The 57,671-nt window shown below is 50.9% G+C and carries 41 protein-coding genes, 2 tRNA genes, 3 rRNA genes and 1 other RNA gene (1 of these 47 running past the window's edge); 2 read left to right on the top strand and 45 right to left on the bottom strand.

The annotated features are described in order from the left end of the window. From yqeB to DW949_RS05245, 17 genes are all read right to left on the bottom strand, one after another. On the bottom strand, nucleotides 1–738 hold the 5' portion of the coding sequence (gene yqeB / locus DW949_RS05325; protein WP_118022210.1) for a selenium-dependent molybdenum cofactor biosynthesis protein YqeB. It extends 117 nt beyond the left edge of the window; only the first 738 of its 855 coding nucleotides appear in the window; it begins with the start codon at nucleotides 736–738; its stop codon lies beyond the left edge, outside the window. Further along, entirely contained in the window at nucleotides 725–1,120 is a 396-nt protein-coding gene (locus DW949_RS05320) for a winged helix-turn-helix domain-containing protein (RefSeq protein WP_118022209.1), read from the bottom strand. Before DW949_RS05320 ends, yqeB begins: the two co-directional genes overlap by 14 nt. A 138-nt stretch (nucleotides 1,121–1,258) precedes the next feature. Then, on the bottom strand, nucleotides 1,259–3,958 hold the full coding sequence (gene xdh, locus DW949_RS05315) for a selenium-dependent xanthine dehydrogenase (RefSeq protein WP_118022208.1): 2,700 nt from the start codon (nucleotides 3,956–3,958) through the stop codon (nucleotides 1,259–1,261). 189 nt (nucleotides 3,959–4,147) lie between these two features. After that, nucleotides 4,148–5,548, bottom strand: coding sequence for a dihydropyrimidinase (gene hydA, locus DW949_RS05310; RefSeq protein ID WP_118022207.1), 1,401 nt, complete (start codon nucleotides 5,546–5,548; stop codon nucleotides 4,148–4,150). Further along, nucleotides 5,521–7,005 carry an NCS1 family nucleobase:cation symporter-1 gene (locus tag DW949_RS05305; RefSeq protein ID WP_118022206.1) on the bottom strand — a complete coding sequence of 495 codons (1,485 nt, stop codon included), beginning with the start codon at nucleotides 7,003–7,005 and terminating at the stop codon, nucleotides 5,521–5,523. The genes hydA and DW949_RS05305 overlap by 28 nt, the downstream gene beginning before the upstream one ends. A gap of 85 nt (nucleotides 7,006–7,090) precedes the next feature. Next, nucleotides 7,091–9,601: a putative selenate reductase subunit YgfK gene (gene ygfK, locus DW949_RS05300; protein ID WP_118022205.1), complete on the bottom strand. Its 2,511-nt coding sequence runs from the start codon at nucleotides 9,599–9,601 to the stop codon at nucleotides 7,091–7,093. Between the two features lie 19 nt (nucleotides 9,602–9,620). Next, complete coding sequence (gene ssnA / locus DW949_RS05295) at nucleotides 9,621–10,952, bottom strand: putative aminohydrolase SsnA (protein ID WP_118022204.1); 1,332 nt, start codon at nucleotides 10,950–10,952, stop codon at nucleotides 9,621–9,623. A 262-nt stretch (nucleotides 10,953–11,214) separates the two neighbouring features. Then, nucleotides 11,215–11,985: a formate/nitrite transporter family protein gene (locus tag DW949_RS05290; RefSeq protein ID WP_118022203.1), complete on the bottom strand. Its 771-nt coding sequence runs from the start codon at nucleotides 11,983–11,985 to the stop codon at nucleotides 11,215–11,217. 113 nt (nucleotides 11,986–12,098) lie between these two features. Beyond that, nucleotides 12,099–13,433 (bottom strand): uracil-xanthine permease family protein, encoded by a 1,335-nt coding sequence (locus DW949_RS05285; RefSeq protein ID WP_118022202.1) that lies wholly within the window; start codon nucleotides 13,431–13,433, stop codon nucleotides 12,099–12,101. A gap of 12 nt (nucleotides 13,434–13,445) precedes the next feature. After that, entirely contained in the window at nucleotides 13,446–14,396 is a 951-nt protein-coding gene (gene arcC / locus DW949_RS05280; RefSeq protein WP_118022201.1) for a carbamate kinase, read from the bottom strand. A 189-nt stretch (nucleotides 14,397–14,585) separates the two neighbouring features. Beyond that, entirely contained in the window at nucleotides 14,586–15,782 is a 1,197-nt protein-coding gene (gene ygeW, locus DW949_RS05275) for a knotted carbamoyltransferase YgeW (RefSeq protein ID WP_118022200.1), read from the bottom strand. A gap of 58 nt (nucleotides 15,783–15,840) precedes the next feature. Next, the gene (locus DW949_RS05270) at nucleotides 15,841–17,154 is read right to left on the bottom strand and encodes a YgeY family selenium metabolism-linked hydrolase (RefSeq protein WP_199595766.1); all 1,314 of its coding nucleotides are present in this window, start codon (nucleotides 17,152–17,154) and stop codon (nucleotides 15,841–15,843) included. A 65-nt stretch (nucleotides 17,155–17,219) separates the two neighbouring features. After that, nucleotides 17,220–18,428, bottom strand: coding sequence for a diaminopropionate ammonia-lyase (dpaL, locus tag DW949_RS05265; RefSeq protein WP_118022198.1), 1,209 nt, complete (start codon nucleotides 18,426–18,428; stop codon nucleotides 17,220–17,222). Nucleotides 18,429–18,598: 170 nt separating this feature from the next. Next, on the bottom strand, nucleotides 18,599–20,200 hold the full coding sequence (locus DW949_RS05260) for an amidohydrolase family protein (RefSeq protein WP_118022197.1): 1,602 nt from the start codon (nucleotides 20,198–20,200) through the stop codon (nucleotides 18,599–18,601). Then, a complete protein-coding gene (locus DW949_RS05255) occupies nucleotides 20,197–21,417 on the bottom strand; it encodes a YgeY family selenium metabolism-linked hydrolase (RefSeq protein ID WP_118022196.1) in 1,221 nt (406 codons plus the stop codon). The genes DW949_RS05260 and DW949_RS05255 overlap by 4 nt, the downstream gene beginning before the upstream one ends. Before the next feature lie 372 nt (nucleotides 21,418–21,789). After that, a complete protein-coding gene (locus DW949_RS05250) occupies nucleotides 21,790–22,440 on the bottom strand; it encodes a transcriptional regulator (protein ID WP_118022195.1) in 651 nt (216 codons plus the stop codon). A gap of 156 nt (nucleotides 22,441–22,596) precedes the next feature. Next, complete coding sequence (locus DW949_RS05245; protein WP_118022194.1) at nucleotides 22,597–24,057, bottom strand: sodium:solute symporter; 1,461 nt, start codon at nucleotides 24,055–24,057, stop codon at nucleotides 22,597–22,599. Between the two features lie 193 nt (nucleotides 24,058–24,250). Here DW949_RS05245 and DW949_RS05240 point away from each other — a divergent pair, with 193 nt between their 5' ends. Then, the gene (locus tag DW949_RS05240) at nucleotides 24,251–24,562 is read left to right on the top strand and encodes a DUF6506 family protein (RefSeq protein WP_118022193.1); all 312 of its coding nucleotides are present in this window, start codon (nucleotides 24,251–24,253) and stop codon (nucleotides 24,560–24,562) included. Between the two features lie 80 nt (nucleotides 24,563–24,642). Here the strand turns inward: DW949_RS05240 and larA are convergent, their stop codons facing one another. The 5 genes from larA to DW949_RS05215 form a co-directional block, all read right to left on the bottom strand. After that, the gene (gene larA / locus DW949_RS05235) at nucleotides 24,643–25,926 is read right to left on the bottom strand and encodes a nickel-dependent lactate racemase (RefSeq protein WP_118022192.1); all 1,284 of its coding nucleotides are present in this window, start codon (nucleotides 25,924–25,926) and stop codon (nucleotides 24,643–24,645) included. Nucleotides 25,927–26,126: 200 nt separating this feature from the next. Continuing rightward, nucleotides 26,127–27,548 (bottom strand): FAD-binding oxidoreductase, encoded by a 1,422-nt coding sequence (locus DW949_RS05230; protein ID WP_118022191.1) that lies wholly within the window; start codon nucleotides 27,546–27,548, stop codon nucleotides 26,127–26,129. Between the two features lie 76 nt (nucleotides 27,549–27,624). Next, on the bottom strand, nucleotides 27,625–29,163 hold the full coding sequence (locus DW949_RS05225) for an L-lactate permease (protein WP_118022190.1): 1,539 nt from the start codon (nucleotides 29,161–29,163) through the stop codon (nucleotides 27,625–27,627). A gap of 429 nt (nucleotides 29,164–29,592) precedes the next feature. Further along, nucleotides 29,593–30,393, bottom strand: coding sequence for a pyrroline-5-carboxylate reductase (proC, locus tag DW949_RS05220; protein ID WP_118022189.1), 801 nt, complete (start codon nucleotides 30,391–30,393; stop codon nucleotides 29,593–29,595). 28 nt (nucleotides 30,394–30,421) lie between these two features. Further along, complete coding sequence (locus DW949_RS05215; RefSeq protein ID WP_118022188.1) at nucleotides 30,422–31,675, bottom strand: pyridoxal phosphate-dependent aminotransferase; 1,254 nt, start codon at nucleotides 31,673–31,675, stop codon at nucleotides 30,422–30,424. 227 nt (nucleotides 31,676–31,902) lie between these two features. Between DW949_RS05215 and DW949_RS05210 the strand changes: the two genes are divergently transcribed. After that, nucleotides 31,903–32,295: a hypothetical protein gene (locus DW949_RS05210; RefSeq protein WP_118022187.1), complete on the top strand. Its 393-nt coding sequence runs from the start codon at nucleotides 31,903–31,905 to the stop codon at nucleotides 32,293–32,295. Between the two features lie 179 nt (nucleotides 32,296–32,474). Here DW949_RS05210 and rrf read toward each other — a convergent pair. The 23 genes from rrf to ssrA form a co-directional block, all read right to left on the bottom strand. Beyond that, nucleotides 32,475–32,591, bottom strand: a 5S ribosomal RNA gene (gene rrf / locus DW949_RS05205). Between the two features lie 62 nt (nucleotides 32,592–32,653). Further along, nucleotides 32,654–35,565 (bottom strand): 23S ribosomal RNA (locus DW949_RS05200). A gap of 100 nt (nucleotides 35,566–35,665) precedes the next feature. Next, nucleotides 35,666–35,741, bottom strand: a tRNA-Ala gene (locus DW949_RS05195). 32 nt (nucleotides 35,742–35,773) lie between these two features. Beyond that, nucleotides 35,774–35,850 (bottom strand) — tRNA-Ile (locus DW949_RS05190). 126 nt (nucleotides 35,851–35,976) lie between these two features. Continuing rightward, nucleotides 35,977–37,543: ribosomal RNA gene (locus DW949_RS05185) — 16S ribosomal RNA — on the bottom strand. Together the 16S, 23S and 5S rRNA genes with 2 tRNA genes alongside form the textbook arrangement of a ribosomal RNA operon. 383 nt (nucleotides 37,544–37,926) lie before the next feature. Further along, on the bottom strand, nucleotides 37,927–39,756 hold the full coding sequence (gene glmS / locus DW949_RS05180; RefSeq protein WP_118022186.1) for a glutamine--fructose-6-phosphate transaminase (isomerizing): 1,830 nt from the start codon (nucleotides 39,754–39,756) through the stop codon (nucleotides 37,927–37,929). Between the two features lie 300 nt (nucleotides 39,757–40,056). Further along, nucleotides 40,057–41,412, bottom strand: coding sequence for a phosphoglucosamine mutase (glmM, locus tag DW949_RS05175; protein ID WP_118022185.1), 1,356 nt, complete (start codon nucleotides 41,410–41,412; stop codon nucleotides 40,057–40,059). Continuing rightward, complete coding sequence (locus DW949_RS05170) at nucleotides 41,413–43,020, bottom strand: NAD(P)/FAD-dependent oxidoreductase (protein WP_199595763.1); 1,608 nt, start codon at nucleotides 43,018–43,020, stop codon at nucleotides 41,413–41,415. It abuts the gene before it with no gap. A 14-nt stretch (nucleotides 43,021–43,034) separates the two neighbouring features. Beyond that, on the bottom strand, nucleotides 43,035–43,952 hold the full coding sequence (locus DW949_RS05165; protein WP_118022184.1) for a YbbR-like domain-containing protein: 918 nt from the start codon (nucleotides 43,950–43,952) through the stop codon (nucleotides 43,035–43,037). Continuing rightward, nucleotides 43,952–44,776: a diadenylate cyclase CdaA gene (cdaA, locus tag DW949_RS05160; RefSeq protein ID WP_059075594.1), complete on the bottom strand. Its 825-nt coding sequence runs from the start codon at nucleotides 44,774–44,776 to the stop codon at nucleotides 43,952–43,954. Before cdaA ends, DW949_RS05165 begins: the two co-directional genes overlap by 1 nt. A 177-nt stretch (nucleotides 44,777–44,953) precedes the next feature. Further along, complete coding sequence (locus tag DW949_RS05155) at nucleotides 44,954–45,436, bottom strand: Rrf2 family transcriptional regulator (RefSeq protein ID WP_118022183.1); 483 nt, start codon at nucleotides 45,434–45,436, stop codon at nucleotides 44,954–44,956. Between the two features lie 186 nt (nucleotides 45,437–45,622). Then, on the bottom strand, nucleotides 45,623–46,612 hold the full coding sequence (locus tag DW949_RS05150) for an inorganic phosphate transporter (RefSeq protein WP_118022182.1): 990 nt from the start codon (nucleotides 46,610–46,612) through the stop codon (nucleotides 45,623–45,625). Continuing rightward, entirely contained in the window at nucleotides 46,605–47,234 is a 630-nt protein-coding gene (locus DW949_RS05145; protein WP_118022181.1) for a DUF47 domain-containing protein, read from the bottom strand. Before DW949_RS05145 ends, DW949_RS05150 begins: the two co-directional genes overlap by 8 nt. A 297-nt stretch (nucleotides 47,235–47,531) precedes the next feature. After that, nucleotides 47,532–48,293, bottom strand: coding sequence for a triose-phosphate isomerase (gene tpiA, locus DW949_RS05140; RefSeq protein ID WP_118022180.1), 762 nt, complete (start codon nucleotides 48,291–48,293; stop codon nucleotides 47,532–47,534). A 35-nt stretch (nucleotides 48,294–48,328) separates the two neighbouring features. Beyond that, nucleotides 48,329–49,510: a phosphoglycerate kinase gene (gene pgk / locus DW949_RS05135; protein WP_118022179.1), complete on the bottom strand. Its 1,182-nt coding sequence runs from the start codon at nucleotides 49,508–49,510 to the stop codon at nucleotides 48,329–48,331. A 17-nt stretch (nucleotides 49,511–49,527) separates the two neighbouring features. Next, on the bottom strand, nucleotides 49,528–50,553 hold the full coding sequence (locus tag DW949_RS05130) for a type I glyceraldehyde-3-phosphate dehydrogenase (RefSeq protein ID WP_118022178.1): 1,026 nt from the start codon (nucleotides 50,551–50,553) through the stop codon (nucleotides 49,528–49,530). A 22-nt stretch (nucleotides 50,554–50,575) separates the two neighbouring features. Next, nucleotides 50,576–51,598: a sugar-binding transcriptional regulator gene (locus DW949_RS05125; RefSeq protein WP_118022177.1), complete on the bottom strand. Its 1,023-nt coding sequence runs from the start codon at nucleotides 51,596–51,598 to the stop codon at nucleotides 50,576–50,578. A gap of 35 nt (nucleotides 51,599–51,633) precedes the next feature. Continuing rightward, nucleotides 51,634–52,647, bottom strand: a complete 1,014-nt coding sequence (gene gap / locus DW949_RS05120) for a type I glyceraldehyde-3-phosphate dehydrogenase (protein ID WP_059075586.1) — start codon at nucleotides 52,645–52,647, stop codon at nucleotides 51,634–51,636. A 250-nt stretch (nucleotides 52,648–52,897) separates the two neighbouring features. After that, a complete protein-coding gene (gpmI, locus tag DW949_RS05115) occupies nucleotides 52,898–54,421 on the bottom strand; it encodes a 2,3-bisphosphoglycerate-independent phosphoglycerate mutase (protein ID WP_118022176.1) in 1,524 nt (507 codons plus the stop codon). 117 nt (nucleotides 54,422–54,538) lie between these two features. After that, nucleotides 54,539–55,567, bottom strand: a complete 1,029-nt coding sequence (gene gap / locus DW949_RS05110) for a type I glyceraldehyde-3-phosphate dehydrogenase (protein WP_118022175.1) — start codon at nucleotides 55,565–55,567, stop codon at nucleotides 54,539–54,541. A gap of 151 nt (nucleotides 55,568–55,718) precedes the next feature. After that, nucleotides 55,719–56,480, bottom strand: a complete 762-nt coding sequence (locus DW949_RS05105; RefSeq protein ID WP_118022174.1) for a YdcF family protein — start codon at nucleotides 56,478–56,480, stop codon at nucleotides 55,719–55,721. 3 nt (nucleotides 56,481–56,483) lie between these two features. Beyond that, the gene (locus DW949_RS05100) at nucleotides 56,484–57,101 is read right to left on the bottom strand and encodes a hypothetical protein (protein WP_118022173.1); all 618 of its coding nucleotides are present in this window, start codon (nucleotides 57,099–57,101) and stop codon (nucleotides 56,484–56,486) included. Nucleotides 57,102–57,240: 139 nt separating this feature from the next. Beyond that, nucleotides 57,241–57,593, bottom strand: a transfer-messenger RNA (tmRNA) gene (gene ssrA, locus DW949_RS05095). Between the last annotated feature and the right edge of the window lie 78 nt (nucleotides 57,594–57,671).

The raw sequence follows: 57,671 nt of genomic DNA, 5'->3' as shown, positions 1-57,671 counted from the left end.
AGGGTCGATATCGGCTACTTTATATCCGGTGGGGACACGATATCCATCCCGTATAAGGCCCCGTACCAGACCGGTCAGGCTGGCCCGCAGCAGCGTTCCTTCCGTATGGACAGAAACAGCATTTTGTGGTGTGCTGGTGATGACGGCCAGAGGGTCGCCCTTTTCCACCATATCGCCGATCCGTACCAGCCCGTACAGATACCCCGCAGCCGGACTATGCATCACCCGTTCTTTTCCGTATCCGGCAATGATGCCGGGAATGCCCGTATCGGCAGCCGCCATGCCATCGGTGATAATCCGGCCCAGATTATGTCCCCGCTTCGTTTCAATGACGTAATCTGTATCACCACCAGCCGTAAATCCCGGACCGAGTCCGATGACACAGGGTGCCATGTTGCGCTCCGTGCCCAGATTCCGTTTGGCCAGGATTGCATCGACGACGACAGCAGGCTTAAGATCGGCAATGGCCTGTCCTTCCGGATCGACCATGACGGGAATCCTGTTTTCTTTCCAGGTCTGCTGCACGTCCTCATAGGTATGGCAGCAGACAGCCGTCATATCTTCCACCGTGCAGCATCCGTCATACACGGCCTCGGACAAAGCCACCTGACGGCGGATGGCCGAGGGAGCGGCCGTTTCCAGAGACAATACGGGAAATCCGGCCCGCCATACGGCTTGTATGACGCCGGTCGCCAGGTCGCCACCACCGCGGACGATAATGCAATTATGTTGTTTCATGACCTAACTCCTTTAATTTGGCAATTTCACTGGGGTTGAACGACAGTTCAAACTCCCTTTTTGCTGTTTCGTTTACCTTTTCTTCCAGTTTTTCATATCGCTGGAGAAGAATTTCCGCAGCCTTCGTCAGCCGGCTGTGTCCGCCATGACTGCCTCCGGCCTGTCGTTCCGTCAGGGGAAATCCCCAGATCTGTTCCGCCGCCCGCACGACCGTCCAGGCTTTGCTGTAAGACATGTGCATGGCCTGGGCAGCCCCCTGCAGCGACCCCGTGCGCTGCACGCCGGAAAGCAATTCGGCTACACCGGGTCCAAAGGCTTTTTCATCGGTCATCATACGGACTGTGACCTTGCACTGCAGTACCTTATCTTTCTTTCTGTTCATGACGGTCTGCTCCTTTCAGGCGATATATTTGTGTGCGAATAACGCCAGGGAAAAGAAAACCGGCTTCGTTCCGGCCGGTTTCTTTTTATTTTCTTAATTATAATCCATGTAACCCCCGTCTGAAAAGGTACGATCTGCTTATTTTTTTACCTGTTTTCTGGCATACGGCGTCCCTTTCAGCGGAATTTCCGTCTGGAATTCGCCATTCCAGCGATAGTACGCTCCTGCTACGGCAGGCGCCGTCGGGATAGATGTGATTTCACCGACGCCGATAGCCCCGTATGATACGTCTACGCCTTTCTTTTCCAGTGGAATGGCAATTACATCCGGTGCCTTATCGGCCCGGAATAATCCCAGCGTACCGTATTTAGCCGTCGGCCTGCCGTGATCGAGAGGATACTGTTCGGTCAGGGCATAGCCGCAACCCATGATGGTACCGCCTTCAATCTGCCCTTCCAGACTTCTGGGATTGACGACTTTTCCTACGTCATGACAGGCCACCATCTTTTTGATTGTGCCATCTTCATTGAGGATACATACGTGAGTAGCATATCCGTAGGCGACATGAGAAACGGGATGTTCCTTGCCGGACGTCCCCATGGCATCGGTTTTACCGTAGTATTCGCCATAGTATTCGGTCCCGTCCAGTAATGCCAGGTCTTCTGCCGTAAAGCGTACGGCTGCCGTTTCCGGCGATTCTTCTTCGACCATGACATCTTCCAGATAGGCACTGGGCGTACTGCTCGATACATAGACCAGTCCCTTCCGGGCAAACAGGGCCCGGCGCAAAGCCTTAGCAGCCCGCCGGCCCGCTTCTCCCGTAAGAGTCGTCTGCCGCGAACCGGAAGTCGTGCCCGCATCGGGAGCCGTAGCCGTGCTGGGATTATGCCAGCGGATATGGCTGACAGGAGCACCTGCCGCCTGGGACACGATCTGCGTCAGGACCGTGCCGACGCCCTGGCCGATGCAGGAGGCACCGGCATGGATATGGATCGTACCACCTTCCACGACGAGGCGGCAGCGGCCATAATCAGGCAGTCCCACGCCGACGCCGGCATTTTTGAGGGCACAGGCGATGCCCACATAGGGACCGCTGTGATAATACGTATCCTTTACGGCTTCCAGCGTCTCTGCCAGCCCCGTCGCCGGATCGGCAATCTGCCCGTTCGGCAGTACCTGTCCGGGCCGGATGGCATTGCGGTAGCGGATTTCCCAGGGATCGATCCCCACCATTTCCGCCAAAAGATCCAGATTCCGTTCTGTCGCAAAAATCGTCTGGGTCACGCCAAATCCGCGGAACGCACCTGCCGGCGGATTATTGGTATACACGGCCGTCCCATCGATATCGATGATCTGATAGTTATAGGGACCGGCTGCATGGGTACAGGCCCGCTGAAGCACGGGACCGCCCAGAGAGGCATAGGCACCGTTATCGGTCACGGCTACGAGCTTCATAGCCGTCAGTATGCCCTGTTCATCACAGGCCGTCGTCAGGTCCATGCTGAACTGATGGCGCTTGGGATGGATGAGGATACTTTCCTGCCGGGTCAGTTTACATTTGACGATCCGCTTCGTCTTATAGGCAATGAGCGCTGCCAGATGCTGGACCGTCACATCTTCCTTTCCGCCGAAGCCGCCGCCGACGAGTTTATTTTCGACGATGACTTTTTCCTGGGGCAGTCCCAGAAGGAGAGCCGTTTCCCGCCGCGTATCATAGGGGCTCTGATCGGTCGAATAGATATATACTCCATCATCGAAAGGCATGGCTACGGCACATTCCGGTTCCAGGAAGGCATGTTCCGTCCACGGCGTTTCATAATGGCGTGTCACTTTATATTTCGAGGCGGCTATGACTGCATCGGCATCGCCGCGCACGAGATGTTCATGGACGAGGACGTTGGACCCGTGGGACGGGTGGACCAGCGGAGCCCCTTCTGCCAGGGCTTCGGCTGCCGACGTCACCGGTGGCAGTTCTTCATATTCGATTTCCACGAGCTTCTTGGCTTCTGCCAGGATGTCCGGCGTTTCCGCCGCAACCAGTACAATGGCATCTCCCAGAAAATGAGTCGTCCTGCCGACACCGATGAGAGTATCCCAGTCGGTCTTGAGATGCCCGACTTTGACAGAACCGGGAATATCATCAGCCGTCAGGACACAGACCACGCCGGGCAGGGCCTTTGCCTTTTCCGTATGGATAGCCCTGACGATGGCCCGGGGATACTTGCTGCGCACGGCACTGCCATAACACATGCCCGGCAGATCAACCTCATCAAGATCGTCTACATATTGTCCGGTTCCCAGTACTTTCCCTTTGACGTCAATGCGGTGGCAGGCCGAACCTACCTGAGGATATTCGGCTTCTTCCGGTACAGGCGTTCCCTTATCCAGCATATCCGCTGCCAGGGAGATGGCGTCGATAATTTTCTTGTAACCGGTGCAGCGGCAGATATTATTGCGGATGGCCGCGGCTATCTCTACCCGGTTCGGCCGTGGATTGGCATCAATGAGCGCTTTGCCGCACATGACCATACCGGGAATACAGAAGCCGCACTGCACGGCCCCGGCTTCTCCGAAGGCATAGACGAATACGTCCTTTTCACGCTGTGACAAGCCTTCGACGGTCAGAATATGTCTGCCTGCCAGACGGCCTGCTTTCTGCACGCAGGTCTTCGTCGCTTTTCCATCGATGACGACGGTACACGTACCACAGGCGCCTTCGCTACAGCCGTCTTTTACCGACTTCAGCCGCAGATCATTGCGCAGAATATCCATTAGTTTGCGTTCCGGATCAACTTCCATTTCCCGATTGTTGATCCACAATTTACATGTCCTATCCATAACAGTCCTCTTTCCGCCCTGACGGGCTTTCAGTGATATGTCTGTCATGGCTGCCATTTCGCCCAAAACCGGCAAACCAGCTTTGGGCGGGGGAAAATACCAGACAGGAACATACGAATATGAAGTTTGTATTTTCTATTTTTTAGTGTGACACAGCCCGTGTCTCATACGCTGTCAATCTTTCCTATATTATACCCTGACGATATCTTCATAGGCAACGGTGCGTTTGCGGTGCAGCAGGGTTCCATAGCCTTTCTGACCGGTAAAGGTATTATCTCTGGCAATGATTTTGCCGCGCAGCATGACCAGATCGATAGTGCAGTCTGTTGTCATGCCGTTATAGGGGGAATATCCACAGGTCGTATGCAGATTATCGTGGCTGAAGGTGCGCTTCTTCGACGGGTTGATGAGGATGACGTCGGCATCGCTGCCCGGCAGAAGGGTTCCTTTTTTCGGATAGAGTCCAAAAATTTTCGCCGCATTGGTACTGGTAGTCTGTACGAATTGTTCCAGTGAAATCCGTCCTTTCAGGACCCCTTCGCTGAATACAAGCGGCATCCGTTCTTCCACGCCGGAGACACCGCCCGGGCAATTCCGGAAATCAGCAACATTTTCCAGTTTTTCCTTTTCCGTAAAGGGGCAGTGATCCGTGGCAATGACCTGAACCGATCCGTCGCGCAGCCCCTGCCAGATTGCCTCGTTATCTTCTTTCTTGCGCAGTGGCGGCGCCATCATGTATTTGATGGCTTCTTCCGGTCCGCCATCGCGGAATTTATCTTCTGTCAGGAGCAGGTACTGGGGGCACGTTTCGACATAGATATTCTTCTGCCCTTCCCTGCGGGCCAGCCGTACCTGATCCAGACTTTCGTGAGCGGAAAGATGGACCACATAGACCGGCGCATCCCCATCGGCGCGGGCTACGGAAAGAAGCATGTTGACACTTTCCGCTTCGGCAATATTGGGACGCGTCAGAGCCTGCCCGATAGGCAGCAATTCATCAGGCTGCAGTTCCCGGCGCAGCGTATTGGTAATGGTATCATTTTCCGCGTGGACCGTGAGCAGGCCGTGGTGTTCTTTCATTACTTTCAGGATGGGCATGAGCTGGGGTTCCGTAATGGGAAATCCATATGTCGTATAGGCCTTGAAGCTGGGAAAGCCTTCGTCGATAATATCTCCAAGTTCACTGAGTATATCGGCATCGACGTGCTGGAATACGCCATGGAAGCTGTAATCTACCGGGCAGTCTGCTGCCAGTTTCTGATAGACGCCGAACTGATGATGAAGCGAACATCCTACAGGGCCAAAGGCCATGTGATCGATAATCGTCGTCGTACCTCCGCAGGCAGCAGCAACGCCGCCCGTATAGAAGGTATCGCAGGCCCGGTATTTCGGCGACTGCTGCAGGTCCATGTGCGTATGAGGGTCGATACCGCCAGGGCAGACATACATCCCGTCGGCATCGATGACTTCTTCAGAACCGTGATAGATACCTTTTCCCAGTTCTTCTATGATGCCGTCATTGATTTTTAAATCGGTCTTGACGTGCTGTCCTTCGAGACAAATTATTCCGTTTTTGATGACGTATTGCATGATGAATTACCTCCCAACTTGCAAACCAGGGCGTAGGTAATACAAGCGCCGAGTGTACCAAATACATAGGCATTATTAAAGAGCGGGCTCAGGGCAGGTACCCATTTACCGGCAAAGATAATAATAGTAAAGATGAGCATGATGGCAATGGCCCGCACATTCCATCCATTGGAATAGAAATATTTGCCCGGTCCTTCAATATAGGCATCGACGATGCTCAGTTCCGTATGGTATTCAAAGAGATAGGCCGCAATGTAGATGCCGGAAATAGGCCCGATAAGAGCGCCCAGGAGCTGGGTGACATCAAAAATCAGGTGATACGCACTGGAAAGAGAATTCCACGGCTGGGCAAACAGGGACAGGAAGGCGACGAAAATAGCCACTTTCCGGTAGCTGAACCGTCCTTTCACGTAGGAGGCAACGATGTTGACCGGCGGAATCAGGTTGCCGGCAACGTTGGTCGTAAGGATAGCCATAATAATGAACAGGGAAAAAATGAGGCGGATTACCGGGCTGGGGAAGCAGCCGACGAGGACAGCCGGTTCCCAGATTTCTTTGCCAAAAGCCAGCCAGGCACCTGCCGTACCGCAGATACCGACAAAGGCGATGTACCCGGTCATGACAGGAGCGCTGATAATCTGGCCTACGATCTGGGCTCTCTGATTGACGCAGCTTCTCGTAAAATCGGGCATAGACAGAGCAATGCCACCATCGAATGCGATCATAGCGGAAAGGGCCGGCCAGAACAAGGTCCAGAAGTCCGTATCGCCGCGGGCCTGTACGACCTGGGCACTGAGCAGCGTATCGAGGCTCCAGCCCGCTGTCGATAATCCCCAGACGATGACGATAAGGCTCATGGCAATAAGGGCCGGGGCAGAGATGCCTTCCAGGATTTTAACGGCTTTATTGCCCGAAGCGGCAATGTAGACGTTGAGTGCCCAGAAGATGAGAAAGGAGATAAAGAGTCCCGGAAATCCCAGGTCGCCCCAGGCAGGAAAAACAGTAGAAATAATAATGCTCGTAGCCTGGCCGCCGATCCATGCCTGGACACCGAACCAGAAAATGCCGAGGATGCCACGGATGATAGCCGGCACGCACAATCCATTCTGGCCAAAAATGGCCTTGCCCAGCATGGCGTAGTTCATGCCGTATTTGACGCCATAGTGACCGATAATCATGGCGACGGCCATGACCAGCGTATGACCCAGGACGATAGTAATCAGCGCTTCATACCAGGTCATGCCGGCCACGAGGAGGCCGCTGGCTACCTGGTAAACGGCAACGGATACGATAATACCGATCCAGAGATTGGCCATATCCTTCGTATGCCAGTCCCGCTTTTCCCGGGGAATGGGTTTCGTCGCATCGCTGTAAAAATTTTTGTGAGCCTGAATTTCTTTCACTCCGGCATCGGTCAGGCTGACGATGCCATCTTTTTCTTCCTGATAGGGACTCATAAAAAATCACCTCCGAAAATATATACACTTTATATGCATATATAATACATCGTAATTAGAGAAAAAGCAAAGAGGGCCTCCCTTCTCACCATAACACATATGAATAATCCTTGAACAGGGTATCAATCAGTTTCCGGACCGGTTCTTCTAAAAGAGACGGTTCCGATCCGCCCACGGTGTACTCTGTCATCATCCCATCCATGCGGACGCGGAAACGGCCGGTCTCAGGCTGTACCAGGAGTATTCCCGGGTTCGTGCTGTCATCCATATCGGCCCCGGTACGGAATACAGTCAGTTTGTCTTTATACGGTGCGCCCTGCCAGGGACAGAACGACCGGCAGTTCCCGCATTCATTGCAGAGGGCATCGAGATGGATAATCTGCCGGTGCAGGAGTCCCGGCACCGGTACGGCCATATTGGCCCGGTTGGGACAGACTTCGGTGCAGACTTCACAGACAGCATCGCACTGCAGACAGCGTCGGTCACACCCTGCTTCAGGAGCCATGATGAGCTGACCGCGCTGGGAATAGACGACTTCTTCATCCGCTGCCAGTTCCGTATCGACACTGACCGGCATGTTCAGGATGGCTTCAGCTGCCCGTTTTCCATCGGCAATACATTCTACGACAGACGTCGTCTTTCCATAGTGACCGTCCCCGATGACGATCAGTCCCGGAATATCTGCCGGTTTGGCACCGCCCATGAGCCCCTTGACACCACAGGCTGCCAGCACATAATCGAAACCAGCCAGTTTATCGGCCCGGCTGATATCACGGCCCGTTTCGATACGGACGCCCATTTTTTCAATCAGGGAAATGTCCTTGCCGATGGCATCAGCCGTAATCTGCCCTTTTTTGTCGCACAGGAAGGAACGGACCATACCGCCGGCCACATCGTTCTTTTCAAACACAGTGACATCGACACCACCGCGGGCCAGGAAATAGGCGGCAGACAAACCGGCCGGGCCGGCGCCAATAATGGCCGCCTTCTTCCCGCATCCTTCTGGCGGCATGAGTTCTGCTATGACGGCATCGTATCCCTTTTCTGCTGCGATGAGCTTATTGCGCCGGATTTCTACAGGACTTTCATAGAAATTGCGGGTACAGCTGTTCATGCACATATGGTAGCAGATTGTACCGGTGATAAAAGGCAGGGGATTTTTTTCCAGAATGATTTCCAATGCTTCCTTGTATTTACCCTCCCTGACAAGCGTCATATACGCCGGGATATCCTGATGAATGGGACAGGTATCACTGCAGGGAGCCATAAAGCAGTCTATGACCGGTAGTGCCCTGTCATTTTTGCGTTCCTGCCGTATCCGTGGAAGCGGTGCATAATACGCATCGCCGCAGGCACGGTTCAGAAGATTCCCGATTTTTTCTCCATCGACACGTTGGAAAGATGAAGCCCCGTCCCCGCAAAACACGCCGGCCAGCTGGTACAGCCGTTCATAGCCACCAGGTTTTAACAGGGTTGTAGCCACCGTAACGGGCCAGATGCCGGTTTGTACAATGTCTCTTATATTAAAGACATCGGCACCGCCACTGTAGGAAATACGCAGGCTGCCGGAAAAGTCCTCTGTCAGTTTTTTCGCTACATTCATGGAAAGGAAGAACAGGGGTTTGCCCGACATGTACATTTCCTCGCCCGGAAGCTCTTCGTTTTTGATGTCCACAGGGAAGGTATTGGTCAGCTTGACGCCGAACAGGAGTCCTGTATCTTCTCCCAGTTTCTGCAGGCGCTGCAGCATCGGTACGGCATCATCATAAGCCAGGTCATCCTTGAAATGACGGTCCGTAAAAGCCATGTGGCTATATCCCAGCTCATCGATGGTCTTCCGGACGAAATCATATCCCAGGAGAGTCGGATTGCATTTGACAAAGGTATTGAGATGCTTTTCTGTCAGGAGATACGTCGCAATCCGTTCGATTTCTTCCGGCGGACAGCCGTGCATGGTAGAAACGGTCACGGAATTGCAGATAGTTCCCGGGATGGCCCGTATGTCTTCTTCTGTCAGGTGCTGGAACAAGTCCGTATGGCCCAGGAGCCAGTCCCGGCATTCCCGGAAGATGTCCGTCCGGGATGCATCCTTCAATCCCTCAATGAACCCATCGATTTTAGGACTGCTGATGCCTTCCAGATTATATCCGACAGACATATTGAACTGGAATCCATCCATGGCACCGAGGCCGTACTCTTTGGCCAGGACATGGAGGAGGAACCAGGCCTTGACGTATTCTTCAAAGGCCTTGGAAACAGTCAGCTCCGTAGACCATTCGACGTTATAACATTCATCATCGGCATGGATGCACGGTTTGGCTACCGGCAGGTCTTCCCCATCGAGAGTCTGCACAGTCTTGAGTTCAAAGAAACGGGCGCCTGCCGCATAGGCTGCGGCGATATTCTGGGCCAGTTGTGTGTGTGGCCCGGCAGCCGGTCCAAAGGGCGTTTCCAGTTTTCTTCCAAATATCGTGTATGTACGGGACGGGTCGGCCTTATATAAGTGATGTACACCGTACACGGTTTTACCATGACGCTCTCCCAGAAGCCATTTCATGAGATGTTCGAAGGGCAGTGAATACATTCTGTCGCTCATCGTCTTTCTCCTTTCTCTGTCATCCATTGATCCGCCGGGCCAGTTCTGCTGCCCCGGTGCGGATTTTTTCCATCATTTCCTGTTCATCACATACGAGAAGTTCCCGGTCTTTCATAAGGACTCTGCCGTCAGCGATGGTCGTCACGACATTACGGCCGTTCATTCCGAACAGGATGTGGCTGTTGATATTGTCTGCCGTAAGCGGAGTAGGCGGTATATAATCGACGACGATGGCATCGGCAGCCGCTCCTTCTTTTAGTACACCCAGAGGTCTGCGGAAATAACGGGCCGCAATTTCTGCGTTGTTTTCAAAAAGCATTTGCGGCACTTCGGTCCAGGCGGCATTGGCATCACAAAGATGGTGTTTGTGCAGGACATTGGCCGCTTTATACGATTCGATCATGTCATGCGTATAGCCATCGGTCCCCAGGCCGGTCACAATGCCCCGGTGCACCAGTTCCAGTGCAGGCGGGCAGCCGCAGGCATTGCCCATATTAGATTCAGGATTGTGCACGACCATCGTATCCGTATATTTCAACAGGTCCATTTCATGGGGATTGATGTAAATACAATGACCCAGCAGCGTATGCGGTCCCAGTACATCCCAGTCATAGAGCCGGTCTACGATCCGTTTGCCGTATTTTTTCAGGCAGTCATGCAGATCTTCGATGCCTTCTGCCACATGAATGTGATACCCTGCCCCGGATGGTTTATGACAGGCCGCCAGTTCCATCGTTTCATCGCTGATTGTGAACTGGGCATGCATACCCATCATGCCGGCGAGCATATCCGTCGTGTCCTGCTGGGTATGACGGATCCAGGCTTCATTTTCCAGTACCGCTTCTTTTGCTTTATCCTTGCCGTCCCGGTCTGAAATTTCATAACACAGGCAGGAGCGGACGCCCATCTTTTGGGCGGCGTCGCCAATAGTGAACAGGCTGTCTTTGATTTCACCATAACTGGCGTGGTGGTCGAAAATCGTCGTCACGCCGTTTTTGATGCATTCTATATAGGTTTCTACGGCGCTCAGCCAGGTAAGGTCATTGGTCAGATGACGGTCGATGTTCCACCAGAGGCCATCGAGAATGTCGAGGAACCCCCGGGGAGCGTATCCATTGATGGCAAGGCCGCGGGCCATGGCACTATAAATATGTTCATGGGCGTTAATAAACGCCGGCATGATCAGCCCGCCACGGGCATCAATAAAGGTGGCATCTTTATATTTCTGCCTGAGATGCCGCAACGGCCCGACAGCGCAGATTACGCCCCGGTCCATTGCTACCGCTCCATCAGGTATCCAGTTCTGTTCTTTCGTACGCGTCACAACCGTACCATTTCCAAGAAGTAACATATTCTATCCTCCGTTTTTCCTGCTGCCGGAGCAGTAATCCGTTCTGACGATACACAGTATATGCATTTTGTTAATAGTGTTTTTGCCGTTTCTGTATCTAAAAACATATTAGCATTTTATCTGTATGTGTGTCAAATGTTTTTTAGGATAACTAATTTTTATTTAGCAATCGGTATGACTATTTTTTTACTATGCATTCAGGACATAAAAAAAACACTGCCTGTACGGAATAGTGTTCCGGCGGCAGTGCCGTATGATTATATTATAGATGTTTCCTGCCATAGGCAGCCCATCCATAGGGAATAGACAGGAAGAAAACCGCCCCGGCTATATTGCCCAGTGTCACCCAGAGCAGATTATACCCGTATCCGGCCAGAGTAATGCCCGGTGCAGCCGGCAGCAGTATCGCCAGTGTCATGACGGTCATGTTGGCAATACAATGCTCAAATCCCAGCGTATAAAAGACGTACAGACACCAGAACGTCATGATCAATTTACCTGCATCGGAATGGCAGCGGAAACTGCTCCAGATGGCCAGGCAGACGAGGATATTGCAGAGAATGCCCCGGAAAAAGAGTTCCAGCGGCGGCAGACTCATTTTCATGGCCGCCGCTTCCGTTATCGCCTCTGCCGTCGTACCCGTGTCATAGCCGGCACCATAAAACAGCAGCGATAATATAACCGCTCCCAGCCAGTTTCCGCCATAGCAGACGGCCCAGAGACACAGGACATCTCTGACAGAAATCAGTTTACGCCGCAGGCCATTGTACAGAACGAAGGCATTTCCCGTAAACATTTCCGCTCCGCAGATGATGACCAGGCTCAGGGCGACGCCGAATGAGGCACCCATGATGATATGCCGTGCCGGCCAGTCTCCCAGAAATCCACTGATCGTATAGGTCAGAAGGATGCCAACCCCCAGATAGGCACCTCCCAGAAGAGAGGCCATGACGTATCCTATAGGATTGTCTTTTAAAAACCGGACTTTAGCTGCGGCACTCCTGGCCGAAGCGTCATAGGTTTCCTGAAACACTATATCACCTTCACCCTGTCAAGATAGTTTTATTATACCATAACCGCATCAGTTTACACGGTTAAAAAGTGCCCCTTCACGGCCGGAGCCATAACGGGACACTTTGTCTTTTCTTATTTGATTTCTTTAGGTATGAGGAGATTCAGCGTAATAGCAATGAGAGACGCCGCTACGACAGGTGCCTTGCCAAAGATTGTCGTTACCCAGGCCGGGAACAGAGCCAGTGTCGCCGGTGCTGCCGAAAGGCCCATGCCCATAGCTACAGCCAGGCCGATGATAGCCGTGTTGCGCGGACTGGTTCCTTCCGAAAGAGCCAGTTTGATACCGGTCATGGCAATAGACGCAAATACAGATACCGTCGCCCCGCCGAGGACCGCATAGGGGATGGTCGTCAGAAGAGCCGAAAACTTCGGGAAAATGCCGGCAATGAGAATGATGATAGCTGCCATGCCCAGGACGTGGCGGTTTATGACCCGTGTCGTCGTGACGATACCGACGTTCTGACCGTAGGTAGACGTAGGCAGGAAGCCAAAGAACGCCCCCAGGATATTCGTCGCCCCAAGGCCCAGCAGAGCGCCATGCAGTTCCTGTGTTTCCGGCAGGCGGTTCATAGCCCCTGACGTAGTAGCCGAAAAATCGCCGATAGCCTGGATGGAATTGATGACAAATAAAATGGCAATAGCCACAATGGCCGACACATCAAATTCAATGCCGAAGTGCATAATCCGCGGTACTTCAAAATAACCGGCATTGGCCACATTGGTAAAATCCACCATGCCCAATATCAGGGCCAGGACATACCCGGCTCCCATACCGACGAGGATTGAAGCCAGCTTCAGGCTGCCACGGCCGAAGTGGGTGAAAAACGTGACCACCCCCAGCGTGAACAGAGCTACGACCCAGTTCTGCCACTGGCCGTATGTAGGCTGACCGATACCGCCGGCCATGTAATTTATAGCAATTGGATATAGTGACAACCCGACTGTAAAGACAACGGTCCCTGCTACGAGAGGCGGAAAGAAATGGCGGATCCGGTGGATGCAGAGCCCCACCAGGATAGCGACAAGGCCACCGACGACCTGGGCGCCAAAAATCGCGGCGATGCCGAATTCTTCTGTAATAGCCTGCATACTCGGCACATAGGCAAAGCTGACGCCGAAAATAACAGGCAGTCCCGCACCCAGATGAATCCCGCTGCGCGGCCCGATAGGAAATAACTGCAGCGCCGTACCAATGGCCGCCGCGATAAGAGAAGCCTGAATCAGGATGACACTGTCCGCCGGTGACAAATGGGCCACGCCAGCAATGATAATGGCCGGCGTAACGCAGCCTACGATCATAGCGATAACATGCTGCAGAGCAATAGGCAGTGCGACGCGGAAGAGCGGACGGCCATTGAGTTCGAATAAGGCAAGAGCCCGCTTTTTAGAATCCGTTTCCGGTGTCATAGTACGGCCTCCTTATCCCTTATGGATACGCGTCCCTGTTTTTCCAAGAATGCCGTCTTTTGCCTTTTCCAGCAGAGTGATGAGAGCCGTACGGCCCGGTTTGGATTCGGCAAAACGGACAGCAGCCTGTACTTTGGGCAGCATAGAACCCGGGGCAAACTGACCTTCCTGTATATACCGCTGTGCCTCCGTCGTCGTCATATCGTCCAGCCATTGTTCATCTGGCTTTCCAAATTGGATTGCCACTTTTTCAACAGCCGTCAGGATAATCAGATAATCAGCATCGAGATTTTCTGCCATGAGTTCACTGGCAAAATCCTTGTCGATGACCGCGCTGGCGCCTTTCAGGTGGTTTCCCCGGCGCATGACGGGAATACCACCGCCACCACAGGCGATGACAACCTGGCCCGATTCGACGAGAGTCCGGATAGCGCCGATTTCAATGATTTCCTGTGGCTGCGGGGAAGCGACGACACGACGATAGCCGCGGCCGGCATCTTCTTTCATGATATAGCCATAATGTTTCTCGGCAAAGTCGGCCTGTTCTTTGGTCATAAAATGACCGATTGGCTTGGACGGATGATCGAAAGCCGGATCTGTTTCATCGACCCGCACCTGGGTTACCATAGTCGCCACAGGAATATCTTTAATACCCCGGTTGTGTAGTTCTTCCCGCAGGGCATTTTGCAGGTCATAGCCGATATAGGCCTGGCTCATGGCGACACAGACCGACAGCGGCGTATTCGGCTGGGCCGGATTTTCACGGCTGAGAGCTGCCATGGCATTGTTGATCATCCCTACCTGCGGCCCATTTCCGTGGGATACGATGACTTCACAATTTTCTTCAATGAGATCGACAATCGCTTTAGCCGTAATCTTAACGGCTTTCATCTGTTCGGGAAGTGTATTACCCAGGGCGTTCCCGCCCAGAGCAATGACAATCCGTTTCTTTTTCTGTTCCATATGGTTCCTTCCTTTTTCATATACATACAATGTCTCATCACATCTGACCCTATGGGGCCTCAGGCCTGAAGCGGAACCTGTACACTTCGCTTTACGCCTGATGCCCAATAGGATGGACTAAAAAGACAGATAAGGTGCCGGTCCCGGATGGATCGGCACCTTATCAGGCTTACGAAGCATAGAATGTGCTTATTTCATTTTTCTCGGAGCATTGCGTTTAGCCAGAGCTTCCAGTGTTTCTACAGGGTTCTGGAATTTGGCAAGCATGATCATAGCGGCAATAATATACGGTTTGTAGCTGGCTTCCTTGTAGAGGGAATCACGATACCGGTCAAATACGGACGCTTCTACTTCCCCGTCTTTGCAGCTGACACCGTTGATATCGGCCGGCAGGCAGTGGAGATACAGGGCCTTTCCGTCTTTGGTCGTCTTCATGAGATCTTCCGTGCAGCACCAGTCTTTATGCTGTGCATTCTGGGCCAACAGTTCTTTTTCCAGGGCATCGATGCCGGCCTGGTCACCGTCTGCATAGAGTTTCGTCCGTTTTTCCATGGCTGCAAAGGGAGCCCAGCTCTTGGGATATACGACATCGGCGTCTTTGAATGCGTCGGCCATATCGTGGGTTACGCGGAAGGAACCACCGGAGGCCTGGGCATTTTTCTTAGCCACTTCTTCTACTTCCGGCATGACTTCATAGCCTTCCGGATAAGCGAGGACGACATCCATGCCGAGACGGGTCATGAGGCCGATGACACCCTGCGGTACGGAGAGCGGTTTGCCATAGGACGGAGAATAAGCCCAGGTCATAGCAATTTTCTTGCCTTTCAGATTCTGGATGCCGCCAAAGGTATTGATGATATGGGCAGCATCTGCCATGCACTGCGTCGGATGGTCGATATCGCACTGAAGATTGACCAGTGTCGGTTTCTGTTCGAGGATGCCGTCTTTATACCCCTGGGTAACGGATTTTACGACTTCTTCCTGATACGCATGGCCTTTGCCGATATACATATCGTCGCGGATGCCGATGACATCAGCCATGAAGGAAATCATATTAGCCGTTTCACGGACCGTTTCGCCATGGGCAATCTGGCTCTTCTTTTCATCGAGGTCCTGCACCTGCAGGCCAAGGAAGTTGCAGGCCGAAGCGAAGGAGAAGCGGGTACGGGTCGAGTTATCGCGGAAAATAGAGATGCCCAGACCGCTTTCGAATACACGGGTAGAAATATTGTGCTGACGCATATAGCGGAGTGCGTCGGCGAGAATCCAGACGGCTTTCAGTTCGTCATCGGTCTTGTCCCAGGTGAGGAAAAAGTCGTTTTCATACATATCCTTGAAATTAAGGGCTTTAAGTTGATCCAAATAATACTGCAAGTTCTTTTCCATAATCATACTCTCCTTTTGGCAAATGCTATCATAATGGACACTATATAGTATACATCAATCAGTCTTTCGTGTAGACCGTGGGAAGAGCTGCATAGAGAGCAGCACAGGTGACGAGATCCTGTTTCCACGTTTTTTCATTGGGAGCATGAGCCTGTGCTTCTGCCCCAGGACCAAATCCGATGACAGGAATACCATTACGCCCCATAATAGTGACGCCATTGGTCGAGAACGTCCATTTATCAGTCAGCGGACGGGCTTTCCGTTCTGCTTCTGTTTCGGCCGATCCGATACGGGTATCGCCGAAGAGGTTCGTATAAGCTTCTTCCATGGCCTTTGTCACCTTATGATCTTTGGGAATGACCCAGGTCGGGAAATAGCATTCAATCGGATAGGTCAGTCCCGTATAGCTCGGACGGGAATATTCGTACATGCTGACTTTGACATCGTCACCATATTTTTTGACGCTGGGCAGTGCCCGGATTTCATCGAGGCAGCTCTGCCATGTTTCACCAGCCGTCATGCGGCGGTCCAGCGATACGGCACAGGAGTCAGCAACGGCACAGCGGCTTGGGGACGTGTAGAAAATCTGGGAGCACGTAATGGTGCCGCGGCCGAGGAAATTGGCTTCTTCGTATTCGGGATTGTATTTCTTGTCGAGCATTTTGACCAGGCCTTTGATTTCTGTGTCATCGGCAGCGTCATTTTCGTTGAGAGCCCGTACGTCCTGAAGGATATCAGCCATTTTATAGATAGCATTGTCACCGCGTTCGGGAGCACTGCCATGGCAGGACACGCCCTGAACATCGACGCGGATTTCCATACGGCCCCGCTGGCCGCGGTAAATGCCGCCATCGGTCGGTTCCGTAGATACGACGAATTCCGGACGGACGCCGTCTTCTTTGATGATATACTGCCAGCAAAGACCATCGCAATCTTCTTCCTGGACCGTACCGGTAACCAGGACCGTATATTTATCGGACAAGAGTCCCAGGTCTTTCATGATACGGGCACCATAGACAGCCGATACGATGCCACCGCACTGGTCGGATGTACCGCGGCCGCCGATTTCCGTTTCCGTTTCAAAACCTTTATAAGGGTCAAATTCCCAGTTATCCTTATTGCCAATGCCTACGGTATCGATATGGGCATCGAACGCGATGAGCGTCTTGCCACTGCCCATGTAACCCAGGACATTGCCCATGGGATCGATTTCAACTTTATCGAAATCGAGAGCCCGCATTTCCTGTGCGATGCGGTCGATATGGGCCTTTTCATCGCAGCTTTCGCCGGGATACTGTACGATTTCCCGTAAGAATTTTGTCATGTTTTTTTCGTAGCCTTTTGCGGCTTCTTTGATTTTGCTGTAATCCAGTGCCATTGTTGTACTGCTCCTTTTCATGAAAATTTATATACTCTTACAGAGTGTGTTAGTGATTGTTACTTATCGAGGCCTTTCCAGACAATATTTTTGTACCGCTGCGGATCCGTGTCCCCTTCTGTGGAGAATACCAGGACATTTGCTTTTTCATCCAGTCCCAGTTCTTTGCGGACATCGGCGCAGTCATCACTAGTCATGAGAACTGACAAGGCGCCGAAAGGAGCTGCACCGGATTCACCCGATGTAATAGCCGGATCACCTTTGATAGGAGCTCCCAGCATGCGCATGCCCTGGGCTGCCACCCAGTCAGGGGCCGCAACGAACATTTTGACGTGATTTTTCAGGATATCCCAGGAAATGGTATTGGGTTCCCCACAGGCAAGGCCCGCCATGATGGTCTGCATATCGCCATCGACGATGCGCGGTCTGCCATCGCCGGCTACGGCGCCTTTATAGAGGCAGGCAGCTGCTTTGGCTTCAACGACGACGAATACAGGCGGATTGTCTTTATAGAGATTGGAGAAGAATCCTACGACGGCACCGGCCAGCGAACCGACACCGGCCTGGACAAATATGTGGGTCGGCCGTTCTACACCCTGTGCTTTCAGCTGCCGGGCAGCTTCCATGGCCATCGTGCCATAGCCCTGCATGATCCACGACGGAATTTCTTCATACCCATCCCATGCCGTATCCTGCACGATGACGCCCCGTGGCGTTTCGGCGGCTTCTTTGGCAGCCTGGCGTACGCAGTCATCATAATTCAGGTCGAGGATATCGACTTTGGCTCCGAGCTTCCTGATATTTTCCAGGCGGGTCTGCGTCGTCCCCTTCGGCATATGCACGACGGCATTCTGATGCAGTTTATTTGCTGCCCAGGCTACGCCGCGGCCATGATTGCCGTCTGTCGCCGTAAAGAATGTCGCCGTACCGAATTCATCGTGAAGCTTATCCGATGTCAGCACATCGTAGGGCAGTTCCGATACATCTTTTCCTGTTTCTTTGGCAATGTATTTTGCCATAGAATAAGACCCGCCCAATACTTTAAATGCGTTGAGGCCGAAACGGTACGATTCATCTTTGACGAAAATAGAACCGAGCCCCAGATAGTCCGCCATCTTAGGGAGTTTCGTCAGCGGCGTTTCCTTGTACTGGGGAAAACTCTGATGAAAGGCCTGTGCCTTTCTGACTTCGTCTACGGACATAATAGGAAGATTCTTATCTTCCGTTTTGGGCATGTGATTCATCACCCATTTCATGGTATCTGCCATGATATTCCTCCTCCTTGTCATACATCTTCTCTGCGTATTCATTTTATTTTTCTAAAAAATATTTTTGTTATCCAAAAAGTTTTTGTATACTTAAAAGTATATCATGATTTTCCATTTTTGCAAGATATAAGCTAAATTTTTTTTAGGTTATATATATTTTTTTGTCACACCTAGACGATATATCCATTCATTTTTGTCAATACACGGCCCTTCCGGACGCCGGTATGGCGTCCGTGGCTGACTGTAAGCACGCCATTGACATAGACCTGCTCTATGCCTTCCGGGAAGCGGATGGGGTCAGTAAAGGTCGCCCTGTCCCGGATGGTATCGGCCTTAAAAATTGTCAGGTCTGCTGCTTTTCCGACAGCCAGTACTCCCCGGTCACGCAGGCGGAATGCCGATGCAGCCTTACCGGTCATTTTGTGCACGGCTTCTTCCAGCGAAAAGACAGGCTGTTCTCTCACATATTTTCGCAATACATAGGGAAACGCACCATACAGGCGCGGATGAGGATGACTGCCATAGAGCCCGTCGGTGCTCAGATTCATTTCCGGACGTTTCATAAATTGCAACACATGGTCTTCCTGGCAATAGAAATCGATCATCCGGACGTCATTTTCTTCTTCATACAGTAGATCAAAAACGGCATTATACGGGTCTTTTCCCCGTTTCTGTCCCAGTTCGATGAGATTGAGGCCGACGGCATCCTGATTTTTTTTACTCCTGACGCTGGAAACATAAATCTGATCGAGGCCTGCAAAATCGATAAAGTCATCCCAGCCGGGAATCCCCTTCTGGATGTCAGCAATCATTTTCTGCCGCATTGTCTGATCAGAGAGGCGCCGGAGCACACAATCGGTACCGCCTTCCAGGACCCATGGCGGCAGGATGGCGCTCATCATCGTACTGCCTGCCGTGTAAGGCGTCTGGTCAAAACTGATATCTATCCCTTCTGCTTCAGCCTCATCGAGAAGCCGGAGCACCTGTGGGATATACTGCCAGTTTTTCCGGCCACAGACTTTAAAATGAGAAATATGGAGATGGACACCGGACTGACGGGCTATGTCGATGATTTCGTTCATAGAATCGACAATCGTATCGGCTTCGCTCCGTTGATGGACGACAAAACATCCCTGGTACTCCGCTACGACCCGGCACATGGTGACGAGTTCTTCTTTTCCGCCATAGACGCAGGGAAGATAAATAAGGCCGGAGGACAGGCCTACGGCACCGCCTTCCATTTCCCTCCGCGTAATATCAGCCATTTTCTGCAATTCTGCTGCCGATGGCTGCCTGTTTTCGAGGCCCATGGCTTCCATACGGATATTGCCATGAGGTACGAGGTAACATTCATTGATTCCCGGCTGCGCAGCCCGTACCCGCTCCAGATACCCCGCTGTCGTATGATAATGCCAGTCTATGCGGTCTGAATCCTCACCGATACCGGCCAGATTATGGCGCCACGTCGCAATGTATTCTTCCGGCAGGGGCGCAACGGATATGCCATCCTGCCCCAGGATTTCTGTCGTCACACCCTGCATGACTTTTGGCAGGACGCGGCTGTCCTGCAGGACCTCGATATCACTGTGACTGTGGGTATCAATAAACCCCGGCGCTACCACACATCCCGATGCATCGACGCACTGCATCTCTCCCGACAGTTCGATCTGGCCGATTGCCCTGATACGATCCCTATCGATGAGGACATCGGCCGTATACCCTTTTTTCCCTGTACCATCGATGACGGTACCGTGTTGAATGAGGATACTCATGCACCTGCGCCTCCTTTTCCCGGTGCAAACCGTTCCTGAAGCAGAGCTCCCATAACGGCCATATAGCAAGTAACAGCGCCTGTAAGCTGGGAAAGTTCTATGTATTCATCTACCGTATGGGCCAGATCTTCCCGGCTGGGACCCAGTCCTAATGTAGGAATATGGGCTTCCCCGGCATAGTGGCTGCCATTGGTACAGAAGTTATACTGACGGATAGCCGGCGTAAATCCGGCCTTGCCCATCGCGTCAGCCGCCGCCTGGACAAAGTCAGCCTGTTTGTCGTACAGCCAGCCTGGGAAAAAACGTTCCCCTTCGATTTCTGCGCCCGTGTAGCATCGTTCCCTGCCTACGGCATAGGACAAGCGGTAAGAAGCTTCCGCATCCTGTTCCATCAATGTGGAAAGTGCTTTTTTGAGCGGTGCCAGGACAGATTCCTTCGTTTCCCCCGTCAGCAGACGGCGGTCGTACGTAACCCGGCAGTAATCGGGAACGACTGAAGCTCCGGGATAGGGTGAAGATTTGATATCGGTCAATTCCAGAATCCCCTTTCCCAGTACGGGGTGGATGGGAGCTGGTACCTGCTGCAGGCAGGAAATGGCCTTGCATATTTTATATACGGCATTGACGCCTTTCTCCGGATTGGCCGAATGACACGAACGGCCCAGTGATTCCAGCACGATTTCCGCCCGGCCACGCTGTCCGACTTTGAGGTCTAGTCCGGAAGCTTCCCCGATCACGACATAATCAGGATGGACAGCCTGACTGATGGCACGGGCTGCAACGCCTTCAAAACATTCTTCATGGACAACGGCAGCAATATACAAGGTACCAGCAAAGTCCTTTCCTGTCTTTCTGGCAAACTGTACAGCTCCCACAGTCATAGCAGCCAGGGCCCCTTTCATATCACTGGCTCCGCGGCCATAAAGGCGGCCGTCGTGAATCTCACCGGCAAAGGGAGGATAGGTCCAGGCCGTTTCATCTTCGACAGGAACGGTATCGATATGTCCATCAAAGAGTACGACCGGCCCCGGCCGGCATCCCTTGATAGAAGCCAGGGTATTTCCATAGTCATCTACCTGGATCGTATCGAATACGCCTTGTTCTTTCATATACGTCTGCAGTGCAAGGCTGGCGCCTTCTTCCTGTCCGGACAGGCTGGGCTGGCGGATCAGCGCCTGACACAGTTTCCGGACGTCTTCACAAGATATGGTTTCCACACCACATTCCTCCTTTATTCTATAGACACAGGACAGGGGATTGTCCCCTTTCTTCCCTGTTATGGTACGCACAATCAAATTTTTTGTCAATATTTTACGTGAAATCTAAAAAATATTCTTGTTTTTATCTTGACAATCTCCTGAAAGGCACGTATTATTATATGCGCTATAGTAATAGAATTCTAGAAAAGGATGATTTATATGAATATATTAGTGCAAAAAGCAGGACGGGCCGCCCGTCTGGCTATCCAGGCAATCTATACCATCAATCGCTTTCTGGCACTCCCCGATACCCGTCAGAACTAACGCATCGGTCGCATCAAAAGGGGGCTGTCGCATACCGTACGGCATGTGACAGCCCCCTTTCTGTCCCTAAACGGGTGCATCATCATTATTACTGCTGTCAATATAACTGTACAGCGTATATTTGGAGATGCCAAAATATTTGGAAATTTTATCTCCCGCTTTTGTAATCAACAGTGCCCCATGGTCATTGAGGAATTTAATAGCCCGGATTTTATCATCCCGTGTCATGAGCGGCACCGGTTTTCCTACCTGACGGGTCGATTCTTCAATGAGTTCCTGCAAAAGCTCCGTCACATTGTGCGGAATACTTCCGGTTTCACTTTTTTGTGACGTAATGGATACCAATGGATTAATAGCGTTGCTGACCATCATCAATTCCGTAATATCAAAATTGAGAGAGAAAATACCGATGATTTTCTGTTGTTCATCACGGATATAAATAGTCGTCGATTTCAGGATGCGTCCATCCTTTGTCTTGGTCAGATAGCTGCCATCGGTATGCAATTTTTCCGGCTTGCCGCTCAAGGCTTCCAGAACTGCCATAGACGGGCCATCCCCAACCTTGCGGTGCGTAACGTGTCCATTTTCAATAGCAACAATGGAATGTTCTGCATTGTCACCGCTCAGGTCATGGACGACGACTTCACAGCTGGGCCCGAACTGCTGCGCAATGCCCCGGGCCAGTTGTTTCAAAAAAGTTAGCATATTTTCTTTCATCGGTCAACGACTCCGTTTCCTAATATATACGAGCAAAAATTTGTTTTGCAGTAATGACAAATTTTCTTTATCACTTTATTTTACTATACCATATTCTGCTCCGCAAAAGCAAAGTAAAATCGTACAAAACTGAAAAAGATCTGCCCGGCATACGAATCAGGATTCGTGTTCGTCATAGGCCAGTTCTGTCGTTTTTTCTTTCGGCGGCATTAATTTAGAGAAAACAATGAACGCTATGAAACTTACGACAAGACCTGGCAGGATAGGCTGCCCAAATTTGATGCCAAAGATGACGCCGTGGGTAAACTGTTCCAGATAGACTACGACAATGGTCCCGGCAATGAGAGATGCCATCGTACCGGCAAGGGACGCACCTTTCCAGTACAACCCCATGACATACGGGAAGAAGGCACCGGCAGCACGGAGAGAGAAGGAAAACATGAGAATCGCAATGATACTCGATGTATTGAACAAGGCGACAAACAGGGAAAGCAACCCTGCCAGGACCATGACGATCTTGGCGACTTTCATCACTTCTTCATCCGTCGCTTTTGTCTTGATATACTGACGATAAATATCGTTGGCAAAAATGGAGCCGGCACCTAACAGGTCCGAGCTGGCACTGGACATAGTGGCTGAGACGACACCGGCAAATAGGATACCGCATACGAGAGGCGGCATAGCCGTAACAGCCAGGACCGGCAGGGCATACCGGGAGCCGACGCTCTGAAACTGGGCCGCATCAAAGACACCCATGTTGATGAGAGCCAGGACAATGACGCCCAATGTCGCCGGGATAAACCCATAGATGAAATTGATAATGGCAGCAATGACAGACCCTTTCTGGGCAGTCCGTCCGTCACGGGCCGCATAATACCGGGATACGGCTTCCTGGCCTACCGTAAAGGTCGTGATGTACATGACCGTCAGCGCCACGACATCGATAACACTGTAACCGGAAAAGAGATCCAGCGATTCAGCCGGCACATTGGCAACGACATTATCCCAGCCGCCTGCCAGATTCAGGGCATAAGGAAGGGCTACGGCCATACCGAATACGATGAAAAAGACCTGTACAAAATCGGTAAGCGTAACAGACCAGAGTCCCCCCATGACGGAATAGAGGGTAACGATAACACAGATAGCGATAACAGAGACTTTAAAGCTGATTCCCATCATCGTCGAAAGAATGACAGCAGATGCAATCATCTGTCCTGCCGTCAGGCCGATAAGAGGCAAAAACATGACGACAGCCGTGATGATGCCAGGAAGCCGTCCATAGCGGCGGCGGAAATATTCTGGTACTGTCTTGACTGTCGATGCCCGGAATTTAGGTGCCAGGAATGTCAGAATGACAAAAGCAAAGCCCATGGCGATGACGTACCAGGCTGCGCTGATACCGTATTTTCCCATACCCTGCTGGACAACGCCCAGCGAACTGCCACCGCCGATTTCCGTGGCGGCCAGTGTCCCTGCCATCAGGATAGGCCCCAGACGGCGGCCGGCGACCATGAAGTCTGCATTGCCGGAAATCATGTGTTTGGAGTACCAGCCGATGAAAAGCATAAATGCCATGTATGCTATGACAACGGCAGCTACAATAATAGATCCACTCATACAAATACCTCCTTAATGATATGATAGTAACAAGTAATGATTATGTTTTTATCATATCTATGAACTAAAATTTTGTCAATTAGCAAAAATATTTTTTATTTTTTGCTGTTTTCTTTTATGACCGATGCGCCTTGCATTTCTCCGCGGTCTTTCGTATGATATACCTATCAATACGAAAAGGAGACGATATGGTATGAGTTATCAGGCAGCATTCATGTATATTGCCCCGGGCAATGACCCGGAAAAGCAGAAAGCCGTCATTCCCGGCCCCGGTCTCGACCTGACTGTAGTCGGCGTCAAATCCTATGAGGAAGCCGTCGAAGAAGCAAAAAAGCTGGTAGAAAACGGGATAGGAGCCATCGAATTATGCGGTGGCTTCGGCATAGAAGGAACGGCTATGATCAAACAAGCCGTTGCCGGCAAAGCCGCAATCGGCGTTGTCCGCTTCGATATCCATCCTGGCATGGGCAATAAGAGCGGCGATGCATTTTTCATCAAAAAATAACGGGAAAACAAAACAAACGTAAAAAAAAGCGGTGTGTACAAACTATTTGTACACACCGCTGTGTTTATTAGCTTCTGTTTTTATTTGACGATAACTGATACGCCATCCGGAATAACGGTCACTTTAGGATCAGCTACTCCTTTATCTGCCAGGATCTTCTTCGCCATAGCAAAGGCTTCGTCAATATTGGATGCATATTTCAGATGCATTGCTTCTACCATGTCCTTCGGGGCATCGGTCACCATTATAATATCAAAATGGAGCAGTAAACGCAATAGGATCTGCGATTCCCACTGATCAAAAATGGTTTCATTGCGATCCCGTGCCAGGATTTCATCCATGGCTTTCTGCAGGTCATTAGCCTGTTTCAGGGTGTTGAAGAAATCTTCCCCGCCATGACCGTCATTACAGCTCGAGCAGTCAATAATGACGCCGCCGTCTTTACAGGTTGCTTCGGCTGCTGTCATCCCCTTGACGGACTGGTAGATATTCTGGTCGAGAGGATACCCGCCATTCGTCGTGACGACAATGTCTGCCGGAACGGGCTTGACCCCGGCCAGCTTCATTTCAAATTCTACGCCCTTGTAATGTGCCTGTTCGCGGTCACCGGCAAAGGCGGCAATAACTTTTTTATCGGCATCGATGACGACGTTGCAGATAAATGCCAATTTGGCTGCTTTAGCTGCATAAAGCATATCTTTATGGATGGGATTGCCTTCGAGGATACCTGTACGGGCATAAGGACTATTAATGAATTCCGAGCAGTGGTTGGCCAGGACCGTAATCTTGCTGGCAATGCCTGGCAGGACAGATTTACGGCCACCGGACATGCCGGCAAAGAAATGTGGTTCGATAAAGCCTTCGGAAATGAGGAGGTCCGTATTGACGGCAGCCTTATTGATCAGGCATTCCCCGCCGGAAGGCAGCGTCCCGATGCTGACCATATCATCATCATTGCGGCTGACGTGGATAATGAATTTTTCTTTTTCCGCAATTTCTTTTCCGTATTTGGCGACCAGTTCTTCATGGGTGGTCGGACGATGCATCCCGGTTGCAACCAGTATGGTAATATCAATATCCGGATTGCCTTTGCGCAGTTCTGCCAGCAGCTGTGGCATGATGACATGGCTCGGTACCGGACGCGTATGGTCACTGGAAATGATGGTGCACGTCTTTTTCCCCTTTGCCAGTTCACTCAGGCGGGGACTTCCAATAGGATTGGCCAGCGCATCTGCAACAAGTTCTTCTTCTGACTTGGGCGCTTTATATTCATGGGCATGCGAAAGCAGTACACCTGCTACTTGTTCATCAGGCAGTTCAAAATGAATATGTCCCTTACCAAAGGGAATAGAAAATTTCTGCATATAGATCCCAGCCTTTCTGTATTATGAACGAAACATGACGCCTTACCAGATCTGACTGTCCGATATAGCAAAGAGGCTGTCCTGCAATGACAACCTCTTTGCTTCAAACGCCAAACTTCAGGTTATCCGTTCAGAGGATGGCACGGTGGCGTATCATCCTCCTATCGTATTTCCTTTGGCCCTATCGGCAGACTATGTGATTATTCTTCTACAGGAACTTCGTCGTTAATGCTGATAACTTTGCCCGGATTCATGATATTCTTCGGATCCAGTGCCTTCTTGACAGCTTTCATCAGTTTGACTTCTACAGGGTTCGTGTATTTTTCAAGGAGAGCTTCCCGTTTATAGCCGATGCCGTGTTCACCGGAGAGGCGGCCGCCCAGGCTGTATACGAGAGCATAGATTTCGCCCTGGATCTTCGGCAGCATTTCTTCCCATTCTTCCTGGGTACGGTCATCTTTCAGGATATCGATATGGACGTTGCCATCGCCGCAGTGGCCGGCGCAGTGCATAGCGACATCGTATTTCTGGGAGAGGCGGGAAATCTGCTGTACAGCACCAGGGATTTCCGTCATAGGAACGACGATATCTTCCATGGAGAATACGAGGCTGCGTGCGCGGTCGGCTTCCAGATAGGCTTTACGGGATTTCCAGATAACCTTCGGGTCGGCGACGAGGGAGTCAATGGCTTTATTTTCTTCTGCGATTTCAACGATTTTTTCAGTCTGTTCATCGAGGACATCTTCGTTGTCACCGGCAATCTGAATGATAATGTAGTTGCCGTTATCAGAATGAGGCAGTTTTTCATCGAGGAATACTTCGACCTGTTTGATGGAAGCGTTATCCATGAATTCTACGCAGACCGGGGTAATGCCGGCATTCATGACTTTCGGTGTCAGGGCGATGGCATCGTCGAGATTATCGAATATAAGCAGCAGGTCGGCCTGATATTTCGGCAGGGACACGAGTTTCAGATAAATCTTGGTGATGATACCCAGGGTCCCTTCGGAACCGATATAAAGATGCATGAGCATATAGCCTGTTGCATTTTTACGGAATTTGCCGCCCAGCGTAACGATTTCACCTTCCGGAGTAACGACTTCGATGCCCATGACCTGATCGCGGGTTACGCCGTATTTAACAGCGCGGTTGCCGCCGGCGTTGGTTGCTACGTTGCCACCGATGAAGCAGGAATCCCCGCTGCAGGGGTCGCCACCGTAAAACAGGCCTTCCTTCTGTACTTCTTCCTGCAATACAGCCGTCGTAACGCCCGGTTCTGTTACGCAGACCATGTTCTGTTTATCGATTTCAAGAATCTTGTTCATCCGTTCAATAGAAATGATGACGCCGCCGAATGTAGCTACAGCGCCAGCTGCCAGGCCTGTACCTGCTGCACGGGGAACCATGACCGTATCATTGTCATAACAGAGCTTTACGACTTTGGCCACTTCTTCTGTATTAGCCGGCAAAACGACGACCTGCGGTTCTTTCATATAATGAGGATCCGTTACTTCGTCATGGGAATACGGTTCCAGTTTGTCTTTATCGGTGTATACGAACTTTTCACCAACGATAGCTTTTAATTGTTCAATGAGTTCCGGGGTAACAATACCTTTAGCCATAATAAAATTCCTCCTCTAAATGCAAAACACTTTACTTTGTATAAAACCGGCATAGGACCGGCGTATAGCCACTAACTTACAACGTCAGAAAACTGGGGATGATAAATGTCAGGATACCGGCAATAATCAGAAGGAACAGGCAGTACCCTGCCGTCCCGCGCATGATTTCCCCTTCTTTACCTTCTGCCAGGGCACCGACAGCACCGACGCCAAGAGCAATGCTCTGGGGAGACAGCATCTTACCGATACAGCCGCCAAGCGAGCTGGCACCGGCCATCCACGCCGGACTCATACCAAGAGATGCCGCAGCGGAAGTCTGGAGCGGTCCGAACAGTACGTTGGCATTGGTGCAGGACCCGGTAATAAAGGCGCCCAGCCCGCCAACAAAGGGAGCCACGATTGGATAGGCATTTCCTGTTGCAAATACCAGGGCATCTGCTATTTCCTGGGTCATACCGGAGTATGTCATGACTTTAGCGACGACGACGACAGCAATGATAGTCAGATAAGTAAAGCGCAGGCCGACAAAGTTATCTTTAAAGACCTGTGCAATCTTGCCGGCAGAAGCGCCCTGATAGAGGCCGCCGAGGATAGTAGCAATGAAGATCATGACACCAGGAACGGCAATCCACGTAAAGGTATACGGTTTGGCACCCGGCCCAGCATAAATCAGGACAGAGGTCTTAATGGAAGCCAGCGGACCGTTGATGAACGGGAACAGTTTTGACGTACCTACTAGGAATACGAAGATAAGGATAAAAATCATAGCGGCTTTGACGCCTTCACCAAAGGAAACAGGCTTCTGGTCGCTGGTATCGATATCAAACTTATATTCCGGATTGCTTGTCGATTTGCAAGCTCTGGAATAAAGGACAATGACTGCCATGATGATAATGGAAGAAACCATAACCGGCAGTTCAGCCCCGACTGTCATGGAAATAAACAATTCGGGGATGGCAAGAGCCAGACCGGAAAGCAGGGTAACAATACCTACGCCTTTGATTGCTTTGATACCACCGCCGATGCAGATGACAATCAGGAACGGGGCAATGAGATCCGGGATAAAGGACACAACAGAAACGTTCGTAGCCAGGACACCGGCATCCAGACCGGTAACGGCTGCCATAGTCGTCGTCGGAATACCGATGGACCCGAAGGACGGTGCTACAGCATTGGAAATCAGGCAGGCAACAATCGTCCGGATAGGCGGATATCCCAACGCCACCAGCATTGCTGCCGGAATAGCTACGGCTGTACCGAATCCGGCCATCCCTTCCATAAACGTCCCGAAGCCCCAGGCAATGAGCAGGAACACGACACGTTTATCTTCACTGACCGTAGTCAGCATCTGTTTGATAATATCCAGACTGCCTGTCGCTACTGTTAATTTGTAAGCAAATAAAGCCATTATAATGACGAGCAAAATCGGCCAGCATGCCAGGGCTACCCCTTCCAGTGCTGCAGAAACAGCAATGCCCGCAGGCATATCAAAGGCAAAGACGGCAATGACAAATGCAATGACTGCCGCAATCGGGCAGGCCTTCCAACCAGCCATCTTCAAAAATCCCAATGCTACGATCAAAAATAGTATCGGGAGCAAAGCAAGCAGAACCATTCAAACCACCCTTTCATCAAACACACGTTTCACGCCGTTAACAGGCAGGTGGCTCATTCACAGCCAGACATCATGAATAAGACCAGTTCTTTTTTTGATTATCTCCGGAGTCAATCTCATGATTTAATTATACAACGGCGACATAGATAAGTAAATTACATTTATACATATGGGTTATATATATTTCACAACGTATGGATGACTAAATTGATAAATTCGCATGATTGTTTTATTAATTTAAATTATTGTCGTATTTTTTTAATATTATTAATATTGTTCAACAGTTCACAAATAACCTATGATTTTTTATTATACCTAAATGGAATGATATGTTATTCTTTTTAGGTATATAACATAAAAATTGACCGGTTTACAAACCATAGTATGTAAACCGGTCATCGCATATGTAGTGTTGACGCTTATAGCAACCTACAAGTTCTTGTTTTTTTCAGCCGACGCAATAACAGCATTCATGGCAGCTGCACGGAAACCGCTTTCTTCCAGAACTCGTACAGCTTCAATCGTCGTACCGCCGGGAGAGCATACATCATCTTTCAGCTTGCCCGGATGTTCTCCTGTGTCCAGTACCATCTTGGCAGCACCTAAGACGGTCTGCGCGGCAAACGTATAGGCCATAGGCCGGAACATACCTTCCCGCACACCCGCATCTGCCAGTGCTTCGATAAACATGTACACAAAAGCCGGACCGCTGCCACTCAGGCCACAGACAGCATCGATAAGCCGTTCCTCCACGACTTCTGCTTTGCCAAAACTGCGGAAAATAGCGACGGAATCATCCTTTTCAGCATCTGCCACGACTTCATTAAAACAAAGAGCTGCCATACCTTCTCCCACCATAGAAGGAGTGTTTGGCATGACGCGGACGATTTTTGTTCCTGCCGGCATGGCATCAGCCAGGCGTTGCAGCGTAAGTCCTGCAGCAATGGAAATCATCACCTTGTCCGGTGCTATAACCGGATAAATCTCTTTGAGGACACCAGGCATAATGAACGGCTTGACCGCCAGGATAACCGCCTGGGATTTCTGCACCAATTCAGCAGCAGAATCGACGACACTGGCACCAGTTTCATCGGCCAGACGCTGTGCTTTTGCTTTGTGGATATTATACAATACGAGTTGTTTCCCTTCGATAAGGCCGGACCGCACCAGGCCCATAGCAATAGCCCGTCCCATATTGCCGGTGCCGAGAATACCAATTGTCTTAAACATAGGATATCCCTCCTTTATACAGCAGCAGTTACTGTACAATGCCAGCTGCATCGACAGCTGCCTTTACCTTAGCTGCAAGGCCCGTAATTTTCTTCTTGGATACAGAGCAGACGGCAAGACGGATACCTTTTTTCAGGGGAACGAGATAGATATGTTCTTTTTCAAGAGCTGCACATACCTTATCTGAGCCAATCATCGGGATAGTAATGAAGAAACCCGACAAATATGGCAGAATCTTCAATCCGCAGTCAGCCGCTTCTTTCATAAATATATCTGCCCGTTCTTTAATCATCTGGAAATACTGTGCCCGTTCTGCATCGAGGCGGGCTACTTTTTCCGGATCTTTCGTAATTTCTATCATCGTCCACATAGCCGAGCTGGTCGGATTGGACCAGGTAGCACGGGCGGTGTACTTATTAATAGCCGTAAATTCATCAGCTACATCTTCACTGGAGGTGATTCCGATCATCGCACCCATACGCTGGCCATACAAGGTAAACCCTTTGGAACAGGTATATGCGACGATAGGAAGGATATTAGCCGGCAGATTTCCGAACTTTTTGAAGAAACGGCGGCATTCCTGCTTTTCCCCGCTATAATCGAGATACGCTACATCGGAAACGAGGATGACATTTTTATCTTTTCCTTCGACCGCCGATTTAATAAACGAAAGAACGGCATCCCATTCATCCAGATTCAGTCCGAATCCAGTAGGATTATTGGCAGGAGAATTCAGGATAATGACCGTGTTGTGTTGTTTATTGATGAGATCCTGCAGATTTTCGGAAAAACTCTGCATATTGAATTTCCCGTCGTCTGTCAGCAATTCAAATTCGCGGAGAACACGGTTGTCGTCACGGATAATATTGCGGTATGCTCCCCAGCACCAATCAGTCGTCAGGACTTCATCGCCAGGGTCTGAATAATTGTGAACTGCCGTATGAATGGCACCAGAACCGCCTGGTGTCGCAATAGCACGAATATATCCTTCCGGACGGGAATCGCAGAAACACTGGTCGATAGCCGCAGCGAGATATTCAGGAAATCCCGGAATCGGCGCATAAGCTACAATCTGATTCGGCGTCAGTTGTTTTAATGTGTCTTTTACAATCTGCAGCACGACGAGATCGCCATTTTCATCTATAATAGAACCAATTGTGCCATTTATGACAGCATCAGCCCCATTTTTCTTAACGTCTTCTGTGCAACGTGCCGCAGCTGCCATAATAGCATCAGCAGCAAACTTACCTTTTGCATGATTAGCAGCAACACTCATACCCATTTAGAATCAACTCCCCTTTTTTAGTTACCTATTCATTTATACCACATCTGAAAGTAGCTGACAAGAAAAGGGTAAACGTTTTACGCATGTATTTTGAATACAAAATAATATAAACCCCGCTGCTCATGATATACTATACATAAATAAAGATCCACAGGAACTATGACGGTTATGAGGGAGATACCATTTATATCTGACAAAAGCCATATGGAAAGGAGTACTCTGTCATGAAAAGAATCCATCCCATACTACGCATATTATTTTTCCTGATAGCACTATGCATCGTCTGTATATCATCCCAGGCAGCCACGCCGGCACGTAGCCAGGTCTGGTGTCGCGATGTCTATGCAGACCGGCAGGAAAAGGGGGAAATAATCATCAGTGCAGAAGATACCGTTCTTCATTCCTTTTATGGCATAAAAATAGGAGATAAAAAAAATACAATTCTCCCTACGCTCAGGCCTGCATTTTCATTTATGTATGAATTAAAGGAAATCGGCCATGCTTACCTTCTATCCGATAAAGTATATCCAGATTACTATCTGACCGTCCTCTTTGACAATCAGGACCAGGTATGGATGATACGATATCAAAAAAAACAAAAATACGAATTAACATAGTCGAGAGCCGCCATTCGCGGTTCGCAGTCTGCAGGCCGAGGGAAGGCCGCAGTCTGCAGCTAGAAAGCAGCCACCTGATGAAAAGGACACCAGCCTAACACGATTGGTGTCTTTTTTATTCACTCCAAACGTCAAACATCAAACAAAAAAGCACCAGCATAAGCTAGTGCTTTTTCCCTAATCAGCGGCTTCCTATCCTCCCAGGGGGCTTCCCCCCAAGTACTTTCGGCGTTTGCGGGCTTAACTGCTGTGTTCGGCATGGGAACAGGTGGATCCCCGCAGCTATCGCCACTGAATTCTTTTGTCAGGGTCGTGCCCTGACAACTGTATAGAAAACGCTCTTTCTTAACGTACTGCTTAAGTCAAGTCCTCGGTCTATTAGTACCGGTCCGCTCCGTACATCACTGTACTTCCACTCCCGGCCTATCAACCACATCGTCTCTGTGGGACCTTACTTACTTACGTAATGAGAAACCTCATCTCTAGGCTGGTTTCACGCTTAGATGCTTTCAGCGTTTATCCGTCCCCGACGTAGCTACCCAGCTGCACAACTGGCGTCATGACTGGTACACCATTGGTCGGTCCACTCCGGTCCTCTCGTACTAGGAGCAGCCCCTTTCAAGTTTCTTCCGCCCGCGATGGATAGGGACCGAACTGTCTCACGACGTTCTGAACCCAGCTCGCGTACCACTTTAATGGGCGAACAGCCCAACCCTTGGGACCTACTTCAGCCCCAGGATGTGATGAGCCGACATCGAGGTGCCAAACCTCCCCGTCGATATGGACTCTTGGGAGAGATAAGCCTGTTATCCCCAGGGTAGCTTTTATCCGTTGAGCGATGGCTATTCCACTCTATGCCACCGGATCACTAAGCCCGACTTTCGTCCCTGCTCGACCTGTCCGTCTCGCAGTCAAGCTCCCTTCTGCCTTTGCACTCTTCGTGCGGTTTCCGTCCGCACTGAGGGAACCTTTGGGCGCCTCCGTTGCTCTTTCGGAGGCGACCGCCCCAGTCAAACTGCCCGCCTGAGACTGTCCGCAAGCTCGTTACGCTTCTCGTTAGAATTCCAATAAAACAAGGTTGGTATCCCACCATTGGCTCTGCGAATACTGGCGTACTCGCTTCTAAGCCTCCCAACTATCCTGTACATCTCCTACCAGAATTCAATCTCAGGTTACAGTAAAGCTCCATGGGGTCTTTCTGTCCAGTCGCGGGTAACCTGCATCTTCACAGGTACTTCAATTTCACCGGGTCCCTCGTTGAGACAGTGCCCAAATCGTTACACCTTTCGTGCGGGTCGGAACTTACCCGACAAGGAATTTCGCTACCTTAGGACCGTTATAGTTACGGCCGCCGTTTACTGGGGCTTCAATTCTCTGCTTCGCTTGCGCTAACAAGTCCTCTTAACCTTCCAGCACCGGGCAGGTGTCAGCATCTATACGTCAGGTTTCCCTTTAGCAGACGCCTGTGTTTGTGGTAAACAGTCGCTTGGGCCTCTCTTCTGCCGCCTGCCTTAGCTCCGTGCGTTTCTGCACTTCACTGACTACAGGCTATCCTTTTCCCGAAGTTACGGATATATTTTGCCGAGTTCCTTAACGAGGGTTATCCCGCGCACCTTAGAATTCTCTTCCTGCCTACCTGTGTCGGTTTCGGTACGGGTGCATCCGTTCTCACTAGAAGCTTTTCTTGGCAATATAGTGCCGGCCCCTTCGCTTCTGTCTCCAGAAGCTCCCCATCACATCTCAGCCTTATGGGAGACGGATTTGCCTGTCTCCCGACCTACCTGCTTGGACGTGCTCTTCCAGTCGCACGCGCGCTTTCCTTCTTGCGTCACTCCGTCGCTCGAACGAACGGATGCAGTACAGGAATCTCAACCTGTTGTCCATCTCCTACGCGTCTCCGCCTCGGATTAGGCCCCGACTTACCCTGGGACGACGAGCGTTGCCCAGGAACCCTTAGGCTTTCGGTGGAAAGGATTCTCACCTTTCTTTTCGCTACTCATACCGGCATTCTCTCTTCCTGCCTGTCCACGGCTCCTTCCGGTACCGCTTCTCCCATGCAGGAACGCTCCCCTACCCATGTACTTTCGTACATGCCAAAGCTTCGGTTCCGTACTTCAGCCCCGGTCATCTTCGGCGCAGAGTCTCTCGACCAGTGAGCTATTACGCACTCTTTTAATGGTGGCTGCTTCTGAGCCAACATCCTGGTTGTTTTCGAAATTCCACATCCTTCGCCACTTAGTACGGCATTGGGGACCTTAGCTGTTGGTCTGGGCTGTTTCCCTCTTGACTACGGGTCTTATTACTCGCAGTCTGACTCCCATGTATAAGTACAGCCATTCGCAGTTTGATTAGGTTCAGTAGCCGGATAGGCCCCTACCCTGTTCAGTGCTCTACCGCCTGTACTCTCTCCATGAGGCTAGCCCTAAAGCTATTTCGGGGAGAACCAGCTATCTCCACGTTCGATTGGCATTTCACCCCTACCCACATCTCATCCAAAAGCTTTTCAACGCTCACTGGTTCGGTCCTCCACACATTTTTACCTGTGCTTCAACCTGGACATGGGTAGATCACTGTGGTTTCGGGTCTGCTCCCTCCAACTTCTCGCCCTCTTCAGACTCGCTTTCGCTGCGGCTCCGCATTTCCTGCTTAACCTCGCTGGATGAAGCAACTCGCCGGTTCATTCTTCAATAGGCACGCCGTCGCACGTTTAAAGTGCTCCGACTGCTTGTAGACATACGGTTTCAGGTTCTCTTTCATTCCCCTCCCGGGGTTCTTTTCACCTTTCCCTCACGGTACTATGCGCTATCGGTCTATATCAGTGTTTCGCCTTGGAGGGTGGTCCCCCCTGCTTCCCACAAGGTTTCTCGTGTCTCGTGGTACTCTGGATCCTGCTCCCTGCATCTGCTTGCGCTTACGAGGCTCTCACTCTCTCTGGCTGAGCTTCCCAGCTCATTCTGCTTCGCTCGTGCAGTTTATCGCAGTCCGCAACCCCGGATTGGTTTCCCATCCCGGTTTGGGCTCTGCCCCTTTCGCTCGCCGCTACTCAGGGTATCTCTTTTGATTCCTTTTCCTCCGGCTACTTAGATGTTTCAGTTCACCGGGTGCCCTTCCTCCTGAGAGGATGACGTGACTCCTCACGCCGGGTTTCCCCATTCGGACATCTGCGGGTCAACGGTTACTTGCACCTCACCGCAGCTTATCGCAGCTTATCGCGTCCTTCTTCGGCTGATATAGCCAAGGCATCCGCCGTACGCCCTTACTTACTTGACTTGCTCTTTTTTCTAAGGTTCGTTAAGTCTCTTTTTCATTCAAAAAAGAGGTATTTCTTCGTTTTCTATACAGTTGTCAAGGTACGCCATAAAAGAAAATCTGGTGGAGATGAGGAGAATCGAACTCCTGACCCCCTGCTTGCAAGGCAGGTGCTCTCCCAGCTGAGCTACACCCCCACTATCCCTTTACCCTTTTCAAGGATAAAGTATGGTGGGCCTAGGTGGACTTGAACCACCGACCTCACGCTTATCAGGCGTGCGCTCTAACCAGCTGAGCTATAGGCCCATATGCGATTTTCTTCTTGAGAGGATGGCCTCTCAAAACTAAACAATGCTTCATACTTGCCAGAATGCCGACCTAAGAATCACTGAAAGTCAGAGCCTTAGCTCTCCTTCCAGCCTCTTTCCCTAGAAAGGAGGTGATCCAGCCGCACCTTCCGATACGGCTACCTTGTTACGACTTCACCCCAATCATCGCCCCCACCTTCGACGGCTGGTTCCTTGCGGTTGCCTCACCGGCTTCGGGTGTGAATGACTTTCGTGGTGTGACGGGCGGTGTGTACAAGGCCCGGGAACGTATTCACCGCAGTATGCTGACCTGCGATTACTAGCGATTCCTCCTTCATGCAGGCGGGTTGCAGCCTGCAATCCGAACTGGGACTCTGTTTTTGGGGTTTGCTCCAGGTCGCCCTTTCGCTTCCCTCTATTAAGAGCCATTGTAGTACGTGTGTAGCCCAAGCCATAAGGGGCATGATGACTTGACGTCATCCCCGCCTTCCTCCGCATTGTCTGCGGCAGTCTCTCCTGAGTCCCCGACTTAACTCGCTGGTAACAGAAGATAGGGGTTGCGCTCGTTGCGGGACTTAACCCAACATCTCACGACACGAGCTGACGACAGCCGTGCACCACCTGTTTTCTCGTCCTCCGAAGAGGAACCGGGTATCTCTACCCGTTGCGATCAATGTCAAGGCTTGGTAAGGTTCTTCGCGTTGCGTCGAATTAAACCACATACTCCACCGCTTGTGCGGGCCCCCGTCAATTCCTTTGAGTTTCAGCCTTGCGGCCGTACTCCCCAGGCGGGGTACTTATTGCGTTAACTCCGGCACAGAAGGGGTCGATACCTCCTACACCTAGTACCCATCGTTTACGGCCAGGACTACCGGGGTATCTAATCCCGTTCGCTCCCCTGGCTTTCGTGCCTCAGCGTCAGTTGTCGTCCAGAAAGCCGCTTTCGCCACTGGTATTCCTCCTAATATCTACGCATTTCACCGCTACACTAGGAATTCTGCTTTCCTCTCCGATACTCCAGTCTCCCAGTTTCCGTCCCCTCACGGGGTTAAGCCCCGCACTTTTAAGACAGACTTAAGAGACCGCCTGCGCACCCTTTACGCCCAATAATTCCGGACAACGCTTGCCACCTACGTATTACCGCGGCTGCTGGCACGTAGTTAGCCGTGGCTTTCTCTTACGGTACCGTCACGACAAGAGGGTATTAGCCCCTCGCCCGTTCGTCCCGTATAACAGAGCTTTACAACCCGAAGGCCGTCTTCACTCACGCGGCGTTGCTCCGTCAGACTTTCGTCCATTGCGGAAGATTCCCCACTGCTGCCTCCCGTAGGAGTCTGGGCCGTGTCTCAGTCCCAATGTGGCCGTTCATCCTCTCAGACCGGCTACTGATCGTCGCCTTGGTGGGCCGTTACCCCTCCAACCAGCTAATCAGACGCAAGCCCCTCCTGCAGCGATAGCATATTCAGAGGCCATCCTTTCAAGCTGCCCCCATGCGGGAGCTGCTTCGTATTCGGTATTAGCAGCCGTTTCCAGCTGTTGTCCCCATCTGCAGGGCAGGTTGCTTACGCGTTACTCACCCGTTTGCCACTCGATTCCATAAAAAGCAAGCTTTTCATGTCCTCTCGTTCGACTTGCATGTGTTAAGCACGCCGCCAGCGTTCGTCCTGAGCCAGGATCAAACTCTCCATGATATGTGAAGAGCGCTAGCTCATTCTTACTTTTGTTGGTTTGTTACTCATTGTTTGACGTTCTATCTCTAGAACCTCGCACCTGGCGTTCATTCGTATGTTGCATTGTTCAGTTTTCAAAGGTCATCTGCCGCCCGCAAGAGAAAGATGAGAGAAGCTCATCGCTCATCGTGGCGACTTGTATATCTTAACAAACTCAAAGAAGTTTGTCAAGCTCTTTTTTCAAATGCTTTTGAGTGGGAGGAAGGAAGCCTTCACGTCCGCTCAACAGCTTGTTTAGTATATCCTACTCTGCCCCTCTTGTCAAGGGCATTTTTTACACAATCTAAAAAAATCCGCTGCATGAACGCTCTTTCGTTCACACAGCGGATTACTACACCTGCTTTTTATTCTACAGTGACACTCTTTGCCAGATTTCTCGGTTTATCTACGTCATTTCCTCTGGCTACGGCTGCATAATACGCCAGCAGCTGCAAGGGAATGACCGTCATGATAGGCATGACAAAATTATCCGATTTCGGGATTTTAATGACAGAATCCACCGTCTTGGCTACTTCTGTATCATCTTCCTGTACGACGCCTACTACCTGGGCATTACGGGCTTTGACTTCCTTTATGTTGCTGATCATTTTTTCTTCTACATCCCGCTGGGTAGCCAGGGCAATGACGGGAACGCCATCGATAATCAGGGCCAGTGTGCCGTGTTTCAGTTCACCACCGGCATAGGCTTCGGCATGGATATAGGAAATTTCCTTCAGCTTTAACGCCCCTTCCATAGCCAGTCCATAATCCATGGAGCGGCCAATGAAGAAGACATCTTCTTTATTTTTGAACTTTTCAGCCAGTTCTTTGACATCGCTGGCATGGTCAAAGATATACTGGCACTGTTCTGGTACTTTCTGCAGATCCTGAAGAATCTGTGTTTCCTTTTCCGCACTGAGCTGACCATTGAGACGGCCCATATAGAGTGCCAGGAGCAGCAATGCTACGAGCTGGGTCGTATAGGCTTTTGTCGATGCTACAGCAATCTCCGGTCCTGCCCAGGTATAGACCACCTGATCGGCTTCCCGGGAAATGGACGAACCGACGACGTTGGTAATGGCCAGAGAGCGGGCTCCCCGACGTTTGGCTTCTTTGAGGGCCGCCAGCGTATCAATAGTTTCCCCGGACTGGCTGATAATGATGCACAGCGTCTTGCTGTCCGTCAGAGGATCGCGATAACGGTATTCAGAGGCAATATCTACTTCGACGGGAATACGGGCCAGTTTTTCAATGAAATACTTGGCCAGAAGCCCGGCATGATAGGCCGTGCCGCAGGCGGTAATCATGATTTTACCGATAGATTTGACATCTTCCGGCGCCCAGCTGAGCTCATCGAATTTGACCGATTTCCCGTCTTCCGAAACACGGCAGCTCAGGGTATCACGGATAGCTTTCGGCTGTTCAAAAATTTCTTTAATCATGAAATGTTCAAATCCGCCTTTTTCAGCCGCTTCGGCATCCCAGTTGACTTCAAATACTTTTTTGGAAACCGGCTGCCCATCCAGGTCGGTCACCCAGACGCTGTCTTTTTTGACAATAGCGACTTCGCCATCGTTCATGATATAGGTCCGGCGCGTGTAATTCAGGATTGCCGGGATATCCGATGCAATATAATTTTCTCCATCACCGAGGCCGACAATGAGCGGATTATCTTTTTTGCAGCAGATAATCGTGTCGGGCTGATAGGTGGTCATGAAAACCAGCGAATAAGAGCCGCGGAGCCGTTTCAGCACGCGGCGGACGGTACTGGCAAAATCACCGTCATACATGTCGGAGCAGAGATGAGCCACAACTTCCGTATCTGTTTCCGATTTGAACTGATAGCCTTTAGCCAGTAATTCTTCTTTTAACGTCATGTAGTTTTCAATGATGCCATTGTGGACGACTGCAAATTTCCCGTCCATACTCATATGAGGATGAGAATTGACATCAGAAGGGCCGCCATGGGTAGCCCAGCGAGTATGACCAATGCCAATAGTCCCGATATTGGGGTCCTGTTCCACCACTTTCTTCAAGTTGACCAGTCGGCCCACTTTTTTTTGCACTTTTATTTTACCATCATGATATACAGCTATGCCGGCAGAATCATAGCCTCTGTACTCTAATTTAGCAAGGCCTTCCAAAAGAAAATCTGCCGCCTGGCGGTCGCCAACATAACCAACAATACCACACATAATTTTTTTCCTCCTGTTTTCCGGGGCACGCCGCAAAACGGGCGCACTGCCCCTGTGCACTCCCTGCAAAGTCTTTGTCCACCCTGTTGCCAGTGTGATTTTTTTCATTGCATAACGGCTGGAGCTGCCGAGAGACATCCGCTGAATCTTCGATACTTCTCTACCTCGTCTGCCTGTTCCTCACGCAGGCACTAGCGCTATCCATTTTACGAATGGATTCCTAAACGAAAAAAAGGGAATGAAGTAGTATACTCCATTCCCCTATTTTAATATAAGCTATGCATCTGGTCAATACCTGGCTTATTTCGACGGGCCCATTTCGTGTTCTACGACGAGGGCAATGTCGTCTACGATACGCTGCAACTGATCCAGATCCGGACCTTCTGCCATGACGCGGATAAGCGGTTCCGTACCGGACGGGCGCACGAGAATCCGGCCTTCATCTCCCAGTTCTTCTTCTCCGGCAGCGATGGCCGCCATGATGAGATTGTTATTTTCCCAGCCTGATTTGGTCTGTACGGTGACGTTTTTCAGAATCTGCGGATATTTCGTCATGATGCCTGCCAGTTCAGACAGCGGCTTCTGACGGGTTTTCATGATGGACAGCAATTGTACCGCTGTCAGCAGTCCATCACCGGTCGTGTTGTAATCGAGGAAAATAATATGTCCCGATTGTTCACCGCCCAGGCAGTAGCCATCTTTGCGCATCCGTTCCAGGACATAGCGGTCACCGACGGCGGTGATGACACTCTGGCATCCCATTTCCTTCAGTGCCTTATGGAAACCGATATTGCTCATGACCGTGCCGACGACCGTATCCTGTTTCAACCGGCCTTCTTCTTTCAGTTTCAGGGCACAGAGAAGCATAATCTGGTCGCCGTCCATTTCCTGGCCCTTTTCATCGACGGCCAGGCAGCGGTCGGCATCGCCGTCATTGGCGATACCGATATCGGCACCGTTCTTCAGTACGGCTTCTTTGAGACTTTCCAGATGGGTAGAACCGCAGTGGTCGTTGATATTGATGCCATTGGGTTCGTGGTGGATGGCGATGACTTCCGCACCGAGGCGGCGGAAAATATCCGGACCGAGCTGGGATGCCGACCCGTTGGCCCCGTCATGAACGATTTTCAGTCCCGTCAGATCGACATCGGTAGACTGGACGATGAAATCTTCATATTCAGCCTGCAGGTTCGTCCAGTTGGAAATAGTACCGATTGCTGCACCGGTGGGACGGCTCTGGATGCCAGAGCGTTCATCTTTGAGCATGTATTCTTCAATGCGGTCTTCCGTTTCATCGGGAAGTTTATACCCGTACTGGTCGAAGAATTTGATGCCATTATATTCAAACGGGTTATGGGAAGCCGAAATCATGACGCCGGCATCGAGATGATGGACCCGCGTCAGATAGGCGATGGCCGGTGTCGGAATCACGCCGACGAGGTAGCAGTTTCCTCCTGCCGAGGTAATCCCTGCTGCCAGGATGCTTTCGAGCATCGTCCCGGAAATACGCGTATCCCTGCCAATCAGGAATGTGGGATGTTCCTTTTCCTGTCCCAGTACGTACGCAGCCGCCCGTCCCAGATGATATGCCAGTTCCGGCGTCAATGTATCATTTGCTATACCTCGTACTCCATCAGTTCCAAACAATCTTGCCATTTATTTTCCCTCCAACGGTTGATATATAGTTATAATAGCGATAGCTGTTTCCAGACCATCGAGAAAAGCACTCATAATGCCACCGGCATATCCGGCTCCTTCCCCAACAGGATAGAGGCCGCTGCTGCCATCGGCCATGCGGTCTTCTCCCCGGACAATCCGTACAGGGGCACTGGTCCGGGTCTCTACACCCGTCATGACCGCATTAGTATCATCAAATCCATGAATACGGCGGCCGAAATACGGCAGGGCCCTGGCCAGTGTATCCGTCACAAAGCCAGGCAGGACGCGACGCAGATCGGTCCAGACGACACCGGGCCTGTAGGATGTAACAGACGGCATCTGCCCCGGATCGTTCCGCCCCAGGAACGATCCCACCGTCTGTGCCGGTGCCTTGTAAGACCTGCCACCGGCTTCATAGGCCAGTTTTTCATAGCGGCGCTGGAATTCGATACCTGCCAGCGGTGACGAACTGCCTACATCATCGGCCGTAACATTGACGACGAGAGCACTGTTAGCAATGCCGCTGTCCCGTTTGTACAGGCTCATGCCATTGGTCACGACACCGCCTTCTTCAGACGCCGCCGCCACGACGACGCCGCCGGGACACATGCAGAACGAATAACAGGACCGGCCATTTTCTTTATCATGATATACCAGTGCATAATCGGCGGCATCCAGCCCCAGGTCGGCCGCAGAGCAGCCGTACTGGGAATGGTCGATCAGGTCCTGGGTATGCTCGATGCGCACACCTACGGCAAAGTCTTTCCGTTCCATATGGATGCCCTGCTGGTACAGCATATGATACGTATCGCGTGCACTGTGCCCGATTCCCATAATGACGACCTCTGCCGGGACCTGCTCTGTGCCATTGATGGTAACCGATGTGACCTGTCCCGTATCGTCCCGGCCGATGCCGGTCACGCAGCTGTTGAAATGAATGGTCCCGCCCATGCGTTCTATAGTCTGGCGCATATTCTTTACGACGCGGCGCAGGATATCCGTACCGACGTGGGGATTATAGGCATACTGGATATCTTCCGGAGCCCCGGCCTGGACAAACATATGCAGTATCCTGGGCAGCAGGGGATGGTTGACCCGCGTCGTCAGTTTGCCATCAGAAAAGGTACCGGCCCCGCCTTCGCCGAACTGTACATTCGACTCAGGCCGGAAGGGGCCGCCTTCCCAGAATTCTTCCACGTGACGGGTCCGCGTGTCGATATCGCAGCCCCGTTCGTATACGACCGGCCGGTATCCATGGCGGGCCAGTTCCAGTGCCGCCGCCAGACCGGACGGACCGGTACCGACGACGACCGGCCTGTGGGCCAGTTTCTGACTGCCGGGATGAACCGGCGGTTCGGGGCGGACTTCCAATTTCCGCACATCCTTCGCATCATGGCAGTGTTTCCATACCCGTGCTTCATCCGCCAGGGTGACATCTACCGTAAAGACAAAATAGATGTGAGGCTTGCGGCGGGCATCTATGGACCGGCGCACGATGACCAGCCGCTGTATATCTTCTCTGCGGCAGCGCAACTTTTTCGCCACCAGGACCGGAAGCGGCTTTTCCATGGGAACGGCGGTCCGTATATTTAGTACTCTGAGCAAAATGACTCTCTCCTTTACTCGTTCTTGCCGACTTCAACGGTAACTTTAATCGTATCCGGCGTAAAGACGGCCCCATCAATAGATGGCGCAGACATTTCAAAGTCTTTCGTTTCACTGATGCCATTGACATTGACCGCTGCCAGATTGATGCCCGATACGGTACCGACGACATCGGCCCGGCCCCGGACTTCCACACTTTCCGGAATAGGGCTGACACTCTTCACGGAATAGCCATCGGCCGGTGTCCCCGTCGTCGTCACATAGACGGGAACCCGCTTGGTTACGGCGTTCGTCAGGACCTTGACGTTGACCTTGCTCTGCCACGGCGTCATTTCCAGCCCTTCTACAGAGGATCCGTCAGCATGGACCAGATGAATCGGTGCCATCACAGAGAAATCCTCATCCGCATCACCGACGGGGATATTGATGATGGCCCGGTCTACCTGCTGAATCAGGCGGCGCGCCCCGCTGACGACGACCGTATCGGGGACCATGCGCAGGCTGCTGATGGCTACCGTATCGGGCAACTTGCCCGTGAGATGCGGTGTCAGTTTAAATTCCTGGACGGCATAGACATCAATATAAAGTTTTGCTGAATTCTGTGACTGTTTCTTCAGTTCCGTACCATTGGGAATCTGTACGTGTATCGGAACTTCCATTTCCCCTTCCTGGGCGCTGGAAAGGTCGATATAGGCTTTGATATCCGACGCGCCTACATTGATAATCGTGTTGCGCGGGCCTTGAAGGCGTACATACACCGTCTTAGGGACATTGGCTGCAATATACTGGGAATTGAGATTTTCTACCGTGACCGGCACGGTATAGCTGCCTTCGCTCGTCGGGTTCTGTTCATTGATGATGACAAACCATAGGACAATGGCCAGAATGAGGCAGATAATGCGCAGCTGCCATTTCTGATTGAGCTTGATCATTATTTCATCGGCCTCCATTTCAAGATATTGGCCAGTCCCTGGGGCTGCCGTTTGAGAAATGTCATGAGAACGTTGCGCAGCGCCGTGCCGTCGAGATGGCGGTAAATATGTCCACCGTACGTATAGGAAATAGACCCCGTTTCTTCACTGACCACGACGACGACAGCATCGGCCAGTTCGCTGATGCCGATAGCGGCCCGGTGACGCGTTCCCAGTTCCGTAGAAAGGGAGCGGTCACTGGTCAGGGGCAGCAGACAGCCGGCAGCCATGATGCGGTCATCGCGGATAATGACGGCGCCATCGTGGAGCGGCGTATTGGGAATGAAAATATTGCCCAATAGCTCCCGCGACACTTTGCCATCAATCTGGATGCCCGTATCGATATAGTCATTGAGGCCGACATCGCGTTCGAACACGATGAGCGCCCCCGTATGAGTCTTGGACATGGATTCCGTAACCGCTACGATTTCATCGAGGAGCCGTTCCAGGGCTTCCATATCGACGACCTGACTGGAACGGATGAGACGGCCGCGCCCGATTTGTTCCAGAGCGCGGCGCAATTCCGGCTGGAATACGACAGGCAGTGCAAACATGATGACCATCATGCCCTGCTGAAGCATCCAGTTGATCACGTGAAGGTTGAGAAAACGGCTGCTACTGATCACCGTGACAGCACCGAGGACGATGAGGCCCTTGATAAGCGCCACGGCCCGCGTATTGCGGATCAGGATCAGCATTTTATATAGAAAGAAAGCAACGAGCAGAATATCTACAACATCGAGCAGACGGAAACTGCTGATGAATCCCTGAATTGGTAAATACATAGTACACTCCCTGATAGAATACCTGAAATACAAGTATCTGCATGATTTCTTTCATACAGTATTTTTATTGTACAATATTTCAGGGGCGCTGAAAAGAGCTTCTTCCCTGCCCCCGGGCAAATAAAAACTGGTACTGAAAATATGCGCACTTCAGTACCAGTTTCCATGCAGGTATGATTATTCCGCCTTTGCTTTGTCTTCGTCCGGGGCAGAAGCCACTTTAGCAGCTTCTTCGGCGTTCTTTATAGCCTTTTCCTGATTCGCCAGGTCTTCAAAATTATACGATTTCAACTGTTTTGCCAGATTACGCTGGATACCGGCAAAAGCCGCGTAAATGGAGCACATGCCGCTGCAGCCTTTGGAGCAGGATCCCACGTCATGAAGGCAGCGCTGTAATTCCGTCTGTCCTTCTACGGCTTCAATAATATCAAAAAGGGTGATATCTTTCGGTGCGCGCTGGAGGGCAAATCCTCCTTCTACGCCCCGGTATGATTTCATAATGTTGGCAGCGGTCAGACTGCGCATAATTTTTAATAAGAAACGTTCTGGTATATTCTGTTTTTCTGCCAGAGCCGCCCCGGTTATTTTCGTTCCTTCCGGCAAAGATGCCAGATACAATACCATACGGAACGCATAATCTGTTGCCTGATTCAATCTCATAGCATAATCCTCCTTGCTGATGCAGCATTAACATCCCGGCCGCATCATTCTCCTTGTTTCTTATTATACAATAATTCACTAAATTCGTATAGTTTTTTAGCTCATTATTCCGTATTTTTTGACATAATACAAAAAGCTGTGCAAATACGACTGCGTACTGCACAGCAAAGGATTCATACAGCTAACTTATAACAGGCTCAGACCCAGATAAATAACAGCAGAAATACAGGCACTGATGGGAATCGTAATGACCCAGGCCAGGAGCATGCTGCGGGCTACGCCCCAATGGACGGCGCGGACCCGTTCGGCCGACCCGATGCCCATGATGGAACCGGATACGACGTGAGTCGTACTGACCGGCAGGTGGAGGAATGTCGCCGTAAAGATGACGATGGATGAATTCAGGTCTGCAGCAAAGCCATTGATGGATTCCATCTTGAAAATCTTCGTGCCCATCGTAGAAATAATACGCCATCCGCCAGCCGATGTTCCCAGTGCCATGGATGTGGCGCAGGCGATTTTTACCCATACAGGAATTTCCATGGTTTCAATGTAGCCACCGGACAAAAGTGCCAGGGCGATGATGCCCATCGCTTTCTGTGCATCATTGGAGCCATGAGAAAACGCCATGAGGCTGGCCGACACGAGCTGCATTTTACGGAACTGCCGGTTCAGAGTAATAGGCGAAAAATTGCGGAAAATCCACAATAAGCCAATCATGACAAAGTACCCTGTCGCAAGGGCCACAATAGGCGACAGAATCAGGGACATGACGATTTTACTGATCCCCGTAACATCCAGGGCAGCCGGTCCGACGCTGATGGAGACGGCACCGATGACACCTCCTACGAGGGAATGGGATGAACTGCTGGGAATACGATAATACCAGGTCGTGATATTCCAGATAATCGAACCGATCAGAGCAGCCACAATGACTTCCAGACTGATCTGGGACGGATTGAGAACCAGATCGCCCCCAATAGTCTTGGCAACACCGGTACTGATCATGGCACCGGCAAAATTCAGCGTAGCCGCCATAATAATAGCATGACGCGGCGTGATTGCCCGTGTTGATACACTGGTAGCAATGGCATTGGCCGTATCATGGAACCCATTGACATAATCAAAAAGAACGGCAAGCAGTACAACTGCCCAGATTAACCAATGCTCAGGCATATTTCAATACAACCCTCCTGAACGTGACAACCAGGTCTTCACAGTCATCTGTCACGTCTTCGACAGACTGCAGGATTTCTTTCCATTTAATGATTTCGATAGGATCTTTGCATTCGGCAAATAACTTTGCCATTTCTTCGTGGTAGAGGTCGTCACAGTCCTGTTCCAGTTTCAGGACTTTCTTGCTACGCGCTTCTACTTTGAGGTAATTTTTCTTCAGGTCCTTCATGTATCCGATAGATTTGCGGATTTCTTTCATCGCTTTGGCCGTAATGACCGTCATCTGTTTGGTGCCTTCCGTAGCATCACCAACTTTGTACATCCACATTTTATCCATGATATCATTGATACTGTCTACGGTAGCGTCCAGCTGGTCAATCAGCTGCTGGATATCTTCCCGGTCCATAGGGGTAATAAACGTTTTCTGCAATCGTTTCATCGTTTCGACTACCAGTTCATTTGCCTTGGTCTTCAGGTCAAAAATCTGATGCATGGCATCTTCTGTGGGGATTTCCTTGTTCATAGCCTGTCGCAGCAGGTCCGCCGCTTCATAGCTGATACGTGCATGTTCGTCGAGCAGGGTGAAAAACTTCTCTTCTTTCGGCTTTAAATGGAATGCCATAGTCGTCCAATCTCCTCATCTTTGCAAGTACAAACCGGCCTGAATAATTTACATAAATTTGACGTAATCATCATTAAAATTTTACAAAGGCCTACTCTGAATTATATCATATGCGCTTTTTTTATTCTACACAATCGTTTTACCTTTTGTAGTCTCTGATACATTCTTTTAAATCGATATTCATCCATTTTCTTATGCGCAAAAAGAAAAGTCTCTATTATCCTAAAAGAAGAAGGATAAATAGAGACTTTATTTGATATATAAAATTTGCAATATCGTTTGCCGATGACGTATGGACTATTTGATAACGGCTTTGTGGATGATTTCCAGGAAATCACCTGCTTTCAGACTGGCACCGCCGACCAGACCGCCATCAATATCCGGGCAGGCCGTCAGTTCGGCTGCATTTTTTCCTTTGACACTGCCACCATACAAAATAGATACATTCTGTGCGGCTGCGTCATCGTAGAGAGCTGCCAGTTTGTTGCGGATAATGGCACATACTTCTTCTGCCTGAGCAGCCGTCGCCGTTTTGCCGGTCCCGATAGCCCAGATTGGTTCATAGGCAATGACCACTTTCGTTATATCAGCCGCTGCAATATCTTTCAGGGCGTTTTCGATCTGACCTTCTACCCAGGACTGCATGGCACCGCTTTCACGCTGGGCCAGTGTTTCTCCGCAGCAGAGAATCGGCGTGAGGCTATGGGCCAGTGCAGATTTGACTTTCTGATTGACAGTTTCGTCGGTTTCATTATTATATTCCCGCCGTTCCGAATGGCCGATAATGACATGGCTGACACCGATATCCTTCAGCATAGCCGGTGATACTTCGCCCGTATAGGCACCGTTATCCAGCCAGTGCATATTCTGGGCAGCGACGTGTACGGCCGTTCCCTTTGTCAGTTCTACAGCCAGCGGCAAATAGGGGAATACAGGGGCAATGACGATATCTGCCTGTTCCGCACCGGTAAGTCCCTGTACGAGGGCCATGATGGTTTCCCTCGTTTCTTTTCCGGTGTGATTCATCTTCCAGTTACCTGCAATAATTGTTTTTCTCATCTCGAAAACTCCTTTACGACTGATAGTAAATAGATTTATTTGTCACTCAGCGATTCTATACCGGGCAGTTTCTTGCCTTCCAGATATTCCAGGGAAGCACCGCCGCCAGTAGAGATATGGCTGATTTGATCAGCAAGGCCTGTCTTGTTTACAGCCGAAACGGAGTCACCACCGCCAACAATGGAAACTGCCTGTGAATGGGCCACGGCCCGGGCAACAGATTCGGTCCCTTTGGCAAAGTTTTCCATTTCAAATACTCCCATCGGACCATTCCAGACGATGAGTTTCATCGGGTCCAGTTCACGGGCAAACAGTTCCTGTGTCTTTGTCCCGATATCGAGAATCATCCAGCCTTCCGGCACGGCATCAGCCGGTACGACTTTATGGGCTGCATCATTGGAAAAAGCTTCTGCTACGGTCACATCGACGGGCAGGAGCAGTTTCTTTCCTTCGTCCGCCGCCTGGGCGATGAGTTTCTTCGCCAGATCAATCTTGTCGGCTTCTACGAGAGATTTTCCGATGCCGTATCCCTGGGCTGCCAGGAACGTATTGGCCATACCGCCACCTATGATCATGACATCGACTTTGGGCAGCAGATTGGAAATGACTTCAATCTTATCAGATACTTTGGCACCGCCGATGATAGCTGCAAAGGGGTGTGCCGGATGATCGACAGCGCCACCGATGAAGCGGATTTCTTTTTCCAGAAGGAAACCAGCAGCCATAGGAAGAAAAGCAGCGATGCCGGCTACGGACGCATGAGCGCGGTGACAGCATCCGAAGGCATCATTGATACCCACATCAGCCAGAGAGGCCAGTTTGCGGGAAAATTCCGGGTCGTTTTTTTCTTCTTCCCCATGAAAGCGCAGGTTTTCCAGCAGCAGGACCTGCCCCGGCTGCAGTGCCCCAGCCATGGCTTCCGTTTCAACGCCGATGCAGTCCGGTGCCATCTGTACGGGAATCCCCAGCAGTTCCGACAGGCGGACTGCCACCGGTTTCAAGGAATATTTTTCAACGACCTTTCCTTTTGGCCGGCCCAGATGGCTGGCCAGGATGACCGCTGCCTGATGGTCGAGGAGATAGCGGATTGTCGGCAATGTCTTCTGGATCCGTGTGTCGTCGGTGATGATGCCATTTTCATCGAGGGGCACATTAAAATCTGCGCGGACAAATACTTTTTTCTTATCTACATCTACATCAGTAATTATTTTTTTCATGGTAGTCTCTCCTCTCGTCAGTCGAGACCCTGGGATGTAAGGTATTTCACCAGTTCGACGACGCGGCGGGCATATCCCCATTCGTTATCATACCAGGAGACAATTTTCACCATGCCTCCGTCCATGGCCATATTGAGGGGAATGTCGATGGTCGTCGTATTTTCATTGCCGCGGTAATCGACCGATACGAGTTCATCTTCGTTTGTATCGATGATGCCTCTGTATTTCCAGGCAGCGGCTTTTTTGAAGGTGCTGTTTAAATCTTCCAGGGTAACGTTTTTATCTTCTAATTCCAGGACAATATCCACAATGGAGACATCCGGCGTCGGAACGCGGACTGCCCGGCAGCTCAGTTTGCCTTCAAATTCCGGCAGGACTTTGGTAATAGCTTCGGCAGCACCGGTCGTCGTCGGAATGATCGACATGCCCGCAGCCCGGGCGCGGCGGAAGTCTTTATGGGATACGTCGAGGATTTTCTGGTCCGTCGTGTAGGAATGGATAGAGGTGGTCATACCGCGTCTGACGCCATACGTATCGTTCATCAGTTTCAGGATGGCTGCCAGGCCGCAGGTCGTCATAGACGCTCCGGAAATGACGTGGTGTTTCTTGGGATTGTATTTATCTTCATTGACGCCGAGGACAATCGTGATGTCATCGATGGTGGACGGAGCCGTGATGATGACTTTCTTCACGCTGCCACCAAGGGGAAGGCGGTCCTGAGAACTCGCCGTACGGCGGCCGGCATATTTGCCCGATGATTCGATGATGATCTGGGCACCGAGGGCATCCCAATCGACATCTTTTACATCTTTCTGCTGAAACAGCGGATACGGCTTTCCATCGACGATGATGTGACCCGTATCATAGGTGACGTTATTTTTCAGTGTGCCATAGATGCTGTCATACTTCAAAAGATGGGCCATCTGTTTCGGCGAACCGATATCATTGATGCCGACGATTTCAATTTCATCCTGATATCGCTGGGCAATCTTGAAAAAACTTCTGCCAATACGCCCGAATCCATTAATACCTACTTTTACCATGCTATACACCCTTTCCTCATTATCATATCATCTTCAGGATTTGTTCTGCGGCTCCTTCATCTGTAACGAGGATTCCTGTACGGCAGGCACGCATCACTGCAAGGATGGCTTCCGCCTTGCTGGTGCCGCCTGCGACAGCAATAACATGTGGATGTTTTTTTATGTCTTTCAAAGAAATACCGGCGTTACTCGCCTCGTGGACGACATGACCGTCCAGACTGCAATAACAGCCCAGGGACTCGCCACAGGCCATGAGCTCCTTCAGGGCGTGCGTCTCTATTGTCGTCAGGCCGCGCCGTTTTGCCATCGTATCCGCCCGGCCTATGCCGAACAGGACAATCTGGGCTTTTTGTGCCAGAGCTACATTTTCTCTCGCCTGTTCATCAGCATCGAGCATGAGATGCAGGGCCGACTGGCTCAGTCCGTCCGGAATATGGACCATCCGGTACGTTCCATGCGTCTTGACCGCTACGTTGGCGGCAATATAGTTGGCCTGGAATTCGACGTGATTGCCGATGCCGCCCCGGGCCGGTACGATGACCGGGCCGGCTGTACTCTCAGGCAGGCAGCGGGCTACTTCAGCCATGGTCGAACCGCCACTGATGGCGACGATGGCCCCCCGCGTGAGCAGGTCGTTGAGGAGCAGGGCTGCCTGACGGCCCATTTCTTCGCAGGCCGCTTTATCGGTATCACAATCACCCGGTACGATATACACTTCTTTCAGCTGCAGGTGCTGGCAGAGCCGCCGCTGCATATCATCGACATTATTCAGGCGCAGGAAACATTCCAGCAAATCCGGCATCAGCCTGCGTCCTTCCGGCTCAAGGGCAATCCCCATGGTCGTAAAACGCACAAGGCCGCTGCGCCGCAGCACATCCACATGTGCCCGTACTACTCGTTCAGATAAGCCCGACAAGGCAGCCAGAGACCGGCGCCCGACGGGTTCCGCATCAGAAATATGACGGAGCAGCAAATATCTTTCTTTGATGGTCCCCATCACATCGGGGGCTATTTTGCGAAAGACGTTGAGAGTCTTTTCTTTCATCTTTTCCTCCCTTTTGCTGCCTGTCATGATAGTCTTTAAATACCCTTGGTTGCCATATAGGCCGCCAGGTCATTGACGCGGAGAGAATATCCCCATTCGTTATCATACCAGGCAACAACTTTGATCATGTCGCCTTCGACAATCTGTGTATCCAGCGAATCGACAATGGAACTATGGGGATCGCTGATATAATCGGAAGAAACGGTAGCATCTTCGGAATAAGCCAGTATGCCTTTCAGCGGGCCTTCTGCCCATTTTTTCAAGGCACCGTTTACTTCTTCTACGGTTACTTTTTTCTGCAGGATGGCTACGAGGTCGGTCATCGAAACGTTCGGGGTCGGGACACGCAGGGCCATACCGGTGAATTTGCCTTTCAGTTCAGGCAGAACCAGGGCGACAGCCTTGGCTGCACCCGTAGAGGTCGGAATAATTGACTGGGTGGCACAGCGGGCACGGCGCATATCTTTGTGTACGCCATCGACGAGAAGCTGGTCATTCGTATAGGCATGGACGGTCGTCATCATGCCACGAACAATGCCGAATTCGCGGGACAATACCTTGGCTACAGGAGCCAGGCAGTTTGTCGTGCATGAGCCATTGGAAATAATGCGATGTTTTTCCGGGTCGTACGTTTCTTCATTGACACCCATGACAATGGTCGTATCAGGGTTTTTGCCCGGTGCCGTAATGATGACGCGTTTGGCACCGCCTGCCAGATGTTTCGATGCCGATTCGCGGTCTTTGAATTTACCTGTCGATTCGACTACGACATCTACGCCCAGTTTTTTCCAGGGAATATCAGCCGGATCCGTGTGATTGGTCACGGGAATGCGGCGTCCGTCAATAATCAGTTCACTCGTTCCTTCATCATAAGAAACATCGTGATTCCACGTGCCATGGACGGTATCGAATTTCAAAAGGTCCGCCATGATAGGCCCTACGGAACGATTATTGATAGCCGCGATTTCAATTTCCGGCTGCAGCAGGGACGTGCGGAGTGTGCACCGGCCAATTCTGCCAAAGCCACTGATACCTATTTTTACTGTCATTATGCTTCCTCCTTACACATAATCCAGGTAGCTATGCCTGACCGCCAGGATATTCGGACAGACTACACCTCTTTTAAGTTCTACAGCTATAGTGTATACTACAATCACCAATTTGTAAATTATTTTTTCCTGTTATGGTTGTGTAAGGAGGAAACAGCGCACTATATAGGCACTATATACGTGTGATTTTCTTATTTAGTATACTATTTTATTTATTATGTCTATACTCTTTTTTGTTTTATGCGTAATTTTATGGATGAAGCAGATCTTTCCCGGTCATTTCAGCCGGCACAGATAATCCGGCAAGATGGAGCAGCGTCGGAGCGACATCGGCCAGTTTGCCATCAGATAAAGCGTCATGCTGATGGCGGCTGCTGACCAGGATACAGGGAACCTTATTCGTCGTATGCGCCGTATAGGGAGAACCCGTCACGGGATCTGCCATCTGTTCGGCATTGCCATGGTCGGCGATGATCAGTACTTCGCCACCGGTCTGCTGCAGCGCTTCTACAATACGGCCGACGCAGGTATCGACTGTTTCTACGGCCTTGATTGCCGCCGGGATGACGCCCGTATGTCCCACCATATCGGCATTGGCAAAGTTCAGCATGATCATATCGTATGTGCCGGACTGGATTTGTTCGATGACTTTATCAGTCACGACAGGGGCACTCATTTCCGGCTGCAGGTCATAGGTCGCAACTTTGGGAGATGGAACGAGGATGCGGTCTTCACCGGGATTGGGCGTTTCATTGCCTCCGTTGAAGAAATACGTTACATGAGCGTATTTTTCCGTTTCCGCAATGCGCAGCTGCTTCTTTCCCGCTTTGGCCAGTACTTCTCCCAGCGTATTGACAATGGTTTCTTTATCATAGGCGATGTGGACAGGCAGGCCGTCTTCATAACGGGTCATGGTCGTAAAATAGACATCCCGTTTTTCCGGACGGGCGAATCCCTTGAAATCAGGAGTGACAAAAGCTTCTGTCAGCTGCCGCGCCCGGTCGGGACGGAAATTAAAGAAGATGACGCTGTCCCCGTCGGCAACGGGCTGATGGCAGAGGACGGCCGGCACGACAAACTCATCGGAAACGCCAGCTGCATAGGAATCACGAAGGCAGGACTGGGCATCGGCCGCTTCGACACCTTCACCAAATGCTATGGCCTTGTATGCTTTTTCCGTGCGGTCCCAGCGGTTATCCCTGTCCATGGCATAATAGCGGCCACTGATCGTCGCGATGGTACCTGTACCGAGACGGTGGCATTCGTCTTCCAGCGCCTGTAGGAACGGGCCGGCACTGCGGGGCAGAACATCACGGCCATCGAGGAAGGCATGGATAAAGACTTTTTTCAGTCCATATCGTCTGGCCATTTCCAGCAGGCCAAAGAGGTGTTTTTCACTGCTGTGCACGCCGCCGGGCGACACGAGCCCCATAAGGTGAAGAGCCGAATGACGGTCCCGGGCATTTTCCATGGCTCCCACCAATGATTCCTTTTCGAAGAAAGCGCCCGTTTTAATATCGTTTGTAATTTTCGTCAGCGCCTGATAGACGACCCGTCCGGCACCGATATTGAGATGTCCCACTTCGGAATTCCCAATCTGGCCCGCCGGAAGTCCGACGGCTTCACCGGACGCTTCCAGATGAGAGTGTGGATAATCATGCCACAAGCGTGGCAGCACCTTCAGATCCGCCATAGCCACGGCATTATCTTTCTTTTCATCACGGCATCCAAACCCGTCCATGATGATCAGCATTACTGTGTGTTTTTGTGTCATACAGAATATCTCCTTGCTTATAGATTAAAAAGGGCAGGGAATGAATCCCTGCCCTCATTATAATATGTACTTCGCTGCCTTTCCAGCCGTGGCAGGCATCTATCCGGTATGATTGTCTCAGTGTTTGCTGTTATAGGCATTCATGATCTGGATCAGATCCAGCACTTTATTGGAATAGCCAATTTCGTTATCGTACCAGGAAACGAGTTTGACAAATTTGTCTGTCAGGGCAATGCCAGCCTGAGCATCGAAAATGGAAGTAAGCGGGCAGCCGAGGAAGTCCGACGATACGAGCGGTTCATCGGTATAACCGAGGATGCCTTTGAGTTCGCCTTCCGCTGCTTTTTTGACGGTAGCGCAGATTTCGTCATACGATGCTGGTTTCTTCAGGTTGACCGTAAGGTCTACGACAGAAACGTCCAGAGTCGGTACACGCATGGACATACCGGTCAGTTTGCCATCCAGTTCCGGAATGACTTTGCCTACGGCTTTGGCAGCGCCCGTCGTGGAAGGAATGATATTTCCCGTTGCCGCACGGCCACCACGCCAATCCTTGGCAGACGGTCCATCGACCGGTTCCTGTGTAGCTGTGACGGAATGTACAGTCGTCATCAGGCCCGATTCGATACCGTAAGCATCATTGATGACTTTTGCCAGCGGTGCCAGGCAGTTCGTCGTGCAGGAAGCATTGGAAACGATTTTCTGGCCGGCGTACTGATCCGTGTTAACCCCACAGACGAACATATCTGCCTGTTTGCCATCTTTTCCTTTTTTGGAAGGAGCGGAAAGGACGACGTATTTGGCACCGGCCTGCAAATGTTTTTCTGCCAGTTCCGGAGTCAGGAAACGTCCCGTCGATTCAACGACGTATTCGGCACCGACTTCGTCCCATTTCAGATTGGCCGGGTCTTTTTCCTGAGTTACGCGGATATGTTTGCCATTGACGATGAGTTCATTCTTTTCTACATCGGCTTCAACTTTACCATGGAAGCGGCCATGCATGGTATCGTATTTCAAAAGATATGCCATGTAATCTACTTCGCAAAGGTCATTGATTGCTACAATATTGATGTCATCCCGCTTCATGGAAGCACGAAAAACCAGACGTCCGATACGGCCAAAACCGTTAATGCCAACATTGATCATGAGAATACACTCCTTTTTTTAACTATAGGCACATCGCTAATGGATGTTTTTGACTACTTCGTTCTTACAATGTCATTATGCCACATTGGGAACAATAATGCAATGCCATGGTCATTTTATGTCCCACTTTTACCATAAAAAGACAGACCTGCTATTGCAAGCCTGCTTTTGCTGCCATCATCCCGGCATATTCTTTGATTGCCAGACAGGAATCGAAAAGGACAATGGACTGGGGAATAAAGGAAAACGGCGACAGACGGTATGCATCGGTTGTACGGTAATCGCAGGGATAGGGGGTGACATCCATGCCTTCACGGGTAAAAAAGCCAATGGCCCGTGCCATGTGGAACCCACTGGTCACAACGATAGGATGATGCCAGCCATGGGCATCGCACAGTTTTTTGGCAAAACGGGCATTTTCTGCTGTATTCCGGCTTTTTTCATCACTGATGATGTTCTTCTCCTCTACGCCCAGAGACAGAAGCATCCGTTTTTCAATGGCCGCCTCGCTGGCATCACCAGCAAACACGACGCCCCCGGAAAGGAGAACCGGTACGTGCAGCGCCTTCTGGATACGCACAGCCGTCAGGAACCGGTGGGACGCTGCAAGGCCCAGCTGGCCTGTACCATCGAAATCAGGCACGCCGGCCAGGGAACCGCCTCCCAGCAGGATGATGACATCCCCGTCGAGCTGGTCCAATGACGGCTGTTCATACTGTGTTTCCAAGGGATGCACAAACAAATGACTCACCGGTTGGATGGAAAGGCCATAGAAGCAGATCACGGTTATGAGCAGTGCCCAGCGGCCGGCAGCGCGTTTTCGGAACATATATATAAGAATAGCAAACAAGGCAAGAAATACGCCCCCCAAAGGCAGGATCCACATATACAGCCATTTGATGATATACAGCATGACTTACGCTTCCCTTCCTTTTTTCGATACGTTCAGGAGGATGACACCACCTTTGCGTTTGTAACCACTATTCCACAACTCCTCCAGGGAAAACCAGCGGAAACTGCCATAGGTCACGAGTTTGACCAGGAACGTATCTTCGTACTGCGCATAGCCTGCCAGCCAGAACCAATGCCAGACATAGGCAGCCAGGTCCGGATTGGCATGCTTTAAATTGAGGTACGGAACGGGAAGATTATGGTCTATTTCCCACTTTACGGCACTTTCCAGTTCTTTCAGCGGACAGTCGCTGTACAGGCCGTGCATGGATATATGATGTTCCCCCACAGACCGCAGGTAATTGCTGTATCCCTGTATCCATAATTCCAACGTATCAATACCGTTCTGGCGTGGGCGCAGAAAGGGTTTCATAATCTGTGAAAAGTTAATATAATCCTGTGCCGTCAGATGATGGATATCGTACGGGTACAACCGGCTGAGCCCCTGATTCAGATCCAGATAAATACTGACATCACAGGCCGTTACAGCACCACAGCCTCCGATATTCATCCAGTGGTCTGTAAAGAGTTCCTGATTATATCCATAATAATTGCCAACTTTGAAAAGCGGTAATTCTTTCATTGCTATCATCCCTGTTCCAAAAGAGTACCAAAATGGTCATTTTTTATTATAGCATATTTTTTTATAAGGAGGCATCCCATAATGGGAAATGAAAAAAAGGTGCTGCCGCACAATACGTGTGCAACAGCACTTCTTTATCTGGTGGAGATGAGGAGAGTCGAACTCCTGTCCGTAAATGCCGCCCCATGAACCTCTCCGAGCGCAGACCTTGTTAGTTATCTCGAGCAGTTGTCGTACAAGGACAAACTAGACTGACTCCAGCCTGTGAGTTTCCCGTTCCGGCCGCCAGGCAAAACCGGAAGGTATCCCGCTAAGTGACGTCCCATCCCTGCCCGCAGGATTAGCAGAAAGGGACGTTAGCTGCGCTTAGGCAGCTAAAGCAAAGTTTTCTTCTTTAGCGTTTAATTTAACGTTTTCACCGATTTACGGGCAGATGACACCCCGGCTCGCTATTCATGATACAACCATCCACGTCGAAACCTTTACATCCCCGTAAAGGTATACACATTGCTGTGTACACTATAGTATATCATAGAAAAAAGGATTTACAAGCCTCAAACGATAACTTTT

Source organism: Megasphaera sp. AM44-1BH (assembly GCF_003467125.1).
Taxonomy (GTDB): Bacteria; Bacillota; Negativicutes; order Veillonellales; family Megasphaeraceae; genus Megasphaera.
This window is presented reverse-complemented; position numbering and strand designations above follow the sequence as displayed.

What these genes read in the sequence shown, in the direction of transcription:
- DW949_RS05320 (WP_118022209.1), bottom strand. Translation starts at nt 1,120, where the DNA reads ATGAACAGAAAGAAAGATAAGGTACTGCAGTGCAAGGTCACAGTCCGT.
- xdh (WP_118022208.1), bottom strand. Translation starts at nt 3,958, where the DNA reads ATGGATAGGACATGTAAATTGTGGATCAACAATCGGGAAATGGAAGTT.
- hydA (WP_118022207.1), bottom strand. Translation starts at nt 5,548, where the DNA reads ATGCAATACGTCATCAAAAACGGAATAATTTGTCTCGAAGGACAGCAC.
- DW949_RS05305 (WP_118022206.1), bottom strand. Translation starts at nt 7,005, where the DNA reads ATGAGTCCCTATCAGGAAGAAAAAGATGGCATCGTCAGCCTGACCGAT.
- ygfK (WP_118022205.1), bottom strand. Translation starts at nt 9,601, where the DNA reads ATGAGCGACAGAATGTATTCACTGCCCTTCGAACATCTCATGAAATGG.
- ssnA (WP_118022204.1), bottom strand. Translation starts at nt 10,952, where the DNA reads ATGTTACTTCTTGGAAATGGTACGGTTGTGACGCGTACGAAAGAACAG.
- DW949_RS05285 (WP_118022202.1), bottom strand. Translation starts at nt 13,433, where the DNA reads ATGACACCGGAAACGGATTCTAAAAAGCGGGCTCTTGCCTTATTCGAA.
- arcC (WP_118022201.1), bottom strand. Translation starts at nt 14,396, where the DNA reads ATGGAACAGAAAAAGAAACGGATTGTCATTGCTCTGGGCGGGAACGCC.
- ygeW (WP_118022200.1), bottom strand. Translation starts at nt 15,782, where the DNA reads ATGGAAAAGAACTTGCAGTATTATTTGGATCAACTTAAAGCCCTTAAT.
- dpaL (WP_118022198.1), bottom strand. Translation starts at nt 18,428, where the DNA reads ATGGCAGATACCATGAAATGGGTGATGAATCACATGCCCAAAACGGAA.
- DW949_RS05260 (WP_118022197.1), bottom strand. Translation starts at nt 20,200, where the DNA reads ATGAGTATCCTCATTCAACACGGTACCGTCATCGATGGTACAGGGAAA.
- DW949_RS05250 (WP_118022195.1), bottom strand. Translation starts at nt 22,440, where the DNA reads ATGAAAGAAAATATGCTAACTTTTTTGAAACAACTGGCCCGGGGCATT.
- DW949_RS05245 (WP_118022194.1), bottom strand. Translation starts at nt 24,057, where the DNA reads ATGAGTGGATCTATTATTGTAGCTGCCGTTGTCATAGCATACATGGCA.
- DW949_RS05240 (WP_118022193.1), top strand. Translation starts at nt 24,251, where the DNA reads ATGAGTTATCAGGCAGCATTCATGTATATTGCCCCGGGCAATGACCCG.
- larA (WP_118022192.1), bottom strand. Translation starts at nt 25,926, where the DNA reads ATGCAGAAATTTTCTATTCCCTTTGGTAAGGGACATATTCATTTTGAA.
- DW949_RS05230 (WP_118022191.1), bottom strand. Translation starts at nt 27,548, where the DNA reads ATGGCTAAAGGTATTGTTACCCCGGAACTCATTGAACAATTAAAAGCT.
- DW949_RS05225 (WP_118022190.1), bottom strand. Translation starts at nt 29,163, where the DNA reads ATGGTTCTGCTTGCTTTGCTCCCGATACTATTTTTGATCGTAGCATTG.
- proC (WP_118022189.1), bottom strand. Translation starts at nt 30,393, where the DNA reads ATGTTTAAGACAATTGGTATTCTCGGCACCGGCAATATGGGACGGGCT.
- DW949_RS05215 (WP_118022188.1), bottom strand. Translation starts at nt 31,675, where the DNA reads ATGGGTATGAGTGTTGCTGCTAATCATGCAAAAGGTAAGTTTGCTGCT.
- DW949_RS05210 (WP_118022187.1), top strand. Translation starts at nt 31,903, where the DNA reads ATGAAAAGAATCCATCCCATACTACGCATATTATTTTTCCTGATAGCA.
- glmS (WP_118022186.1), bottom strand. Translation starts at nt 39,756, where the DNA reads ATGTGTGGTATTGTTGGTTATGTTGGCGACCGCCAGGCGGCAGATTTT.
- glmM (WP_118022185.1), bottom strand. Translation starts at nt 41,412, where the DNA reads ATGGCAAGATTGTTTGGAACTGATGGAGTACGAGGTATAGCAAATGAT.
- DW949_RS05165 (WP_118022184.1), bottom strand. Translation starts at nt 43,952, where the DNA reads ATGATCAAGCTCAATCAGAAATGGCAGCTGCGCATTATCTGCCTCATT.
- cdaA (WP_059075594.1), bottom strand. Translation starts at nt 44,776, where the DNA reads ATGTATTTACCAATTCAGGGATTCATCAGCAGTTTCCGTCTGCTCGAT.
- DW949_RS05155 (WP_118022183.1), bottom strand. Translation starts at nt 45,436, where the DNA reads ATGAGATTGAATCAGGCAACAGATTATGCGTTCCGTATGGTATTGTAT.
- DW949_RS05150 (WP_118022182.1), bottom strand. Translation starts at nt 46,612, where the DNA reads ATGCCTGAGCATTGGTTAATCTGGGCAGTTGTACTGCTTGCCGTTCTT.
- DW949_RS05145 (WP_118022181.1), bottom strand. Translation starts at nt 47,234, where the DNA reads ATGGCATTCCATTTAAAGCCGAAAGAAGAGAAGTTTTTCACCCTGCTC.
- tpiA (WP_118022180.1), bottom strand. Translation starts at nt 48,293, where the DNA reads ATGAGAAAAACAATTATTGCAGGTAACTGGAAGATGAATCACACCGGA.
- pgk (WP_118022179.1), bottom strand. Translation starts at nt 49,510, where the DNA reads ATGAAAAAAATAATTACTGATGTAGATGTAGATAAGAAAAAAGTATTT.
- DW949_RS05130 (WP_118022178.1), bottom strand. Translation starts at nt 50,553, where the DNA reads ATGGTAAAAGTAGGTATTAATGGATTCGGGCGTATTGGCAGAAGTTTT.
- DW949_RS05125 (WP_118022177.1), bottom strand. Translation starts at nt 51,598, where the DNA reads ATGAAAGAAAAGACTCTCAACGTCTTTCGCAAAATAGCCCCCGATGTG.
- gap (WP_059075586.1), bottom strand. Translation starts at nt 52,647, where the DNA reads ATGACAGTAAAAATAGGTATCAGTGGCTTTGGCAGAATTGGCCGGTGC.
- gpmI (WP_118022176.1), bottom strand. Translation starts at nt 54,421, where the DNA reads ATGACACAAAAACACACAGTAATGCTGATCATCATGGACGGGTTTGGA.
- gap (WP_118022175.1), bottom strand. Translation starts at nt 55,567, where the DNA reads ATGATCAATGTTGGCATTAACGGTTTTGGCCGTATCGGACGTCTGGTT.
- DW949_RS05105 (WP_118022174.1), bottom strand. Translation starts at nt 56,480, where the DNA reads ATGCTGTATATCATCAAATGGCTGTATATGTGGATCCTGCCTTTGGGG.
- DW949_RS05100 (WP_118022173.1), bottom strand. Translation starts at nt 57,101, where the DNA reads ATGAAAGAATTACCGCTTTTCAAAGTTGGCAATTATTATGGATATAAT.